Here is a 57,671-nt window from a genome sequence, read left to right as displayed (position 1 = left end):
GCTCGGCGGCGATGCGCAGCGCGAGCGGCAACCGACCGCACCGCTCGGCCAGGTCCGCCGCGGCTTCGGGTTCCCGACGCACCCGCTCACCGATCAGGGCGCGCAGCAGGGCCAGCGAGTCCGGCGTCGACAGCTGGTCGACGTCGAGCCGGTGCGCGCCGTGCAGCGCGACGAGGCCCGCCAGGCTGCTGCGGCTGGTCACCAGGACCAGGCAGCTCGACGTGCCGGGCAGCAGCGACCGCACCTGGTCGACCGTCGACGCGTTGTCGAGCACGATCAGCACCCGCCGGTCCGCGAGTTCGGCGCGGTACCGGGCGGCCCGCTGGTCGGGGTCGACCGGCACGTCCGCGCCGGTGACGCCGAGACCGTCGAGCAGGTGGCCCAGGGCGTCCTCCGCCGCCATCGGCGACCGCGGGTCGTAGCCGCGCAGGTCCACGTGCAGCTGCCCGTCGGGGAACTGGGAACGGACCCGGTGGGCCCAGTGCAGCGCGAGCGCCGTCTTGCCCACGCCGGCGGCGCCGCACACGACGATGATGGGCACCCCGCTCCGCTCGGCGGTCAGCACCCGGCCGAGTTCGGCGAGTTCCGCCTGCCGGCCGGTGAAGCCGTGCACGTCACCGGGCAGCTGGTTCACGCCGGAGGACGCGAGGGCGGGTTCCGCCGGTGCGGTGGCGTCGTCGCCGGGGGTCTCCTCGAGCGCGTTGAGGTACGCGGCGGTCAGCTCGGGTCCGGGGCCGACGCCGAGTTCCTCCATGAGACGCCGCCGCATCCCGTGGTAGGTGTCGAACGCCAGGTCCCGTTGACCGGCCGCGGTGTACGCGCGGATGAGCAACGCGTGCATCATCTCGTCGAGCCCGTGCGTCGCGACGTGCTCCACCAGCGCGGGCAGCACGTCGCGCGCCGCGCCGACAGCGGTCATCAGCTCGGCGTGCCGGGCCAGGGCCGCCCGGTGTTCCCCCGCCAACGCGACGACGCCGGGGTGCCCGTCGAGCAGCGGCACGTCGGCCAGTGGACGTCCGTGCCACAACCCCAGCGCCTCGGTCAGGAGGTCCGCGGCCCGTGGGGGTTCGTCGTGGGCCAGGGCGGAGGCGCGCGCGACCAGCGAGCGGAACCGGGACGCGTCCACCGCGTCCGCGGGCAGGTCCAGCGCGTACCCGTCGCCCACGGTGGGGATGGTGGTGCTCGGCGAGCGCGGGCCACGCTCGGGCTCGAGCAACTGCCGCAGGTGCTTGACGTGGGTGTGGATGATGTTCGCCGCGCTGGCCGGCGGGCGTTCGCCCCACAGCGCGTCGACGAGTTCGGCCCGGGGCACCGGTTTGCCGTGCGCGAGGGCCAGCACCGCGAACACGGCCTTGCGGCCGGCGGGGCCGAGGGCGAGCGCGGTGCCGTCGCGCCAGGCCCTGATGGGGCCGAGCACCTGGACGGCCAGCACCCACCGCTCCCAACCTGCCCACGGACACGAACCGTGACCTATCGTGGCACAGCGTGCAGAGCGGCTCCAACGGCCATCCAGACGATTCGCGGCCGATCGAACGACGGGGGGAGTGGCGGCACGCCGGATCCCCGCACCGCAGCGTTCCTGTTGCGCGCACGGGTGTTCCGGTGGTGCCGCCTGTAGTCTGCGACGGTTGCGAACCGGCCCGCCGACTGCCACCGCGTGACCGGTTCAGCACCTGGTGCACGGCATTGGACAACGCGGCGCATGGGGGAACATTGCGTGTGGTGACGTTACGGCGGAGCGACGCGGGCTTACCGCGGGCCGGGCGGAGGTCCGGGACATGACGACCACGACGACCGCGCAAGGCTGGTCGCTGCTCGGCGAGTTACCCGAGCGGGTGGTGTCCGGTTGCCTGTACGACTCGGCCGGTTGGCTGCGCATGTGGGAGACGACCGGCATCGAGGGCCGGTCGCGGCACGGCTACGTGCACGCCGAAGGACAGGTCCTCCCGCTCTACGCGCTGCGCAGTTCGCCGTTCTGGCACGGGTACGTCGCCCAGGCGAAGCAGGCGCAGCTGGGCAGCCGCCACGTCTTCGCGGGCTCCACGTACTCGATGTACACCAAGCGCGACGCCTTCCCGGAAGCCCTGGCACGCGGCGCGCACGCCACGGCGATGGCGTGGATCGACGCGGGCGAGGCGGACCTGCTGATCGCGCCGAACCTCACCGAGGCCGCCGCCGCCACGTGGGAGGACGCGGTCGGACCACCGGCCGGTCGGGTCAAGCTCGACCGCACGTACAGCTCCGAGCTGTCCGGCGGGTTCGACGAGCACCTCGGCCGGTTGCCCAGGAAGCTCCGCATGGACGTGCAGCGGCGGTTGCGGCGCGCGGACGAGCGCGGGCTGCGGATCGAGGTGGTGGAAGGGCCGGAGGCGCACGAACTCGTGCCGTCGGCCCTGCCGCTGGTCGTCGGCACCACCGACGAGCACGGCTGGCCCGCGTTGTACGACGAGGACACCCTCCACGCCCTGCTGCGGACGCCGGGCGCCCTGCTGGTCGTCGCACGGGTCGAGGACCGGGTCGCCGGGGTGTTCTTCGGCTTCCGGCACGACGCCGAGGTCACGTTCCTGTGCGGCGGCGTGGACTACTCCGGCCTCACCGAGCTGAGCACGTACGTGGTGATGATGTACCGCTGCACCGAATGGGCCTACGCCAACGGGTTCCGGCGGATCGAGTGGGGCCGGGACAACTACCGGTTCAAGGAGCGGCACGGGCTCGTCGGGACCGACCTGTGGACGCTGGTGTACTCGCCGGACCGGACGCCGGCGCTGGGTGCGGCCCTGGCCGAGATGCACCGCGTGATGGTGGCCTACATCGAGGGCGGGGTATGAGCCCCGGTCGCAGCCGCGCCGCACTGCTGTTCGGCGCGCTGCTGAGCGTCAACGCCTCCTACACGCTGCTCATCCCGTTCGTGCCGGACCTGGAGGAACGTGCGGGTGCGAACCCGACCGTCGTCGCGTTGACCTTCGCGGTGTTCGCGGGCGCGAAAGCGGCGGCGCAGCCGTTCGGCGGGATGTGGGTGGACCGGTGGCGACCGGGAGACGTCGGGTGCGTGGCGCTGCTCATCGCGGCGGCGGGCATCGTGGTCACGGCGATCGCGCGGGACCCCGCGATGCTGCTGGCCGGGCGCGCGTTGTGGGGTGTCGGCGAAGGTCTGGTGACACCCGCCTTGTACGCGGGCATGGCCGCGCTGTGCCGCCGTTACGACCTGCCGACCAGCCGGATGATGGGCAACTTCGGCACCTTCGCGGTGGCGGGCTTCCTGCTCGGGCCGCTGGCGGCCGGTGTCGCGGCGCCGTTCGGCCTGGACGCGTTGTTCCTGTTCGGCGCGGCCGTGACGGTGGTGACCGCGTTCGGGCTGCGGTGGGCCGTGCCGCGGGACGTGCCGCCGGTGGTCGAGTCGGAGCCGGAGGACGACACCGCGACCGGTGTGGCGACCGGCCGGTGGTGGACCTGGGTGTTGGTGCTCGGCGCGCTCGACCTGTTCACCAACCTCACCTACTCGGCGCTGGAACCCGTGCTGCCGCTCTACTTGAGCGCCGACGGCGAGGAGTCGGCGCGGGGCGCCATCTCGCTGGTCTTCGCCATCGGGCTGGCCGCGTTCGGCGTCGTGAGCTGGTTGCTGGGCCGGTACGCGGGCAGGCTCGGGCTGGTGGCGATGGCCAGGATCGGCCTGGCGCTCGCGGCCGTCGGCACGGCCGGGTTGTACGCGAGCGCCGAGGCGTGGCCGGTGGCGGTGTGCTTCGTCGTGCTGATGGTCGGCCAGGCCGCGCTGTACCTGACCGCGCGCCGGGGCGTCGTCGAACTGCGGTCGGCGATGTCCCGGCAGGGCAAGGCGTTCGGGTTGTTCGGCCTGGTGTCCGACATCGGCAACATCCTCGGCCCGCTGGTGGGCGTGGCGCTGTACCAGCTGACCGGCCGGGTGTCGTTCCTGGTCATCGGCGCGCTCAGCGGTCTGCTGCTCGCCGCCCTGCTCGTGCGCAGGTACCGCCCGGCGCCGAGCCCGCGCGTCGAGGACGGCCACGTGCGGACGGTGGTGCTCTTCGACCGCGCCACTCCGCTGGAGCTGGAGTCCGGCCGCACGCTCGCACCCGTCACGGTGGCGTACGAGACCTACGGCGAGCTGAACGACGACCGGTCGAACGCGATCTTCGTCTGCCACGCCCTGACCGGCGACTCGCACCCGGCCGCCCACCACCCGGACGACCGGCCCGGGTGGTGGCGCGACATGGTGGGGCCCGGCTGCCCGGTCGACACCGACCGGCACTTCGTGGTGTGCGCCAACGTGCTCGCCGGCTGCTCCGGCACCACCGGCCCGACCTCGCCGGGACCGCACGGCGCGCCGTGGGGCCCGGACTTCCCGCCGATCGGTATCACCGACATGGTCACGGTGCACCGCGCGCTCGTGGCCGAGCTCGGCGTCGGACGGCTGCGGGCCGTGATCGGCGGTTCGTTGGGAGGCATGCAGGTCCTCGAATGGCTGTTGCGCGCGCCCGACGACGCCGACGACTTCCTGATCGTCGCCGGCACCGCCCGGCACACCGCGGAGAACCTCGCCTGGAACGCCGTGGCCCGGGCCGCGATCCGCTCCGACCCAGAGTTCCGCGAGGGCCGGTACCCGCCGGGCGGCGGACCGGCGGCCGGTCTCGGCACGGCGCGGATGATCGGCCACCTGACCTACGTGTCCGAGGACATGCTGGCGCGGAAGTTCGGCCGTGACCGGCGGGCCACGAACGGCACGAGCCCTTCGGTGGCCACCGGGCCGTTCGCGGTCGAGGGCTACCTGGAGCACCAGGCCGCCGGCCTGGTCGAGCGGTTCGACGCGAACAGCTACCTGTGCCTGATGCACGCGATGGACAGCTTCGACGCGTTCGCCGACGACCGCCCGTGCGCGCCGTTCCGGCGCAGGCCGGGGGTGCACCTGTTCAGCTTCGACTCCGACCGCCTGTACGGGCCGGACCACGCCCGCTACATCCAGGCGAACCTCGCCGCCCGCGGCCTGCCCGCCGAGCACCACCAGGACCACACGACCGACCGCGGCCACGACGCGTTCCTGCTCGACGTGCCGCCGTACCTGCGCCGCGTCGCGGAGGTCCTGGCCCGGGAGTCGGTCGTGCGCGGCGCGGACGACGGGGGCTGACGCGCCGTGGCGGCCTGGTGGACGACGGCGTTCGACGGCGAGCGCGGCCTCCGCCGACTGCACGAGCAGGCGGCGGGGGCCACGGACGGCCAGGTGGCGCTGATCGAGCGGGAGCTGGGCCTGGCGGACGGCTCCCGCGTCCTCGACGTCCCGTGCGGCACCGGGCGGCACGCCGTGGCCCTCGCGGCGCGCGGGCATCGCGTCACGTGCGTCGACCTGAGCGAGGACTACCTGGACGCGGCCCGGCGGCGCGCGGCGGAGCAAGGCGTGACCGTGGACGCGGTGCGGGCCGACATGCGCGACCTCACCGCCCTGCCGGGCGGGTCGTTCGACGCCGCCGTCAACATGTACACCAGCTTCGGCTACTTCGACCGCGACGAGGACAACGTCCGCTCGGTGGCCGCGATCGCGCGCGTGCTGCGGCCCGGCGGGCGGCTGCTCGTCGACGTCGTCAACCGGGACTGGTTCGTCCGGAACTTCTTCCCCTCCGAGTTCGCGGCGGGCGACGGGTTCGTCGTCCGGGACCACGAGGAGGTCGACGGCGAGGTCGTCCTGCACCAGAACGCGTTCGACCCGCGCACGAGCCGCCTGCGCTGGACGTGCCGGCCCGTGGGCGCGGAGCGCGAGCACGTGGTGGTGGACTACCGGATGTACAGCTTGCACGAACTGCTCGCCGTGCTGCGGGCCGGCGGGTTGACCCCGGTGCGCACGCTGGGTGGGTACGACGGTAGGCCGTACGAGCTGTTCTCACCGCGACTGCTGTGCGTGGCCGAGGCCGGAGGCGGTCTACTGGCCGCATGACGTCACCGACCCCGGAGAACGCCGATCCGACCACCCGCGCCGGGACCGGCGCGCTGATGGCCGTCACGGCGATGATCTGCGTCCAGCTCGGGCTCGCGCTGTCGGTCGGCCTGTTCGACCGGATCGGCCCGCTCGGCACGGCCGCGGTGCGGTTGGGCTGCGCCGGTGTCGTGCTCCTGCTGCTGACGCGCCCCCGGCCCGGTCACTTCAGCCGGTCCGGTCTGCGGGCCTGCCTCCTGCTCGGCGTCGTCACCGGCGGGCTGATGGTGCTGTTCATGCTGGCCGTCTCCAGGATCCCGCTGGGCACCGCGAGCGCGCTGGAGTTCCTGGGGCCGTTGGTCATCGCGCTGGTGGGGGAGAAGGGCAGGCGGAAGTGGTGGGCGGTCAGCGCCGCCGCCGGCGTGCTGCTGCTCACCCAGCCGTGGCACGGCGGGGTCGACGCGCTCGGCGTGGTGTACGCGCTCGGCGCGGGCGCCTGCTGGGCCGGCTACATCCTGCTGACCCAGCGGGTGGGCGACGAGGTGACGGGGCTGCGCGGGCTCGCGGTGTCGATGGCGGTGGCCGCGCTGGTCGCGATGCTCGTCGCGGCGCCGGCGGACCTCGGCCGGGTCACCTGGCCGGTGCTCCTGATCGGTCTCGGGCTCGCCCTGCTGCACCCCGTGCTGCCGTTCGTGCTGGAGTTCCTCGCCCTGCGCCGGCTGACCACGTCGGCGTTCGGCATCCTGATGAGCCTCGAACCGGGCATCGCGCTCGTCATCGGCTTCCTGGCGCTGAACCAGGTGCCGGGTTACGGTCCGGCCGTGGGGGTTGCGCTGGTCGTCGCCGCCGGCATCGGCGTGACGCGCACCGGCGGGCGCGACCGCCTACCAGGGCAACCCCCGACGCGGAACGCGGTCAGCTAGCGGGCGTCCGGAACCTGGTGCGGTCGCACTCCGGGCTGCCGGGCTCGTGGTCCTCCCTCGGCGCGAGGTGGACGATCCGGCTGTCCGCGCAGCACCGGTACGCCCGCGACCGGTCCAGGCTGTGCGCGACGTTCACCCGCTTGACCCAGCGGTCGGTCCCGTCGTACTTCGCCTCGAACTCGCTGCGGCCGTGCACGACCCGCCGGTTGTTCAGCACCAGCGTGTCGCCGGAGAACATCCGCACCTCGACGACCGAACCCTCCAGCGCGGTGAACAGCGAGGCGAGCGCGGCGCGCTCCCGTTCGCCCTCCGGCGGCTCGTAGTAGACCGAGTCGGCGCGCAGGTGGGGAACGTCGGCGTCGCCGGACAGCAGCGGCACCGGCCGGTTGTCGAACGTGTCGTAGTCGGTGTAGGACGTGTCCGGCTTGAACACGTACTTGCTCTCCTTCAACGCGGCGACGGTCTCCGCCCCCAGCGCGCCCTCGTGCAGCCAGGCCAACGTCGACGTGGCGTCTTCCTTGGCGCGCACGGAGTACAGCAGGACGAAGTCGGCCCGGCACGGGTGGAACGCGTCCTCGGTGTGCCACAGCAGGGCCGTCTCGCTGCCGGAGCCCAACTGTTCGCCCCGGTCCGCGAACGTGGGCATCAGGTCGTGCACCAGCGAGCCCTCCTGCTGGCCGTGCCAGGAGAAGACCTCGCCGAGCATCGCGCCGTACAGCGCCACCAGGAAGTCCTGCACCTGCCCGGCCTTCGCGGCGCGGGCCTCGCGCCAGTCCGCGGGCGTGCGGATGCCGTCGAGCCCGTCGTGCCAGCCGCCGCGGATGACGGCGGCCACGGCGTGGTCGTCGTGCCGCAGGTCGTCCATGAACCCGGTCAGCCGACCGGGCATGCGCCGCGTGTAGGTCGGGATCGAGTCGAGGAAGTCGGGTGAGTTGCAGTCGCCGTGCCGCTCGGCGGCCTCGGTGGCGATCGCGACCGCCTCGGCGCACTCCGCCTCGGTCAGCTCGAACTCGCGGATGCCGTACAGGGTTCTCGTGCTCGTCATGATCATGTCTCCGGCTCGACTTTGGGCCACCAGAACGAAACGAACGTGAGGGGTTCGCGGCCCGTGTTCTCGATGACGTGCTCGACCTGCCGGGGCAGGGCGAAGGCGTCGCCGGCGCGCACCTCGGTGGTCTCACCACCGACGACGAGCTTTCCTTCCCCGGTGACGACGACGAAGAGCTCTTCCTGGTTGTGGAAGTCCGGGTCCGTCGCCTCACCCGGCTCGACGCGGCAGATCATCCCGCCGAACGGCGCGCCCGCCAGACCGGGGAGCTCGGGCAACTCGTGGAGGTAGGACTCCAGGAACCGGTCATTCCGCAGTCGCACCCTGGTTGGTGCTCGGACATCTACGACATCCATTGTCTCCTCCTTGTTCCGGGCATGCGAAAATAGGCGTGCACTTTCGGACGTAAGTGCGGACAGGTCTGCCCGCGGATGAGGTGGGGTGCTCGCGGAATTCACGCGCCGCCGGGGATCGCAGCCGTCGGCGCCCTCGTCCGCCGCGTGCGGCGAGGTGGTGTGAGAGCGCCGGTCACGGCGCGGTGATCAGGGCGCGGGAGGGGAGCGGGGCGCCCGCCAGCCGATCTTCGCCTCGAAGTCGTTCCTGGGCAGGCGGTCCGCCGGTGCGGTCCGGACCTGCGTCGACGCCGCCGGCCCGGACGCCACGCGCCGGTCACCGATGAGTGCGGTGCGCCGGTGGGCGCTCACGACTGCGAATCGACGGGATAGTAGGACCGGCGGGCACGGCAGTTCATTGTCAACCCCCCAGGCGTTCGACGCCTGATCACGACCTCTTGCCGACCATAGGCGATTCGCAAGATCGCCACAACGGTGGCCCATTGTATTTCCCGGGATCATGGAATTGCATTTCCCGGCCAGGCTGCCGGCCGGCCGCGGCACGACGTGGCACGATGGCGGGGATGAGCGGCAAGCAGGTCGGGCGGCATCGGTCGGCGGTCATTCCGGATCACCTGTTCGGCGACGCGGGAGCGGAAGCGGTGTGGCGCGCGCGCTTCCGGTCGGCGCAGGTGTCCGCGCCCGTTTGGGCTCACGATGCGCCGGACGCGAACCTTTATACGTCCAACGAGAGCGGCGTGTGGGAAATCCACGCCTGGGATCGGGCGACGGGATTGCGCCGGCGCGTCACCGATCGGCCCAACGGCACGGTGAACGGCGTTCCGTCACCGGACGGCGCGTGGATCTGGTGGTTCGACGACACCGACGGCGACGAGTTCGGGTCGTGGGTGCGCGAGCCGTTCGCCGGTGGGCCGGTCGAACCGGCGTTGCCCGACGTGCCGAAGGGCTACCCGGCCGGCCTGCGGATCGGGCGGGCGCTGACCGCGGTCGGGGTGTCCGGCGACCGGGGCAGCGAGCTGTTCGCCCACGCCGGCGGCCGGACCACCTGCTTCTACCGCAGCGGGGACGACGCCTCGGTGGCCGGGCTGTCCAGGGACGAGCGCCTGATCGCCATCACGCACTCCGAGCACGGCGACTCCCGGCACCCGGCGGTGCGGGTGCTCGCCACCGGTGACTCCGCCCACCGCTTCACCACCGTCGCGGAGAAGTGGGACGGGCCCGGCAAAGCCCTCACCCCGCTCGACTTCGCCCCCGCGCACGGCGACACCCGCCTGCTCCTGCTGCACGAGCGCCGGGGGCGGGCCGAGCCGCTCATCTGGGACGTCGCCGCGGACACCGAGACGGAGGTCGTGCTCGACCTGCCCGGCGAGGTGACCGCCGGCTGGTACCCCGACGGCGACTCGCTCCTCGTCCTGCACGCCCACGAGGGCCGCGGCTCGCTGCACCGGTACGACCTCACCGCGAAGCGACTGTCCGATTTGGACACCCCGCGCGGTTGGATCGAGACGGCCGCGGTGCGGCCGGACGGCGCTGTCGAGTACTCCTGGTCCAGCGCGGCGGAGCCGCCGGTCGTCCGGACGCGCCGACCCGGCGGTTCCGACGAGGTCCTGCTGACGCCGCCCGGCGAGCCCGCACCGCCGTCCGTCCCCGTGACGGACCTGTTCGTGCCGGGACCCGGTGGCCGGATCCACGCGCTGGTGGCCAGGCCACCCGACGCGCCGGAGGGCCCACTGCCGACGGTGTTCACGCTGCACGGCGGTCCGCACTACGCCGACTTCGACCGGTTCTCCGCCCACCGCGCGGTGTGGGTGGACGCCGGGTTCGCCGTGGTGGAGGTGAACTACCGGGGCTCGACGGGCTACGGCGCGGCCTGGCGGGACGCGATCGAGGGCAAGCCGGGGTTCACCGAGCTGGAGGACGTGGCCGCGGTCCACGACCGGGTCGTGCGCACCGGCCTGGCCGATCCCACGCGGTGCGTGGTGTCGGGACCGTCGTGGGCCGGTTACCTGACGCTGCTCGCCCTGGGCACCCAGCCGGACCGGTGGGCCGCCGGGGTGGCCGCCATCCCGGTCGCCGACTACGTCGCCGCGTACGAGGACGAGATGGAGCAGCTCCGCGCGTTCGACCGGGCGCTGCTCGGCGGCTCACCGGACACCGCGCCCGAGGAGTACCGGCGGTCGTCCCCGATCACCTACGTCGACGCGGTGGCCGCGCCGGTCCTCGTGCTGGCCGGGACCAACGACCCCCGCTGCCCCATCCGGCAGGTCGAGAACTACCTCGACCGGCTGGCGGGCCGCGACGTCCACCACGAGTTCTACCGCTACGACGCGGGGCACGGTTCGCTGGTGGTCGACGAGACGATCACGCAGACCATGGTCCAGGTGCACTTCGCCTTGCGCGCCTTGGCCTTGCGGCCGGGTGCGAGCCGGTGGTGGACTGGGCGGATGGAACTGCTCGACGCACATGAGCGCGCACTGGCGGGCGTAACCCGATTAGTCGAACGCATCGAGCCGGGCGAGTGGGCCAACGACACCCCGTGTACCGAGTGGACGGTCCGCGACCTGCTCAACCACCTGGTGGCCGAACAGCTCTGGGTGCCGCCGTTGCTGGCGGGGTCGACCATCGAGGAGGTCGGCGACCGGTTCGACGGCGACGTGCTCGGCGACGACCCGGTCGGCAGCTGGCGCGCGGCGGCGGGGGCGGCCCGGGACGCCCTGGTCCGCGACGGCGCGCTGGAGCAGGACGTGCACCTGAGCCGCGGCCCGACACCGGCGACCTACTACGCCTGGGAGCTGACGCTCGACCTCGCCGTGCACGGCTGGGACCTCGCCCGCGGCGTCGACGCCGGGTCGCCGCTCGACGCGGAGCTGGCCGAGGCCCTGCTCGGCGTCTTCGACGACGAGGACCAGGGCTGGCGGGAGTGGGGCGACTTCGGCACACCCGCGGCGGTCGAGCCGGACGCCGACCCACCCGCGCGGCTGGTCGCGCTCCTCGGCCGAAGGCCTTGACCGCGTTCTTCGTCCAGTTCCCGCACCCGGCGGCCGAGCACGTGCCGGCGACCGACGACATGCCGTGGAACGTCGGCGCCGCGCGGCGCAAGTTCCTCGTCGCACCCGGCCGCTACCTCGACCCCGCGGGCCGCACCGGCGACGGCGACGTGGTGTTCTGGGGCGAGTGGGAGGCGCCGTCCGCGGTCGAACGCCGATGGCCGCGTGCCGGCCGCCTGCCGCGGTCGCTGCACCGGCCGTACTGGACCCGGTCCGCGCCCGCGGGAACGCCGCACGACACCGACCCCTGGGTGTTCGGCGATCGGATGCTCTACGGCTACGGCAAACAGGTGCGCGGCCCGCACCGCCGCCGCACGGCGTTGCAGGACCTGACCACCGGCTCGGTGATCTGCTTCGGGTCCACGATGGGCGGCGAGTTCCACCTCGACACCGTCGTGGTGGTGGCGGACGCGGCGCCGTGGACACCGGCCGAGGGCGCCCACGACGTGTCCGAGGCGTTCCTGACGTGCACGGCGGGGGTGATCGTCGCCGGCGGCGTCGACGCACGCACACCCCTCACCCTCTACCGCGGCGCGACCGCCGACCGGCCCGTGCACGGCATGTACAGCTTCGTGCCGGCCCGACCGGCGCCACAGCGGTTCCCACGACCGCCGGTGCGCCTCGACCTGCTCAGGCCGAGCAGCACCCAGAGCGCCTGGGGCACCCGACGGCCACTGCCGATCGCCGCCGTGCGGGAGGCGTGGACCGCCGTCCGCGACCAGGTGCTCGACGCCGGTCTGGTGCTCGCCACCCACCTGCGGACGCCGGAGCGGCGTGCGTCCGGATGACGGTTCCCGGGAACGATCAGACGACCGCGCGCCGTGCCGCACGGGCCGCCGCGGCGGCCCCGAACCCGGTGAACAGCGCCACCGACACGAGGTCCGTCGCCGCGTACCACTCCGGATGCCACTGCACGGCGAGGCAGAACGCCGCGCCCTCGGCCGAGGCCGCCTCGACCACGCCGTCCGGCGCCACCGCCTCGACCCGGAGGCCGGGCGCGAGCCGGTCGATCGCCTGCCTGTGCAGGGAGTTCACCTCGACGCCCGGCTCGCCGAGCAGCCGGTGCAGCACGCCGCCCTCGGTCAGGCGCACCGGGTGCGCGGGCAGGTACTGCTCGTCCCGGGACAGCGAGAGGTCCTCGGTGTGCCCCGGCACGTCGCGCAGGGTCCCGCCCAGCGCCACGTTGAGCTCCTGCAAGCCCCGGCAGATGCCCAGCACCGGGACGTCCGCGCGCAGCGCGGCGGGGATGACGCTCAGCGCCAACTCGTCCCGATCGGGGTCGGACGGCCCCAAGCCCGGCTCGCCGCCGTACCACCGCGGCAGCACGTTGCTCTGGTGGCCGCCGAACACCACGCCGTCGAACCGGTCCACCACGTGCGCCAGGCCCGGAGCAGGCCCGCCGACCACGACGACGTCACAGCCTGCCACCTGCTCCAACGCCCGCACGTACACCTCGCGCACCGCCACGTGCGGCACGCCGTCCACCTGCTCCGCCGCGGCCGCGAGGGCGACGAGCGGCTTGCCCGTCACCCGGCCACCGCCAGCGCGCCCGCCAGGTCGGCGATGAGGTCGTCCACGTGCTCCAGGCCGATCGCCAGCCGGATCGACCCGGGCGACACACCCGCGGCGAGCCGGTCCGCCTCGGGGAGCTGGGCGTGCGTCGTGGACGCGGGGTGGGTGGCCATCGAGCGCACGTCGCCGATGTTCGTCACGTGCGAGATCATCCGCAGCGCCTCGATGAACCGCGTGCCCGCGCTCAGCCCGCCCGCCAGCTCGAACTGCACCAGCGGACCGCCGTTGCCGCCGGTGTAGCGCCGCAGCCGCTCGACCTCCTCGGCGTCGCCGAGGCCGGGGTGCCGGACCGCGACCACCGACGGCTGCTCGGCCAGGTACCGCGCCACCGCCTCCGCGTTCTCGCCGTGCGCCCGCATCCGCAGCGGGAGCGTTTCGATGCCCTGGAGCAGCAGGAACGCGTTGAACGGGCTGAGGCACGGCCCGAGGTCGCGCATCAGCGTCTCGCGGGCCTTGAGCAGGAACGGGCTGCGGCCCAGCGAGCTGTCCAGGTTCGCGCCCGCCTCGGTCCAGATCACGTTGCCGTGCGCCGGGTCCGGCTCGGTGAGCAGCGGGTGCCGTTCGGCGTGCCGCGCCCAGTCGAACCGGTTGGAGTCCACGATCAGGCCGCCCAACGCGCTGCCGTGGCCGCCGATGTACTTCGTCGCCGAGTAGACCAGGATGTGCGCGCCGAACTCCAGCGGGCGGCACACCAGCGGCAGCATGGTGTTGTCCAGCACCAGCGGCACGCCGAGCTCCTCGCCGATCGCGGCGACCTCCTCGATCGGGAACAGCCGCAGCTTCGGGTTGGGCAGCGTCTCGCCGAAGTAGCACCGGGTCCGCGAGTCGGTGGCGTCGGCGAAGTTCCGCGGCTTCTCCGGGCTGACGAACCGGGTCTCGATGCCGAACCGGGCGAACGTGTTGGCCAGCAGGTTCCACGTGCCGCCGTACAGCTCGTTGGAGCTGACCACGTTGTCGCCCGCCTGGCACAGGTTGAGCAGCGCCAGGGTGATCGCCGCCTGGCCGGAGGAGACGGCCAGTGCCGCCGGTGCGTCGTCCACCGCGGCGATCCTGGCCTCCAGCACGTCGCACGTGGGGTTGTTCAACCGCGTGTAGGCGTGACCGTCGACGCGCAGGTCGAAGATGTCGGCGGCGGTGGCCGCGTCGGGCAGTTCGTACGCCGCGGTCTGGAAGATCGGCGTCACCACCGGGTCGGTGATGCCCAGGCGCAGCTCGGCCCCGCCGTGCACGACGCCCGACTCCACCCGCCGGTAGACCTTCCCGGTCGACCTCGGCCGCTCAGGCGGCGACATGAGGCTGCTCCGGCTTGTAGGTCATCGACTCCACGATGGCGCTGATGGCGCTCTGCTGCCCCTCGGGCCCCTTGGTGAAGAGGCCGCCCAACTGGCGGTCCACCGCCGCGTAGTTCGGGTCGGCCAGCCGCACCAGCCGCGCCTTGCCGAGGTTCCAGAACGGCGTGCGCGGGTCCAGGTGGTGCTCCAGGTGGTAGTTGTCGTTGTGGATGCCGGTGAGGAACTTCTCCCACGTGCGGCTCTTGCGGTTGCGCGTCATGTAGAGGTCCACGTTGGAGTCCCGTACCAGGGGCGTGTGCTCGGACAGCTCGATGTACCAGCCCAGGATCTGGAAGCTGGTCAGGTAGGGCACCACCCAGAACAGCAGCAGCTCCAGCGTCCAGCCCTGCGACGCGCACACCGCGACGACGGTCGTCCAGAACGCCCAGAAGCCGACCCGGTCGAGCACCCGCTTGCGCTTGCTGATCGGGGTCTGCGGGGTGTCCGCGGACCGCACGCGGCCTTGCTTGAGCAGTCGGTAGCGGTTGCGCACCAAGTACTTCAGGTAGGCCCACGTCTGCGTGCCGAACAACGGCATGACGACCGTGCGGAGCACGTACGCGCGAGGGGAGGACATCTCGTAGGCCCGCTGCTCGATGAAGAACCTCAGGTCCGGGTCGCCCTCGGGGTTGCCCAGCTTCGGGTGGTGCGTGAAGACGTGGGAGATCTTGTACGCGTAGTGCTGCTGGAAGATCGGGTACGCGGTGAGCACGGTGCCGACGAACATCTGCACCTTGCGGTTCGACGCGCCGATGCCGTGCGCGCAGTCGTGCAGGATGGTCGACAGCCCTCGCTGACGGGCGCCGATCACGAGCACCGCCAACGGGTAGAACCAGTAGGAGACGCCCAGGCACAGCCAGGCGCAGAAGGCCATCCAGACGACGTCCTCCAGCCAGGCCAGCGCGGCGTGCCAGTTGTCGCTGCGGTTGAGCTCCTTGATGCCGGTCTCGACTTCCTTCGGGAAGCGGTACATCCGGTAGCGCTTCCCGTCGAACGCCCAGGTGTACTCGTCGGACATCAGCGGCTCCTCTCCCACGAAGGTTCCGTTGTGGCGCACCGATTTCAGTCGTCGGTGGCGCCGAAGCAGTGGCTGGGCAACGGCGGGAAGCCGTTGAACCCGACGGACGCGTACGGCGTCGTGTAGGCGCCGGTCGCGAGGATGTCGACGTGGTCGCCCGGTCGCAGGTCGACCGGCAGCGACACCGGTGTGCGCTCGTACAGGACGTCGGTGCTGTCGCACGTCGGTCCCGCGAGCACGACCGGGGCCGACTCGTCGGCGAACCGGCCGTCGGCGCGGACGGCGACGACAGGGAAGGAGATGGCCTCGTCCTCGGTCTCGACCAGGCCGTTGTACCGGCCGACGTCGAGGTAGACCCAGCGCAGGCCGTGCTCCCGCTCGGTCACCAGCACGACCTCGGACCGGATCATCCCGGCGTCACCGGGCAGGTACCTGCCCGGCTCGACGATCAGCGTCGGCCGGGTCGGGAAGGACTCCGCGACGGCCTGGTCGATCGCCGCGAAGTAGCTCCGCAGCGCGGGCACGGTCTCCTCGTAGCGGACCGGCAGGCCGCCGCCGAGGTTGAGCAGGTCGAGCTCGACGCCCTCGGCGGCCAGCTTGGCCGCGACGCGCGCGGCGGTGGCGACGCCGGTCGCCCAGCTGGCCGGCTCGCGTTGCTGGGATCCGACGTGGAACGTCGTGCCGCGCGGCGTGAGCCCGAGCGACACCGCGTCGCGCAGCAGCGCGACCGCGTCCTCCTCGGTGCAGCCGAACTTCCGGCTGATCGGCCACTGCGCGCCGGTCGTGTGGACGATGAAGCGGCAGCAGACCTCCGCGCCGGGTGCGGCCCGGGCGACCTTCTCCAGCTCCGCCGCCGAGTCGATCGAGTAGAGCCGGATGCCGCGCTCGTGCGCGTAGCGGATCGCCGACTCCTTCTTCACCGTGTTGCCGAACGAGATCGACACCGGGTCCGCGCCCGCGGCCAGGCAGGCGTCGATCTCCCCGACGCTGGCGACGTCGAAGCCGCAGCCGAGTTCCACCAAGTGCCGCAACAGGTCCGGGTCGGCGTTGGCCTTCACGGCGTAGTAGACGGCGGCGTCGGGCAGGCCCGCGCGCAGTTCCCGGTGCCGTGCGGTGACGACGTCGAGGTCGATGAGCAGGCACGGCGTCTCGGGCCGCGTGGCGTCGAAGAACTCGCGATGCGCCGCGTAGAGCGCATGGTCCACCGGTCGGTCGTCGGTCAACGTTGAAGCCTTCCACCCCAGGCGGCGGCGACGTGTGGTCCGGCCTCGGAACTGGGCTGCAAGACACCGCCGTCGTGACTGGCGGTCATCATGCCGACGGCCCGGACGCGGTGTCAACGAATGCCCGCGCCATGACTTCGGAATACCTTCCGGCTTGGAATTCCCCCGTCTGCCAACGATGTCCGGCCGCACGACCGCGGAGGAAGCGCTCGCCGGGCGTGCCGGACCTCGGGAGCGTCGAGGCCGCGTCGACCTGAGGTCAGTCCGCGGGCAGCACGCCGCGCACGAACGCGGCCTGACCGACGTGCTGGAGGTCGTCCTCGATCACGCTGAGCAGCCGCACGGCCAGCGTCACGGGCGGGTCCCACGACTCGTCGACGACCCGCGTCAGGTCGTGACCGCTCACGCCGCCCAGGTAGGCCGCGGTGCGCTCGTGCACCGCCCGGTGGTAGTCGCGCAGCAGGTCGGCGGGCGCGTCGACGGCGGCGACCTGGTCGCCCCGGTGGCCGTAGCCGGTGTCGTCGGCGGGCAGCGGCAGGTCGAAGCGCTCGGCCCAGCCGTCGGCGAGCCAGACCTGGTCGGCGCCCGCGACCTCCGCCACGTGATCGTCCTGCACCCGGGTCAGGTGCCAGACCAGCCACGCGATCGAGTTGGCCGAACCACCCACCCGGTACGTCAGCCGCGGTCCGGTGAGGCCGTCCAGCACGCGTTCCACGGACTCGCGGACGCGCCCGAACCCGTCCAGCAGCACCTCCACCGCGGTGACCTCGGCCATGAGCCGCCCTCCGTCCGTCGATGCCCGGCACGCTACCGCCGGTCCGCGAGCTCCGCGGGCCGAGCGGCAGCGCTGCGGGAGGATGGTGACGGGTCGGTGGTCGCGGAGCCGCTACCGGATTGCGGGCCAGTGCTCCGCTCTTCAGAGCGGGGTGAAGGCCCGCGCTGGGAGCCGCCAGGCCCGAGCAGTGCCTTGGACCGGCCGGTTCTGCTGCTCGGTGTACTGGCTGAGCACGCTCGGCGGTGCGCCGCTGACGGAGCCGATACGTCGTGGTCGTGCAACTCCGGTACAACTTCCGTGTCGAGCCGACGCTGGGCCGGCGCATCGCGTTGGCCCGGGCGTTCGGCTGCGCGCGGGTGGTGTTCAACGACGGGCTGCGCGCACGCCGAACGGCGCGGGACGGGGGCCTGCCCTACATCCCGGACGGGGAGCTGTCCAAGCAGGTGATCACCCTGGCCAAGACCACCCCGGAACGAGCGTGGCTGGGTGAGGTCTCGGCGGTGGTGCGGGTCCGCTGGTCCAGGAAGCTGCCCGCCCCGCCGTCGTCGGTGACGATCGTCGAGGACGCCGCCGGTCGGTACTTCGCTTCCTTCGTCGTGACCGCCCCCGACGTCCCGCTGCCCCCTGTCGACCGGGAGGTCGGGATCGACCTGGGCTGACGTACTTCGCGGTGCTCTCCGACGGTCGCAAGGTCGCCGCTCCCCGCTTCCTCCGCAACGCCGCACGCCGGTTGCGGAAGTTGCACAAGGCCCTCTCCCGCAAGCAGAAGGGGTCGGACAACCGCCGCAAGGCCGTCGTCCGGGTAGCTCGCGCGCACGCGCGGGTCACCGACGCGCGCCGGGATCTCCACCACAAGCTGGCGACCACGCTGATCCGCGACAACCAAGCGGTGCACGTGGAAGACCTCGCGGTGGTCGGTCTCGCGAGCACCCGGCTGGCCGGGTCCGTGCAGGACGCCGGCTGGTCGGCGTTCGTGTCGATGCTGGAGTACAAGGCAGCTCGGCACGGCCGCGGCTCCCGGCGGGTCGACCGGTGGTTCCCCTCCACCCGCGCCTGCTCGACCTGCGGCCTGGTTGGCGCGAAGCTGCCGCTGGACGTCCGGTCGTGGACGTGCCGGTGCGGCGCCGTCCACGACCGGGACGTCAATGCGGCGATCAACATCCCGGCGGCCGGACGAGCCGACAGACCAACGCCTGTGAGCCGATGTCAGACTCGGGCCCGCCCGAGCAACCGGCCGCGAAACAGGAACCCACCGGAAGCGCGGCGTAGCCGCCCAGACCGGAATCCTCCACGCTCACGTGGGGGAGGGCGTCAATCGAAGAACTTCAGGCTCCAGCCGGTGTCGGTGGTCGCGCCCGGCACGTTGGCGCGGCGGTAGGTCGTGTCGCCCCACCAGGCGAACGTGCCGGTGTACCAATAGCGGTTGTCCCAGTGGTAGGGCGTGCCCTTGGGCACCGCGTGGTACATCATCGGGAACTTCGGGCCGGGCGGCGGGCTGGTGGCGATGTCGCCGTCGAGCAGGACGAACGTGTGGTGACCGGGCCCGTTGACGTGCAGCGTGGGGTCCCAGCCGGTCATCATGGTCGCCCGGTTGGAGCCGAACAGGCAGCCGTTGGACTTGTACCAGTCCCACACGTGGGTGGGGTCGCCGCCGAGGCGCAGCCGCAGGTCCGCCAGGCAGTACTGCTCGCTCCAACTGCCGTTGGCCGAGTACACCACGTGCAACTGGCCGTTGGGGTCCTTGATGACCTCGGGCGCCTCGTTGATGAACGGGTTGCCGACCACCCGTTCCCACGGCTCGCGCGGCTGGGAGATGACGTAGCGGTTGCCGACGGCCGTGAGCGGGTCGGACATGCGGGCGATGTAGAGGTTCTGCTCGACGTTGGTGGTGCACTCCCACCCGGACCAGATGAAGTAGCGCTGACCGTTGAACGTCACCGGCACCCCGTCGATGGCCCACCGGTCACCCGGCAGGGCTAGGGAGACCTCGCCGGTGTAGCCGGAGTCCGGGGAGGCCGAGCTGATCGCGTACATGCGGTGCGCCGCGTCGTTGCCGGCCGTGAAGTAGATGTAGTACCGACCGCTGTCACGGACGATCTCGGGCGCCCACACCGAGCCGAGGTTGCGCGCGTCGCGCCACACGAGGCGCGCGGGCGCGGCGGCCAGCCCGTCCGGGGACGACGCCTGGCGGACCTGGATGCCGCCACCGCCCACCTGCGCCGAGACGTAGGTGCCGCCGACGCGGATCACGCTCGGGTCGGCGGCGCGCAAGGGCGTTCGGCCCAGCGCGGAGACCTCGCAGGCGTCCGGCGTCGTTGGTTCGACGGCGGAGGCAGGCTGGGCGAGGGCGAGGGTGGCGACGACAGCGGTCGCGGCGGTCGTGAGCCGCCTGATCCGTGCGGGGAACGTCCGCGGGGTGCTCGAGGAGAGGCGCATGGGACTCCTTGGCGGTACAGCGACAGCGGTACATCGCGATGTGAGAGCGCTCTCACTCGGAGGCTAGTACGGCGATCTTCCACCGGGAAGGGGCGCGGTGGAAACCGGCCCGATCCCGGCACGCGACGAGGGGGCGGCACCGCAGCGCCGCCCCCTCGTCATCGCCACCCGCTACGCCAGCCGGGACTCCAGCGCCTGGATGATCCTCGGCCGGAGCTCGACGGCCGGGACCACGGCGTCGACCGAACCGACTTCGACCGCGCGGCCGATGCTGTGGATCCGGTCGAACTCGCGCGCGATCTCGCTCTGCTTCTCGGCGCGGACCGCGGAGCGCACCTCGTCGAGCTCGGCCGCCAGCGCGGCCCGGTCGGCGCCCGTCGCCGCCGCGCTCCTGGCCTCCAGGTCGCGGACCCGGGAGTCGGCCGCGGTGCGGGCCGCGACCTCGCGCGTGAACACCACCGCGGCCGCGGGCGCGCCACCGAGCACGGAGGCGAACGAGCCCTCCACCGCGAGCACGGTCATGTTCGGGTTCAGCGCCTTGGAGAACACCACGAACGCGCCACCGTGGTACCGGGAGATCACGCAGAACACGATCGGGCCCCGGAAGTTCACCACGGCCCGGCCGATCTCCGCCCCGTACTCCAGCTGGAGCTCGCGCATCGACTCAGGCGAACCGTCGAACCCGGACAGGTTCGCCAGCACCACGACCGGCCGGTTGCCGCTGGCCGCGTTGATCGCCCGCGCCACCTTCTTCGACGACCTCGGGAACAGCGTGCCCGCGGTGTAGGTGTCCGGCCCGTCGGTGGGCGGGAAGCCGCGCCGCTCCACCGGGCGGGACTCGATCCCCAGCAGGGAGACCGGGATGCCGCCCAGGTGCACGTCCTGCACGACCGCCGTCTCGGCGTCGGCCATGCCCGCCCAGCGCTCCAGCACCGGGCGGTCCTGGTCGGCCAGCGCGCGCATCACGACCCGGATGTCGAACGGCTTCTTGCGGTCCGGGTTGTCCTGCGCGGAGAAGATCTGCCCGACCGTGGTGAAGTCGCTGCCGGCCGCCTGGTGCGGGTAGCCGGTGACGTCGCGGTCGTGCGGATCGGTCGTCGCCACCCGGCGCGGGCCGTCCTCACCGGGTGCGACGTAGGTGTGGTCGTAGTAGGCCAGCAGCAGGTCCCGGGCCGAGGGCAGGTCCGGCGCCCAGTACTGCGCCTGCCCGTTGGGGCCCATGACCCGGTCGTAGCCGCCGATGCCGAAGTTGTCCTCGGCGGACACGCCGCCGGAGTAGTCCAGCGACTGCTTGCCGGTGAGCACCATGGCCGAGTCCGGCGTCATGACCAGGACGCCCTTGGTGTGCATGAGCATCGTGGCCTCGGCGTTCCAGTACGGCTGGGCGCCGACGTTGATGCCCGCGACCACCACGTTGATCTCGCCGCCGCCCTGGGTGAACTCCACGATCCGCTTGAGCGCGGCGGCCACCCAGTCCATGTTCTCGGTGCCGGACTCCATGGAGATCCGGGCGCCGGCGGACAACGCGTACCACTCCACCGGCACCTGGAGCTCTTCGGCCAGGTCCAGCGCGGCGATCACCCGGCGGCACTCCGGTTCGGACAGCGCGCCGAGGGAGTCGGTCGGGTCCCCGAGCAGCACGACGCGCTTGACGCCCTCCGGGTGCCGCGCGGTCGGCGTGCTGACCACGCCCGCGACCATGGCGGCGGTGTTGCGCCCCTTGGGACGGTCCACCGGCGCGAGCGCGTGGGTCTCGTCCAGGTCGTACTCGGTGAACTCGCCGATCATGCCGGTGATCTCGTACGGGTACACCGTGTTGCGGCTGCTCGCCCGCAGCACCTTCTGCCGGTAGCCGTCCAGCGGCGGGATCGGCGCGTCGGACGGCTCGCCGATGGACAGCGCCGGGGTGCCGGTGGCGTCGAAGGAGATCCGCAGCGCGACCCGCACCAGCTCACCGGACGGGAGCCGCTGCCGCAGGATGAACTCGATCTCCTCCAGGCCCGCGCCCGCCGTGGTGGGCAGGATCCGCTTCGCCAGCATCTCCAGCTCCTCGCGGGTGATGTCGCTGGCCGGCCAGACGTAGACCACGATGCGGTTGGTGTTGAACCGCGCCGACGACGACCGCAGCGACTGGGCGCGCCGGATCGAGTCCAGGCAGGTGGCCAGCGTGTTCTCCGCGGTCGGCAGCGCCGCGAGGCGGCCGTCGTGGTCGCGCAGGGCCACCAGGTCCCGGATCTGGCTGAACGCCACGATCCGCTCGTCGGCGCGGTTGTCCCGGGCGACGCAGTGGAACAGGTACACGTCCTCGTCGGAGGACGGCTGCCGCGTGAGGTCGAACTCGCGCAGCCGTTCCAGCTGCATCCGCTGGGCGATGTACGGGTGCAGCCCCCGGATCAGCCGGTCCTCGGCCATCCCGGGCTCGGCCATCCCGAACACGGCCGGTCGGAACGTCACGTGCTGGTGCCCGACCGCGCCGCCGCGGCCCGCGACGGTGAGCGTGAGCCTGCGGACCTGCTCCGGCAAGGGGTGCGAGCCGACCACGGCGGCCAGTGCGGCGGCCAGTTCGGCGGCGTCCTCCGGCTGGTCGCGCCACGCCAGGTAGACGTCGGCCTCCAGCGTGCCCGTGCCGGCCGCCAGGGTGCCGAGGCTGCGCAGCGCCTCGCCGAGGTCGTCGTGGCTGGTCGCGGTGGACACGACGGTGAAGTCGGTGCGCTCGGCGGTCACGAAGGTGCGCTCGCCGACCGTGCTGGTGCGGATGTCGACCAGGCGGTTGTTGCCGTAGTACCGCCGGGTCAGCACCTCCAGCATCAGCGCGTTGTCGAGCGGGCTGCGCTCCAGGTACTGGCTGAACAGCCGCACGAGCGGTTCGGTGGTCCGCACCATCCGGGCGACCCGCTCGTCGCGGTCCGGCGCGTCCGGGTGCTCGGTCAGGTACCGCACGTGCTTGCGGACCTCGGCGTACGTGCGGGCCCGGTTGCGGCGCAGCAGCGGCTGGCCGAGCCAGGCGAACACGACGCCGCGCGCGAGGTCGGAGACCGCGGGGAACCGCACCTGGGTGGCCGAGACCAGGTGCTCCAGGGCGAGCCCGACCGTGTCGCGCAGCGCGTCGTCCGGCGGCGCCTCGTTCAGCCAGGACCGCAGGATCGCCGCGACGACCCCCGCGTCGGCGGTGGCGCGCTGGAGGGCGAGGAAGATCCGGAAGACGGCGGCTTCCAGCTCCGGGGTGCGGTCCAGGCTGGTGACGCCGTAGTGGGCGAGCGCCTTGGCCAGCTTGCGCTGGAAGCGCTCCGGCAGGCCCGAGCGCTCCACGTCCAGGCTCTGCAGGTAGGTGTGGAAGAACTCGCGGGCGCTGTGCACGTGGCCGCCGCCGCCGGTGTCCTCGCCCGCGGGGCGGTTGCGGCTCAGCTCGGCCAGGTCGGCGAACGCCGTGAGCAGGGCGACCTCCCCGGACAGGGGCCGGCGGCCCGCCGCGGTGGCCTCCTGCCGCGCGTCGAGGTAGTCCCGAAGCACCCTCGCGTCGTCGTGCGGGTCCACGTCGAAGCCGAGCAGTTGCCCGCGCAGCTCCTGCAAGCCGCGCTCGACGCGGTCGGCGAGGGACGCCTCCGGGAGCGGGGCGAGGTCGAGCTCGACCGGCTGGTCGGCCGCGGTGTCGGCGACGTCGTTCTCGGCGAGGGGCTCCAGCCGCAGCAGCGGCGCGCCGCTCGCCACCTGGCTGTTGACGGCGACCGCGCATTCCTTGACGCGGGCGGCGAACGGAGCGCGCAGCACCGTCTCCATCTTCATGCTCTCCAGCACGAGCACCGGCGCACCGGCCTCCACCTCGTCGCCGACCCCGACCGGGGTGGCCACGACGAGCGCGGGCGCGGGGGAGCGCAGCACGCCGCCCTCGTCCCGGCTGACCCGGTGCGCGACGCCGTCCACCTCGATCAGCACCACCGGCCCCGTGGTGCCGATGAGCAGGCGGTGACGGGTCCCGTTGACCCGGATCTGCCCGGAGTGCAGGTCGAACCGGTCCAGCTCGACGTCGGCGGCGCCGACCTTGGCGCCTGCCTCGATGCCGACCCGGAACCGCTGCGCGCCGACCCGGGTCACCCGGACCCGGTACGTGACGCCACGCAGCTTGAAGTCGAGGCTGCGGCCGTGCTCGTGCCGCACCTGCGGCCGGCCGCCGAACGCGGTCGACAGCAGTCGCTGCTGCTCGGCGCCCTCTTCTTCCTCGTAGGCCTGGATCGCGGCGGTGGCGACGGCCACGGCGGCGTGGCGGTGCGCGACCAACCTGCCCTCGCCGCGGACCCGGTCGATCCAGCCGGTGTCCGCGCTGCCGTCCAGGACCTCGGGCTGGTCGAGCAGGTCCAGGACGAAGCTCTTGTTGGTCGCGCCGCCGTCGATGACCACCGTCGTGTTGCCCATCGCCCGGCGCAGCCTGCCGAGCGCCTCGCTCCGGTCGCGCCCGTGGGCGATGATCTTGGCGATCATGGAGTCGAAGTCCGCCGGGATGGTGTCGCCCTCCCGGACCCCGGTGTCCACCCGGATGCCGGGGCCCGAGGGCAGGGATAGCCGGGCGATGCGCCCCGGCGACGGCGCGAAGTCCCGGTCGGGGTCCTCGGCGTTGAGCCGGGCCTCGACGGCGTGTCCGCGCTCGACCGGCGCCACGCCCTCCAGCCGGTTGCCGGCTGCCACCCACAGCTGGGCCTTGACCAGGTCGAACCCGGTGGTGGACTCGGTGATGGGGTGCTCGACCTGCAGGCGGGTGTTGACCTCCAGGAAGGCGAACGTCCGCTCGCCGGGGTGGTACAGGAACTCCACGGTGGCCGCGCCCCGGTAGCCGACCGCGTTGGCCAGCCGCTCGGCGGAGGCCTTGAGGTCGGCGGCCTGGTCGGCGGCGAGCACCGGGGACGCCGACTCCTCGATGATCTTCTGGTTGCGCCGCTGGACGGAGCAGTCGCGCACGCCCAGCGCCCACGCCGTGCCCTGACCGTCCGCGATGACCTGCACCTCGACGTGCCGGGCGCCGGTGACCAGGCGTTCGAGGAACACGACGCCGCTGCCGAACGCCCGCGCGGCCTCCTGGCTCGTGCGCTCGTAGGCGTCGGTCAGGTCCGCCTCGTTGGTGACCACGCGGATGCCGCGCCCGCCGCCGCCCGCGGTGGCCTTCAACATCAGCGGGTAGCCGATCCGGGCCGCGGCGGCCAGGGCCGCGTCCAGCGACTCCACCGGACCCCGGCTCCACGGGGCGACCGGCACGCCGACTTCCTCGGCGAGCAGCTTGGCGCCGATCTTGTCACCGAGCCTGCGCATGGCCTCGGCGCTCGGGCCGACGAACGTGACCCCGACCTCGTCGCAGAGGGAGGCGAACGCGGGGTCCTCGGCCACGAAGCCCCAGCCCGGCCAGGCCGCGTCGGCGCCGGTCTCCACCAGCGCCTTCTTGAGCACCTTCAGGTCGAGGTAGGGGCGGGTGGACGCGGGCCCGAGGTCGTAGGCGACGTCCGCCTCGTGGACGAACGCGGCGCCGCGGTCGACGTCGGTGTGCAGGGCGATCGTCTCGATCGCGGCACCTGTCTCCTCGGCCAACTCCCGGGCCGCGTGGATGAGCCGCATCGCGGCTTCTCCTCGGTTGACGATCGCGATACGGCGGAACATCCGACCGGTCATTCCCTTCTGTACGTGCCCTCGGGCCTGTGGTGCCGATCCGGGCCGCGTCCGTGCTCTTCCCGGGCCGACCCGCGCTGTGCCGTGGCCGGCCTGGGAAGACTACGGCCACCAGGCGCGTCATACCGCCACGGGAAGGGCATCGTCGCCGCCACGAGCGCCCTCACCTGCACGTTTGCCCCAGCGGCGGTCCCGCTCGCGCGCCGCACGCCACCGCGAGAACCACACCCGATGAAGATTCGCGTTTCGTGATCGCCGTCCGGTGAGCGGAGTTCACCAAATCGAGGTGTCCGGCACGGAGTCGGCGTTGTCCGCGCGCGACGGACGATTCAGGCGATATCCGGCGGGCCCGGGTTCGTCGAGGGGAATTCGGCGGGGCGAAGATCAGCGCTCGAAGTCCACCCGCATGACGACCCGGCGCAGGGTCGGGTGGCTGACCTGCGTGAACCCGGCCTCCTCGAACACCTGGCGCGCGCCGACGCGCATCTCGCCCCAGATCACGTCCCGGCCAGGCTCGGTGATCATCGCGTAGCCCTCCAGCGCGCGGGCGCCGCGGGCACGGGCGAAGTCGACCGCCGCGCGGGCCAGCAGGTAGGTCAGGCCGCGGCCCCGGAAGCCCTTGCGGACCACGAAGCAGGTCACTGCCCACGTCGTGCCGTCGTCCTTGTCCTCGTCACGTCCCTTCCACGGAATGCGGGACGTGCGCAGCTTCGGGTACGCCGTGCGCGGCTCCACCGCGACCCAGCCCGCCGCGACACCGTCGACGTAGGCCACCAGACCGCTGGTGACCTGCGCGTCCGGCGTGTCGCACCCGGTCTGCTCGCGCAGCATCGCGGTTCGCTCCTCCTGGGTGGTGTCGCGCCAGAACCAGCCGACGACCTTCAACCGCTGGCACCGGCACTGACCCGGCTCGGAGGTGCCGAACACCTCCCGCAGGTCGTCCCACGACGCCTCGTTGGCGGGGACGACGCGGACCTGCCCCTCGGTGATCGGGCCCGTCGTCCCGGCTCCCGCTACGCGCAGCGAGGTGTCGTCGGTCATGCGATGCACGCTAGCCAGGTTTCCGGACGTTCGGCGTCCGCAACCGGCAAACCTGGGACCGGTAGGGCCGGTGGTCCGCCGCACGATGCGATCACCACACCAGCGGCTCGGGAGGCAGGGACCGTGTTCAAGAAGCTCCGGGACAAGATCGACAACGCCACGCGGCAGGCGACGGCGCGGGCCGAGCAGGACTTCCAGCGGCACGCGGCGCAGTTCCAGCAGGAGGCCGCGGCGCAGGGCCACGACATCCGCCCGCAGCTGCCGACGCTCGGCATGCTGTCGCACGCGTTCGGCACGATGACCGACGACCCGGCGATGGCCGCGTTCCTCGCGCTGCCCGGCGAGGAGCAGTTGCGCCAGCAGCGCGAGGTCAACGCGTACGGCCTGAACCTGCGCAGGCTCCACGAGACCGGCGAACCGGCCACCGCCGTCGTCCGCACGCTCGAACCGACCGGGGCGGCGGTCGCCGGCCAGCTCCAGTACACGTCGGCGCTCGACGTGACCCGCGCGGACGGCACGACCTATCGGACGACGATCACGCACCTGGTGCCGACGGTGGCGTTCTCGCAGTACACCCCGGGCACCAAGCACGAAGCGCGGATCGACCCCGCCGACCCCGCGAACGTCGCGGTGTTCGGGCTCGTCGACTGATCCACCGGCCGGGGACGCGGACGAGGAGGGCTCATGTTCCCCTACGGGAAGCTGTGGTGGGCCGGCCTGGGCCTGCCTGACGACCCGGAGCGGGACCGCGCGGCACGTCGCAAGGTGTGGCTGCTCAGCGTGCCGACCGCGTTGAGCTGGGCGGTCGTCGGCTGGTCGGGCGCGCTCGGCATCCTCGACGGGTTCCGGCTGATGTCCCTCGACCGGGTGGACGCCTGGGATCGGGGCCCCTCGACGGTCTCGCTGATCGTGGTCTTCGGCGTCTTCATCACGATCGCGTCCATGCTCGGGTTCGCCCTGAGCTGGGCCGACTGGAGCGGCTCCTGGTGGCCCGGCACGGGGTCCGGCGTCGGCGGGTTCGCCACGGTCCTCGGCCTGGCGGTCGGCACGGCCCTCGCCGCGTCGTCCTGGACGGCTCCGGAGGCGGTCGGCGGGCGGTTGCCGTCGGCCGACGGGCGGCCCGGGGTGCCGTGGACGTTCGTGGACTGGGTCGTCTACTACGCGCCGTACCTCCTGCCCGGCGTGTTCGGCGAGCTCACGGTGGTGGCCGGCGCACTGCTGGCGCACGCGGCGCGGAAGACCCGGAGGCGGCAGGACGCCTCGCCCGACCTGGAGCACACGGGGTGGCGGGTCACGGGGCGGATCGACCACGTCGAGTTCACCCACGACTGGGGGATGGGGAACCCGCGATTCGCGGTACGCGTGTCCTACCAGGGCACCTCCGGCCCGCGCACCGCGGTGGCCACCATGACCACCTCGGTGTTCGCCGCGCCGGTGGTCGGCGGCGCGGTCGACGTGTTCTACGACCCGGAGGACGACGAGTCGATCGTGATCCGGGCACGGCACGACCAGTCCGCGTGGTTCCCGCACTGACCGTTGCCGTGGATCACGAGACGGGTCCGTGACGGCTCGGTAGGGTCCCCGGGGTGCCTCCGGTGAACCTGCGCCACTCGGTTCGCGCGGTCCTCCTGGACGAGGACGACCGCGTTCTCCTCTGCCGCCACGCAATCCCCGGCCCGGCCGGCACGACGGTGGTGTGGGCCGCTCCCGGCGGTGGCGTCGAACCCGGCGAGACACGGCTCGCGGCCCTGCACCGCGAGCTGCGCGAGGAGGTCGGCCTCACCGCCTTCGACGCCGAACCGCTGCCGGCGTGGCGTCAGGAAGCCGTGGGGCCGGAGTACGCGCCGGGCCACGACGGCGTGGTGAACGACTACTACCTCGTGCGCACCCGGTCGTTCACGCCGCGCGGCGCGATGTCCGCCGACGAACTGGCGGCCGAGCACATCAGCGGCCACCGCTGGTGGTCGTTGGCCGAGGTGGTCGGCTACCGCGGCACCGACCTGTTCTCGCCCCGCGACCTCGCCACACCGCTGGCGGCGCTGATCGCGGACGGCGCGCCGGCCGGGCCGATCGCGCTCTGAGCTCCAGCCCTTGACGTGCGCGAACGAGGCAGTGCGCCAAGATGTCCGGATGACCGCGCTCACCTTCGGCCACGCCGACACGTTGATCATCGTCGAGGGGCAGGTGCTGGAGGTGTTCCAGCGTGGCGGCGAGGGTTCCCTCCGGGTTCCCCTCGCGTGGCTCGGGGTCTGGCTCGAGACCGACAAACCCGGCCGGACGCGGATCGTGGTCGGCGCCCGGACCACTCCGGGAGGTCCCGTCTACTCGGCGCAGCCGCTGGAGCTCTACCCGTTCCGGAGGTTGCCGGTGGACGCGGAGGACGTGGCGCGATACCGCGCGTTCTTCGTCGAGGTCGCCGCTCTCGCGGGCCGTCCCTCCGGGTGACGCGCCCGCCGACGGACTGATCGGATCGGTTCGCTGCGGTCGGGCGGGGACGGGGCGCCCGCGGGCAGGGTTGACGTCGAAGGGAGGCCATCGTGATCTCGGCACTCAACCGGCTCGTCGACCTGGTCGAGGAGCACCTCGGCGAGGAGCTCGACGTCGACGCCGTGGCCAGGGCGCTCGGCACGACCGGGTACCACCTGCGCCGGATGTTCTCGTCATTGGCGGGCATGCCGCTGTCGGAGTACGTGCGGCGGCGCCGCATGACCGTCGCCGCCGCCGACGTCGTCCGCGGCGAGGACGACCTGCTGGACATCGCCGTCCGGCACGGGTACGGGTCCAGCGAGGCGTTCGGGCGCGCGTTCCGGGCGGTCCACGGCGCCAACCCCGGTGACGTCCGCCGCGTCGGAGGCCCCCTTCGCGCACAACCGCAGCTCAGGTTCCGCCTGACCGTCGAAGGGAGCACCCCCATGGACACCCGCATCGTCGACCGGCCCGCGTTCCGGCTCGTCGGGCACGCGACCCGCGTCCCGCTCATCCACCACGGCGTCAACCCGCACATCCAGGAGCACATCACCGCGCTGCCGCCGGAGGAGCACGTCCGGCTCAAGGCCCTCGGCGACACCGAACCCCAGGGCCTGCTGCAGGTCTGCGACGACCTCGACCCCGACAGCACTGAGGGCAGCGAACTGACCTACTTGCACGGGGTCGCCGTCACCCGGGACACCCCGGCCCCCGACGACCTCGACGGCATCGACGTGCCGGCGGGCAGGTGGGCGGTCTTCCGCACCGCCGGGGCCTACCCGCAGGCCTTGCAGACGACGTGGGCCGCGACCGCGACGGAGTGGTTCCCCTCCAACCCGTGGCGCCTGCGGCCGGGACCCTCGATCGTCACGGTCCTCGACCGCGCGGACGACTTCAGCACCGCCACCTGCGAGCTGTGGCTGCCGGTGGAACCGGGCTGACCGACGGAACCGTCCACAATGGAGGGCCGGTCGGCGAACAGGCGTTCGTCGGTCGGCCCTTTCCGTCGCGGACATCCCGTGGTTCGTCGTACGCCTGCCGGGTGCTCTGTGAACGTGCACAGTAGCTGGCTCGGTCACGTATGTAAACACGCCAACTCCGTTGGTAGCGCTGGACAACAGCGTCAGGGAACACTGTGCACGTTCCCAGTCCGACATCCGTTCGGTCGCGTGTCACTGGTGCCAACGGCGGAAGCTGCGACAGTGTCCGGGTGATATCCGGAACGCGGGCGAAACTTTTTCGCTGAGGCTGTTGACACCGGGGAGGCGGCGTTCGTACCGTCGCCGTCGGGCCGGTATGCGACCACGGCCTGGATAGCGCTTTCCGCACAAGGCGTCCGGGCGGTCGTGCTATCTCCACATATCGGCTCGTCGAGTGCGAACCTGATTGCCCACTAGTGCGGGTGGCGGCCGTCTCGGAATAGGTGATACGCCGCTGCGTCGAATATTCGACAGGCGGGTCCCATACGAGATGCGGCCATTGACGACGACGCGAAAACGACGCGACTATCGGACTGGAAATGTCCTCTCATCCCGGCGGCTCCGCCGCTGTGCCAACTCCAGGTGAAAGGCACGTACATGACATTGTCGTCATGCGGTGCGGTCGTGCGGTCCGTGCTGGTGGGCGCGGTCGCGGCGCTCGCGCTGGCACCGGTCGCGCCGTCGGCCCAGGCCGCCACCGTCGACACCGCGGCCACCTACGTGGTCGTCGCCCGCCACAGCGGCAAGGCGATGCAGGTCCAGTCCACGGCGGACGGGGGTGCCGTGGTGCAGGCGACCAGGACCGACTCGTCCGCGCAGCAGTTCCAGTTCGTCGACTCCGGCGGCGGGTACTACCGGCTCAAGTCGCGCCACAGCGGCAAGGTGCTGGACGTCGCCTCCTCGTCGACGGCCAACGGCGCCGAGGTGGTCCAGTGGACCGACCGCGACGCCGCCAACCAGCAGTTCAGCCTCGTCGACACCGACGGCGGCCACGTCCGGTTCGTCAACCGCAACAGCGGCAAGGCGCTGGACGTCTGGGAGCGCTCGACCGCCGACGGCGCGCGCGTCTCGCAGTACGACATCAACTCGGGTGCCAACCAGCAGTGGCAGCTCGTCCGCCTGGGCGGCGGCACGCCGGGTGGCACGGGCGCGCCGACCGACCCGAACGTCAAGTACTTCGGCCGGTGGAACACCGCCGACCCCACCGCGTACGTCTCGGAGTGGGCGGGCGCCTACGTGACCGTCGGGTTCACCGGGCGGACCGTGCAGCTCAAGCAGCGCAACACGATCGACTTCTTCGTCAGCATCGACGGCGGACCGGACGTCTCCTACGTCAACCGCAGCGGCACGGTGAACCTCACCCCCACGCCGCTGGCGGCGGGCAACCACACGCTGCGCGTGTCCTACCGGCCGATCGCCGGCTCCTACCGGGGTGACGCGGTCTTCCGGGGCATCCAGCTGGACGCGGGCGCGACGACGTTCGCCCCGCCCGTCCCCGCGAAGCTGATCGAGTTCGTCGGCGACTCCATCACCGTGGGCCAGCAGTCGTCCAAGCAGGCGTTGACGGCCTACGGCTGGCTGGTCGGCGAGCGGCTCGGCGCGGGCCACACCCAGATCGCGGTGGGCGGGGCGTGCCTGGTGTCGGCGGCGGACGGGTGCATCGGCATGAGCGACCGGTTCCTGCGCACCGGTCTGCAGGCCAACGCGTCGAACTGGGACTTCTCCCGGTACCGCGCCGACGCCGTGGTGATCAACCTGGGCACCAACGACGTCGGCCACAACGTGACCAAGGAGCAGTTCCAGAGCGCCTACGTCACCCTGATCCAGCGGGCGCGGCAGAAGTACCCGAACGCCACGGTCCTGGCGCTGCAGACCTTCCGGAAGCGCTTCATCCCCGAGACGCAGGCCGCCGTGCGCATCGTCAACGACCCCAAGGTGCGGTTCGTGGACACCACGGGCTGGATCGTGGAGGCCACCGACACCACGGACAACGTGCACCCGAACGACCAGGGCCACCGCAAGATCGCGGACCGGTTGGCGCCGATCCTGTCCTCGGCCCTCGCGACCGGCTGAGCCGGCGCTCCGGTCACCCCCTGCCCGCTCCGCGTCCGGGGCCGCCTCCTGCCCCGGACGCGGAGCGGCCTCCGGCGCGCCCGCGCCCCCTCCCGCACACCCGCGGTCGAACCGCAGCAAGGAGCACACCCATGCCCACCCTGTCCGCCGTCCTCCGCTCGGCGCTCGCCGTGACCCTCGCGTCGGGCGCGCTCACCGCCCTCGGCGCCGCTCAGGCGGGCGCCGCGCCGGCCAACTGCTCCGGCACCGGCCCGATCACCTGCCGCTACGACGTCGCCCCCGGGCACTACGACGTGACCGTGCGGCTGGGCAGTTCTTCCCGTGCGGCCAACACCGGCATCACCGCCGAGGCCCGCCGCCGGGTGCTCGCCGCCGTGGATACCGGCGCCGGTCAGCTCGTCGACCGGGTCCTCACCGTCAACGTGCGCAACCCCGAAGGGCAGCCGACCGGTCAGGGCGGCACCGGCACGCCGGGGTTGACCCTCGTGTTCGACGGTCGCGCACCCGCGGTCGACGCCATCACGGTCAAGCAGGTCAGGCCGCCGGCGTTGTTCCTGGTCGGCGACTCGACCGTGTGCGACCAGCCCGTCGCCCCCTATGCCGGCTGGGGCCAGGCGCTGCCCGCGCGCCTGCGCGAGGGCCTGTCGGTGGCGAACTACGCCGACTCCGGCGAGAGCTCCGGTTCGGTGCTGTCCAACTCGGCGCTGTTCCCCGCGGTGCGGTCGCAGACCCGGGCGGGCGACACGGTCATGATCCAGGTCGGCCACAACGACAAGCAGACCTCGGCCACCGCGTTCCGCGACAACCTCACCCGCATGGTGCGCGACGTCCGCGCGGCGGGCGGCGCACCCGTGCTCATCACGCCGCCCGTTCGCAGGTTGTTCGACTCGTCCGGTCGCCTCACCGGCACCGCTTGGCACATCAACGGGGTCGGCGTGAACCTGCCCGCCGAGATGAAGACCGTCGCGCGGTCTCAGGGCACGCCCCTGATCGACCTGACCGCGATGTCCGCCGCCCTCGTCCAGCAACTCGGCGTCACCGGGTCCCAGAACCTCTTCCTGACTCGGGAAAAGGGCGATAACACCCATTTCTCGGAATACGGCGCGGCCAGCATGGCGAACCTGGTGCTGAACGATGCCATCCGGCTGGGCGTCATCCGCTCGACGCAGGTCCGCTGACATCGCGAATCCGTCGTAACGACATGGAGGATCAATGAGGATCTCGATGAGGAACAAGTGCCTCGCGGTCACGGCGGCGGTGGGCGCGGCGATGGCGGTCGTGGTGGCGCCGGCGCAGGCCGCGCCCGCTCCCGCGCCCTGCGCAGCACCGCAGGCCGCCGGTCCGGGGACCGCCGCCGCGCCGTTCAAGGTGTGGTTGGCCGGTGACTCCACCATGGCCAACGGCAGCAGCACGTGCCCGGTGGGCTGGGGTCGGGAGTTCGACCGGCTGTTCAACGACGACGTCACCGTCGTCAACAACGCCGTCGGCGGCCGGAGCATCCAGACCTGGCTGTACGAGTCGAACGTCAAGACCACCAAGGACGCCGCCGGCGAATGCGTGGTCAGCCCTCGCACCTACGCCTCGCGCTGGGCGAACATGCTCTCCACCAACGGCATGCGGGCCGGCGACTGGCTGATCATCCAGTTCGGCATCAACGACGGCGACCGCAACTGCCCGCGCCACGTGGGCACCACCCGTTACCGCGAGCTGATGGCGACCATGGGCCGCGAAGCCAAGGCGCGCGGGGTGAAGCCGATCTACGTCACGCCCGTCTCGGCGATCCGCTGCTCCGGTTCCACCGCGGTGGCCACCCGCGGGTTCGTGAACGAGACCATCGCCCAGGGCCAGGCCGACCAGGTGCCGGTCATCGACCTGCACAAGCGCAGCATCGCGCTGTACAACACGTTGCGCCTGTGCCCCAACAACGGCGACTACAGCCAAGGTGCGGTCGGAGCCTTCTTCTGCAACGACCACACCCACTTCGAAGCCGCCGGGGCCGCGCGCATCGCGGAGACCGTCGCCAAGGCGCTGCGGGAACAGGGCATCGGCCTGGCGTCCTCCCTGCGCTAGCGAGGACTGCCTCCACCTCGCGCCAGACGCGACACCTGCCTGTCTCGTGAAAACGTTTACTTCGCGTGATCACGAGGCAGGCAGGTCAGTCGTGCCGCAACATCGTTCGCTGACAGGATTTCGGGCTTCGAGCGCTGTTGACAGCGGCGGGCGAGCCTCTAGGCTGAGGCCACCGGTGTAAGCGTTTTCACCCTCGACCGGCGATGACTGTGCACGTTCACAGTCACCCGGCGGATGGCCTGCCCGACATCGATTCCCCATCCTGTGAGAGGCACCTAAATGACCAGACCACCGCGCACACCCGTGAAACGGCGCGTGCTGACCGCGGCCGTACTGCTGTTCGCGTCGGTGCTGGCACCGCAGGCGGCGTCGGACGCGGCGCAGCCCGTCGCCGAGTCCGCTCCGGCCGCCGCGGTTCCCCCGGCCGCCCAGGACGCTCCGGGCATCGAGGACGCGGCGGACGATCCGCACGGTCTCAAGTCGACGGTGGCCGAGTACCGGTCACGTGTCCCGGCCCGGTACACCACCGACTCGTGGAAGTCCTTCGCCCAGGCGCTGACGGCGGCCGACGACGTCGCGAAGAACCCCTCGGCGGGCGCAACAGAGGTCGCCGGGGCGAAGACGGCCCTGGTCACGGCCGCCGGCGGCCTGGAGGCCGCGGACGAGGGCACGTTCCAGACGATCACCAACAACACGTTCTGGAACGACACCAGCGGCAACCCGATCTACTCGCAGGGCGGCGGTGTCTTCAAGTTCGGCGACACCTACTACTGGTACGGCGTGCACTACCGCGGCGCCGAGAGCTACCGGGCCAACCCGACGCGCAAGTACGACGGCGAGGTCTCGTTCGTGTCGATCCCGGTGTACTCGTCGCGGGACCTGGTGAACTGGAAGTTCGAGAACCGGGTCGCGACGCGCTCGACCGCGATCCACAACGGCAACACCATGGCTTCGACAGGGTGGGTCGGGCGGCTCGGGGTCGTGTACAACGAGAACACCGGCAAGTACGTGCTCGCCACTCAGGCCTACGTCGGCGGCGCGCACGGGGTGCTGCTCCTGCAGGGCAACACGCCGACCGGCAACTTCACCTACGGCTACTTCCAGGGCCAGGTCGTCAACTCGCCGACGACCGGCACCGGCGACCAGACCGTGTTCACCGACGAGGACGGCAAGGACTACCTGATCTTCTCCAACCGCGAAGGACGTTCCCGCGGCTTCGTCAGCAAGTTCCGCGAGTCCGACTCGCTGCGGATCGAGCCGGGCGTGGAGATCCGCCGCGGCGACGGCCGCGAGGGCAACGCCATGTTCAAGCTCGACGGCAGGTACTACCACGCCGCCTCGGCCCTGCACGGCTGGAACACCTCGGTCAACTACGTCAACGAGTCGACCAGCGGCAACATCCAGGGTTCCTACTCGAGCGAGTTCGTCCTGGCCGGCACCGAGATGGACTACAGCCACGTGACCCAGACCGGGTTCTTCGTCACCGTGAAGGGGACCAAGCAGAACACGGTGATCTACGCGGGCGACCGCTGGGCCGACTTCGCCTGGAACGGCATCGGCTACAACCAGTGGGTGCCGATCACCAAGACCGGCGCACGGCCCCGGTTCCACTCGGTCAGCCAGTGGCAGTTCAACGTCACGACCGGCGAGTGGCGGGTCGGGCCGGCGAACAACTACATCCTCAACCCCGATGTCCAGGCCGACCGCGTCATCGTCTCCAGTGTGCGGGGATGGCGGAACCTCGGCGGTTCGGTGACCAACGTCGACGGTGGTGTGAACGGGTCCCGCTTCGCCCTCCAGGTGACCAACAGCGGCGGCGTCGAGCAGCGGATCGACTCGGTGCCCGCAGGCACCTACACCCTGTCCACGCACGCGCGGGGCAGTGCCGGACAGGTCGTGATCACCGGCGCCGACGGCGGCCAACGCACCCTCGGCATCCCGTCGTCGAGCGGCTGGGCCAAGCGCGAGCTCACCGGCATCGCGCTACCCGGCGGAGCCGCCACCGTCACCGTGCGGGCGTCGGGTTCGGGCGGCGTCGTCGTCGACCAACTCTCGCTCGTCAAGACCGACGGCGGTGTGCCGCCGACGGATCGGCGCTACGAGGCCGAGACGGCGCCGGCCGTGTGCCAGGGCACGATCGACACCAACCAGGCAGGCTTCTCCGGCACCGGGTTCTGCAACGGCACCGCCGCCGTGGGCGCCTACGCCCAGTTCACGGTCGACGCCGCGCAGGCAGGCCCGGCGGCGCTGGCGGTCCGGTTCGCCAACGGCCACAGCACCGGCGCGGCGCGCCCGGCGAACCTGGTGGTGAACGGGTCCACGATCGGCACGGTGTCGTTCGAGTCCACCGGTTCCTGGACGACCTGGTCCACCAAGTCCCTCACCGCCGCGCTGAACGCGGGCAGCAACACCATCCGGCTGGAGCCGACCACCGCGGACGGCCTGGCCAACATCGACCGCCTCGACGTAGGAGTCCCGACCGCATGAGCAAGGATCTGAGAACCAAGCGCCCGGCCCGCGTCCTCGCCGGTCTGACGACCCTGTCCACCCTGGTGGCCGCGGGGCTGGTCGCGGGTGCCGCGCCGGCCGGTGCGATCTTCGGAACCGCGGACATCAAGCCTATCGAGAGCAACATCGCCGCCAAGCCGTGGTCCTCGGCGACGGCGGCCAGCGGCTCGTCGACCGCCGGACTGGCCGTCGACGGCGACCCGACGACGGCCTGGCGTCCCGATCGCCCGGGCGCGCGGCAGTGGCTCACCGTCGACCTCGGTGGCGCTTATGACAACCTGCGCAAGGTCAAGGTGGTGTTCCCCGAGCGCGGCGCGGCCCACCGGTACGTCGTCGAGGCCTCGTCGGACGGTCGCCGGTGGCAGACGATCGCCGACCGGTCCCACAACCGGGCCGTGTCGCGGGGGGAGGTGCACCTGTTCACCCGTCCGGGGACGCGTTACGTCCGGCTGACGTTCACGGGTGTGCCCGGCCGGGCCAAGGTCGGTGTCAGCGAGCTCCAGGTCCTCAACTACCTGCGGGACGACCTCGTCCTCGGCGCCGACTTGTCCTGGGTGGACGACCACCAGTCCCGGGAGTACTGGGTCGACCCGTTGGCCGCCGACCGGGGCGCCGGGCCGCACCAGTTGGACGTGGTCAAGGACCGCGGCATGCGGCACGCCCGGCTGCGGGTGTGGAACGAGCCGCGCAGCGAGAGCACCGGTCAGCCCACCGCGGTGCCGCGCCAGGGTCCGCAGCGCACGCTGACCTCGGCGCAGTGGATCAAGCAGCGCGGCCTGGGCCTCGGCATCGACTACCACTACGCGGACTCGTGGGCGGACCCGGCCAAGCAGCCGAAACCGCGCGCCTGGGCCGAGCTGGGGTTCGAGGACCTGAACCGGGCGGTGTACGACTTCACCGCCGATCACCTGCGCCAGTTGATCCGGCAGGGCACGACGCCGGACAAGGTCGCCGTCGGCAACGAGATCATCAACGGGTTCATGTACGGCAGCGAGGCGGCGCTCATCGGCACGACGGATCCGAAGTACTTCGTCGACCAGGCCGACGTCTACCAGTCCCAGCCCGGCGGTGGGCTGCTGTGGCGGTACTGGGGCTCGACCGACCCGGCCGAGCAGAAGCTCTACGACGAGGCGTGGGACCGGTTCACGACCCTGGCGGCCTCCGGGATCAAGGCGGTCCGCGACGCGTCGCCGAAGTCCGAGGTCGAGATCCACGTGATCGTCGGCAAGGACCGCCTCGCCAAGACCATGGAGTTCTGGCACCAGTTCCTCACCAGGGTGAAGGCCAAGGGCCAGGACCCCGACGTGCTGGCCATCTCGTACTACTCGGAGTGGCACGGCACGCCCGAGGCGCTGGACGTCAACCTGCACACCATGGCCACGACCTACCCCGGTTACAAGATCGACATCGCCGAAACCGCGTACCCCGCCTCGGGCGGCGACGGCTCGCCGATGCCCAACTCGCCGTTCCCCCGCACGATCCAGGGGCAGGCGGACGCCATCCAGCGGGTGTTCCAGGCCGCCAACGACGTGGTCGACAACAAGGGCGCCGGCGTGCTGGTGTGGGAGCCGGCCGGCTTCCAGGCGATGTTCCGGGCCGTGCCGGGGCTGGCGAACACGTGGGAGCCGCACGCGTCCATCAACGTCTTCAACGCCAGTCGCGCCGAGCACGTCCTCCAGGACACCGTCCACACGGCCACTCCGGTGGGCGTCGCACCGAAACTGCCCGCCACCGTGCAGGTGCTCGCCACCGCCGACAACAAGATCACCACCACCTCCGTCCGGTGGCAACCGCTGCCGCCCGGCGCCACCGACAAGCCGGGTGAGGTGACGGTCACCGGCATGACCGCCCGAGGACCGGTCACGGCGGTCGTCGACGTCCTGCCGCGACGCGGCGACCACGACGTGTCGGACTCATAGCCCCCGCCTGCCGAGGAGTGCCCTCCAGGGACCGCCTGGAGGGCACTCCGTGATCAGGTTGCACCGGTGAAGCTCCCGGCCCCCAGCACGTTCAGCAGGGCCAGGGCCTCGGCGTCACGGGATCCCCGCGGCGCGCTGTAGAGCACGAGGTGCTGGTCGCGGTCGGCGAGGGTGAGCGAGTCGCAGTCGACGGTGATCTCACCGACGACCGGGTGGCGGAAGGTCTTCGTGAGCACCGGCGCCGCCTGCACGTCGTGCCGCTCCCAGAGCCGGGCGAACTCCGGTGCGGCGTCGTGCAGTTCGTCGACGAGACCGGTCACGGCCGGGTCGGACGGGTACCGCGCGAGGGTGGCCCGCAGTTCCATGACGACGTGCTGCCGGAACTCCACGACGTCGGAGATCCCGTACAGCGTCGGCTCGGCGTGCGCCGGGGCCTGGAACGCCCGGCGCGCCAGATTGCGGTCCCTCGGCGCGAGGCCGGAGAAGTCCTCCATGAGCGCCGCCGCGAGGTCGTTCCACGCGAGCACTTCGAACGTTGCGGACACCACGAAAGCAGCGGTCTGCGGCAGGCGTTCCAGCAGCGCGAGGATGCTCGGGCGGACGTCGCGCCGGTGCGGCCCGGTCCGGCTCGGCGCGGTGCCCGCCAGGACGTGGAGGTGGTCGGACTCGGCGCCGGTGAGCCGCAGCGCGCCCGCGATCCCGGCCAGTACCTCGGCCGACGGGCGAGGCGCACGGCCCTGCTCGAGCCGGACGTAGTACTCGGTGGAGATGTGCGCGAGGACGGCGACCTCCTCGCGGCGCAGACCCGGTGTCCGGCGTCGCGGGCCCGAGGGGAGGCCGACGTCCTCCGGCCGGAGCCGCTCGCGGCGGCTGCGGAGGAACGCCCCGAGCTCCTGCTTGTCCATACCCCGAGTCTGCCCGCGGCGCGGCTGCGGATCCTGGTACAGCCTGTGCCTGCCTCCGGTCGGGTGGCCGGCCCGACGCTGTCGTCATGACCAACGACAGCTCACCCATCGGCCTGCTCACCGGCAAGGTCGTCTTCATCACCGGCGCCAGCCGCGGCATCGGGGAGGCCGCGGCCCGCCTCTTCGCCCACGAGGGCGCCGCCGTCGTGCTCGCCGCGCGCGGCGTCGACGCGCTGCGGCGAATCGTCGCCGAGGTCCGCGCGGACGGCGGCGTCGCGGACGCCGTGGCGATGGACCTCGCCGATCGCGCGAGCATCCGCGCGGCCGTCGACCGCGTCGAGGAGCTGCACGGACGGCTCGACGGCGCGTTCAACAACGGCGCCACGATCCAGCGGCCCGGCCCGCTCGACACGACGAGCGACGAGGACGTCGACGTGCAGTTCGCGGTGAACTTCCGGGCGCACTGGACCGCGATGACGGCCGAGGCCGCGCTGATGCGCCGCGGCGGCGGAGCGATCGTCAACACCTCCAGCATCGGCAGTCGACGTGCGAACCCGGAGCTCCCGGCGTACGGCGCCATGAAGCGCGCGCTCAACAGCATCACCGAGACCGCGGCCGTGACGTGGGGTCGTCAGGGCATCCGGGTCAACGGCATCACGCCGGGCGGCACCGCGACGGAGATGATCGCCGAGTGGGAGGCGGCGACCCCCGGCCTCGTCGAGCGCATCACCCCGACGATCCCGCTCGGTCGGATGGCGGAGCCCCGCGAGGTCGCGGAGGTGGCCGCGTGGCTGCTCAGCGACCGGGCGTCGATGGTGACCGGCGCGATCGTGCCGGTCGACGGCGGCTCGGGCGCCTGACGGGCCGTCACGCCCGGTCGTAGACGGTGACGGGGATGTCGTGGCTGGTGAGCTCGCTGACGACGAGTGGTTCGACGCGGTCCCACCGGCCCCCGGCCAGGCCGGTGCCGATGCGGGGCATGTGGACGCCCGCGGAGAGGCGGGCGGCGTGCGCGGCGAGGGCGTGCAGGCACTGGCGCACCGCGTCGTAGCGGATGGGAGGCCCGGAGCTGCGGCTGGTCTTGAGGCCGTGCTGGCCGACCATGTTGGCGACCCAGAGGTCGGGCGCGACCTGGACGAGCTGGGTCGCGCCGAGCGCGAAGTCGTTGTGCGCCCGCTCGCGGTGCCAGCGGCGGTAGGCGGCTTCCGGCTCCGGCCAGCGCTTGGAGATCGCCAGGACGAAGCCCTTGCCCCACCCGCCCCGGTTGTTGCAGACGTGGGCGATGATCTTGGGGCCCTTGGCCTGAGGGCTGGTCGCGTCACCGGTCAGGTAGCGGATCCCCGTCATGGTCGGGACGATATCCGGGCACACCGACAACACCGCAGCCCGTTTTCCGCGGGGACGCCGGGCATCCCGGACCAGGCGGCGCGCCGACCGCTCCCAGGCGTGTCCGCCGGTGGCTCGTGGTGATCGTGGGATGCTGGAAGCGGCAACGCATCCGGGGGTGGGCATGGCGTCGAAGCGCAGGGGTGGTGTCGCTCCGTACGTGGCGCTGCTGGTGGCAGTGATCATCTTCGTGCCGGTGGTCCGGGACTTCGTCGCCGACCTGGTGGGACCGCTGGTCGAGCTGCTGAAGGACGCCAACCCGTTCGGCGGGTGACCCGGGTTGGGAATGATCCTTTCCCAGTTGACCGAAATAGTTGCGGACCAATGGAGACGGACTATTTCACGCGTGATGTGACGCCCGTTACTTGACCTGCCGGATGTCGAGCGGTTTAACTGCGGTCGCGATTCGCCTACCGGCCGGTAGGCGATCTTCGCGCTACCGACACGAGGGCGGGTGCGCCCCATTCCCCGTTGTGCCCGACATTGTTGTCGTGATCGACATCGGGGTGCCGCCTGCCGCAATCCGGGGAGTCCGGCATGTCCCTGCCCCATCGTCATGAACGCGTCCGACGCCGGCTTGCGCGCCGCGGCCGGGCCCGCATACTGCTACCGATCGTGGCCGGTGTCATGACGGCGACGCTGATCGCGCCGTCCAGTCCGACCAGCGCCGCGGAGCAGCAGGTCGCGGGCGGAGGTGGTGCGGTGCAGTCCTTCTGGCTGCACATGAACTCCACACCCGTCTCCGACGAGGTGCTGGCCACCGAGGCGCGCCGACGCGCCTACATCGTGCTCAACGCCTGGGAAGGCGCGCTGATCCCCAAGCTGAAGGCGGCGAACCCGGCCGTCCAGGTGTTCGTCTACAAGGACCTGTCGTCCACGCGCTCGTACGCGTGCCGTGACGGGGTGGACGACGCGCAGTTGCCGACCGGCGTCGGGTATTGCCAGGCGGAAAAGGACCACCCCGAGTGGTTCCTGCTCGACCCGAACGGCCGCCGGTTCGAGTACAGCGGCTATTCCGGCCACTGGCAGATGGACGTCGGCAACACCGCCTACCAGGACGCGTGGGCGGCCAACGTGATCGAGAGCAGCACCGCGTCCGGATTCGACGGCGTGTTCATGGACAACGCGCTGTTCCCCTGCGACGCCTATCACGACGGCGTGTGCCCGGCGAAGTACCCGACCGACGCGGCGATGCAGGACGCGTACAAGTCGATGTTGGCGAACACCCGCGACGACTTCGTCGCCGCCGGGTTGAAGACGGTCGCGAACCTGTCCAACGCCCGGCTGCACGCGGGCGCCTGGGACGCCTACACCGAGCACCTCGACGGCGGTTTCGACGAGTGGTGGCTGACGTTCGGCGACACCAACCTGCTCTCGGAGTACCCCGAGGGGTGGAGCAGGCAGGTCGCCGAGATCGCCTCGAACGAGGCCCGGGGCAAGATCACCTGGGTGCAGCCGCACCACACCGAGGGCGCGGACCAGCCGTACCGGTTCGCCCTGGCCAGCTACCTCATGGCCGCCGGCGACCGGGCCGCGATCGCGAGCATCGACCAGACCGACGGCTACGGCGACGCCTCGCCGTGGCGCGCCGAGTACGACTGGGACCTCGGCGCGCCGTCCGGGCCGTACAAGTCCGTGGGCACGAACGTCTTCGTCCGCGACTTCACGTGCGGCACGGTCGTGGTCAACGCCAACCGCACCGACAGCCGGTCCGTCACCGTGCCGCTGGACGGCGGGCACGTCAACGAACGCGGCACGTCGGTCACCGAGGTCTCGCTGGCCGGCACCTCCGGCGCCATCCTGCGCAAGACCTGCTGACGCAGGAGGTCAAGGGTCTTCGTCGCGACCTCTCCGGTCACCGGGCGAGCAGATCAGGGCGGACCCGTGCGCGCGGGCGTGGCGATCGGCGCCGTACTTCGGCGCAACCGACGATCGCCACGCCCGCCAGCAGCGGGAGGACCATGGCCCCCTCGACCCCCAGCGCGCACCGGCGCGCCGGGGGGGGGGGGGGGGGGGGGCGGGGGGCCGCCCGGCGCCCCCCCCCCCCCCCCCCCCCCCCGCCAGCAGCGGGAGGACCATGGCCCCCTCGACCGCCAGCGCGCACGTGAGCGCGATCCACAGCAGCAGTCTCATGAGGGAGAGGTTAGGGAGACGCCGGTCACACTCGCACCTGATTTGGGCAAGACTTGAGGTAATGCCGCCCGTTCGTGCAGCCCGCTCCTGGTCACGACGAGGCGACGAACAGACCGAACTGATCGTTTTGTCGGACCCCCTCGCTAACCTCCGCGCCACACCGTTGTGAACGACTCGCAGGAGGAACCGTGGGCTGGCTCGATGCCCAATCCGAAGAGGGGCACGCGTCCGGGTACCAGGTGCGGCTCGGGGAGAACGGGCGCGTCCAGTGCCGCAACGCCAAGGGCAAGCTGCTGTCCTCGGTGCCCGCGTCGCTCAAGGACGACCCGAGGGTCGTCCAGTTGCGCCAGCTCGCCGAGTGGCTGTCCCGGCACCGCGCCGAGTGCCTGTCCACGGTGGACGGCTGGATGGTGCGCTCGCTGCCGGTGCCCGCGGCGCTGATCGCCGAGGTATGGGCCGACGCCGCGTGGGCCGAAGCGTTGCGGGACCTCGTGGTCACGGCCGACGACGGCAACGGCGCGGAGACAGGGTTCCTGCGCGACGCCGACCCCGAGCGAGGCCTCGGCGTGGTCACCCTCGACGGCGACACCCGACGGCTGAAGCCCGAGGTGGTGGGCATACCGCACCCGGTGCTGCTGGAGGACCTGGAGGAGCTGCGCGAGTTCGGCGCGGAACTCGGCGTCGAGCAGCAGGTGCAGCAGCTGTTCCGGCAGACGCACGCCCGTCCGGCCGGGTTGGCGGGCAAGACGTCGGTCGACGACTTCTCCGGCGGCCGGTTCGAGCAGCTCAACCACGCGCTGAGCCGGTGCCGCACGCTCGGTTACCCGGTGCGCGGCGGCGACGCGGTCTACTCCGCGTTCGAGGACGGCCGGGTCGTGGAGGCCCGCTACTGGCTCGGCTCGGACTACCCCGAGGGCGAGACGTGGACCGGCGAGCTGCACTGGGCGCTGGAGGACGGAACCACGCTGCCGCTCGCCGACGTCGGACCGGTCGCGTGGTCCGAGGGGATGCGCATGGCGGCGGCGATCCACGCCGGTCGCGTCGTCGAGGAAGCGGTGGTGGCCCCGTGAGCGCGCTGAGCCCGAAGGCCCTGATCTCGGCCGGCGCGGTGCTGCCGGGTGCGGCCGACGTCGGCGAGGACCGCGACACCATCACCGCCCGCCACTACGCCCACGAGGGCCTGGACGGCCGCGTCGTGGTGCGGCTGGTGCCCGCCGTCCTCGGCCAGGCGGAAGACCTGACCTGCGAGTACCTCGGTTTCGACGCCCCGGCCCGGGTCGCCGACGTCGGCACCGGCAAGCGCGTGGCGCTCGGCTTCCCCGCCTGGGCCCTGGTGCACGACCCGGCCAACGGCCACCACGCGCTCAACCTGGTCAAGGACGTCGAACGGCTGGCGCGCACGGCCAAGTCGCGCGCCGGCGCGGCGAAGGACGGGTTCACCGCGCTGGGCGCGATGCTCGGCCGGTCCGCGCCGCACTTCCTGCCCACGTTCTACGAGCAGGCCGGGCGGATCTTCCTCCAGCACGGCAACACCAGCTACGCGGCGAGCATGTTCGGCAAGGCCCGCGAGGCGGAGGAGGTGCACGACCTGGCGGTCGACCCCGAGCGCACGCGCGAGGTGTTCCTGGAGTTCGCGTTCGCCGGCGCGTTGACCGCCAAGGCGCTGTCCGCGCACGCCAAGGGCCTGGCCCGCAAGCACGACGCGGACGCGGCCTACGAGCTGTTCTTCACGCTGTGCGTGGAGCGCACGCGGGGTGGCCTGCCGCCGTACACGGGGATGCCGGAGGACTTGCGGCGGTTGGCGAAGGCCGCCAAGCGCGACCTCGTCGCCGAGGACCACCGGCTGCTGCGGGCGATCCTGGACAGCTCCGCGATCAGCCGCGCGGGCGGCGCGTTCTGGAAGTCCTATCGAGCCTCGCTGGTGGCGTTGGCGACGGACGACGCGGAGGTGCGCGGCCGGCTGCTGTCGTTCGTGCCCGACTCCGAGACCGTGCTCGACCTGTGGCTGGACATCCTGACCGCCTGCGGCGCGACCCGCGCGCTGATCGGGCCGGACGAGGTGGAGGCGAACCCGGCCGAGTGGCTGTCGTCGGTGCTCGCGGTCCGCTCGTCGGGGTGGCGCGGCACCGGGCGTTCGGTGAAGCTGCTGGAGCTGCTCGACGCGATGGCGGGCCGGCTCGTGGCCGACGCCGTGCCGGTCCGCGCGCTGCGCTACTACCGCCAGGGCGACCTCGACGTGCTGGACCTGCTGGTGGCGCGCGACGTCCCGATCGCGCCCGGCAACCAGGACGACCACCAGCTCGACGTCACCGGGTGGCTGGCCGACGACGAGCCCGGCCGCCGCGACCTCGCCGCCCTGGCCGCGTCCGAGCGGTTCGGCGGGGCGCTCGGCTCCGGGCTCATCGCCCACGCCCGCTCCCACGTCCGCTCGAACGTCGTCGCGGTGGACGTGCTGTCGTCCGCGATGGCCGTGCCGGGTCTGCGCAGCGCGCTGGGCGCGTGGATCAGGGGGCGCGTCGAGCGCGTCGCCGTCACCGGCCTGCCCGACCTCCGGGCCCACCTCGACACGCTGGCCGTCGTGCGGCTGCCAGAGGCGTACGTGGACGTGCCCGAGGCGGCCGAGTCGCTCGCCCGCACCGACGTGGCCGCGGCCCTGCACCGGACGTTGCGCGGGGGCGTGCTGGACGAGCTGGGGTGGCCCGCCCTGGAGGAGGCCGTCGCGCGCCTGGCCACGGCCGGGACGCCCAAGGACAGCAGCGTGGTGGTGTGCGGCGAGGGGTGGCCCGCGCTCGTGCTGCGCCGCGGCGAGACGTTCGTCGTGGTCGGCCCGGACGGCGTGCTCGCCGAGCACGTCTCCCGCATCCCGGCCGACGCCCGGCACCGCTGGGGGGCCGCGCCGGCCGCGTCGTGGTTCGACGGCGTGCTGCTCGTGCGCTGGCAGGGCCCGGACGGCGAGCTGGCGTACTGGAGCGACGCGCCGGACCGCGTCTTCGCCATGGGCGAGGGCCGGACCTACCACCGCAACGACACGGTCAGGGCGTCCATCGCGCTGCCCGGCGGCGGCCGGTTCGCCGGTGGGCGGGCCGCGCACCCCGGCGACACGGTCGTGTCGACGCTGTCGGAGGCGCACGGCGACGGCGCCACCGTGTGGACCGGCTTCTACCACGACCGCGGGTGGCGCTGGTTCGAGGTCGACCCGGCCACCGGCCAGCGCGGTCGGGCGAGCCTGCCCCGGTTCATCGAGGACTTCGCCGCCGACGGCACGTCGCTCGAACTCGGCGTGTGCGACCTGCGGCCCGCCGTCCCCGCGACGCAGGACAGCCCACTCGGCGCGGCCGACGGCCTGCACGGGTGGCGCGTGCGCCGCGAAGCGGACGGCTCGTACGTCGGCGAGGGCGTGGACGGCCGTCGGGTCCGGCTGGCCGGCGGCGCCCGCCCGAAGGGCGTGCTGCGGCTGCCCGGCGGCGCGGACCTGACGCTGGCGACGGGCAACCAGACCACGGCGGTGCTCGACGCCGAGGGCGTCGGGCTGGCGACGGTGTCGGAAACCGCGCAGCACCCGACGTACGCGACCGGCACGCCGTTCGTGCCGCCGTTGGACTGGTGGCACCTCCTGCGGCCCCGCGACGAGGCCGGTTCGGCCGCGCTGCGCGGGGTGACCCGGGAAGCCGTGGACCGGATGATCGCCGCCGCACGCGAGGAAGAGCCGGACAAGCGCACGGTCCGCGAGCGGCTGACCGCGCTGTTCAAGGGCGCCCGCGGCGGCCTCGCCGGTGTCGTCGCCGCCGAGCTGCCCGGCCTCACGCACCCCGCGCTGATCTCCGGCGTGGTCGACCTGGTGCGCGGCGCCGCCGAGGTGGAGCGCTCCTACCGGCGCTACGGCGAGATCGCCGAGGCGGCCCGCGCGGTCGACCCGGTCCTCGCGCCCACCGGGCCCGCCGTCACCGAGGACCAGGTCAACGCCGCGCTCAACTGGTTCGGCGGCTACCGGTCCTACAACTCGCGCGGCCAGGTGCGGACCGGGCTGCCCGCCTTGATCACCGCGCTCGGAGAGGCGGTCGCGCGGCCCGAGGCACGCGCCCTGCCGCTGTCGAACGCACCCCGCTGGTTCGACGCGCTGCCGCACCTGGCCGCGCTGGCGCACCGCGCCGCGTCACCGCTCACCCCGGACGACCAGCGGGCCGCCTTGGCGCTCGTGCTGCGGTCCGTCGCGGACGGCGGCCTGGCCGACGGCGCCGGGTACTGGCGGACCCTCGGCGTGGTCGTGGACCAGGGGCAGACCAGCGTGAAGGACCGGGTCGTGCCGGTGGGCGACGGGTTCATCGCCCTGTTCGAGACCCAGTGGCGCAACGGCCCGGGCAGCCGGTTCGACGGCCTGCAGTTCAGCCGCACGCCCGGTGTGTTCGCCCTGCCGAAGGACTGGCACGTCGAGTCGGCCGAGGAGGTGCGCACGTCGTTCGGGCCCGAGCGGGTGGCCCGGTTCCTCGACGTGCTCGCCGAGCGCGGCCCCGCGCCGTGGTTCCCCGAGGCGGTGCCCGCGCTGATGGAGCTCACCGGCCTGGGCACGGCCGAGGCGACGTACCTGCTGGCCGGGCTGCCCGGCGTCGGCCGGTGGGACGCGAACTTCCTCTCCACCGCCGACCGGCGCCTGCTCGGCCTGTCCGCGGGCGGCGCCAAGGTGGCCAGGGACCGGTTCGACCGGCTGCGCGACGGGCTCCGGCTCCAGCTGGTCGCCGCCGCCGTGCCCGCCGACCCGGCCGACCTCTGGACGAGCGGTCCCGACGTGGCCGCGGTCGCCGAGGTGTGGACCGCCGAGCACGGGCGGCGGACGCCGGTGCCCGACGACGTGCTCGTGGACGCGGCGAAGCTGCTGAACCTGCGGGACATCGGCGAGTACGTGGCCGGCGTGGTCAACCCGGACCTCACGCCGTGGCTCACCGTGGACGCCGAGCTGACGTTCACCGGTGACGGGCTGGAGGCCCGCCGGCCGGAGGGGTTCGACCGCGTGGCGCTGTGGTCGGTGCCGCAGGTGCTGGTGTGGCTGGCGCACCGGCTCCCGGCCGGCTCGCCGCTGCGCGCCCGGCTGCCGGAGGCGTTGGCGCTGGCCAGGCAGCGGGTCGCGCACCCGGGCTTCGCCGTCGACCTCGGCCGGTGGGTCCCGCTGGACCGGCTGTGCGCGTTGCTCGGCGTCGACGTGCCCACGGAGGCGGGCGCGTACCAGTACCAGGGCTGGCTTGAGCTGGCCCCCGCGGGCGAGGAGTACTGCCGGTTGGCGGCCAGGCCCGGCCTCGTCGGACCGGCCGACCGGGACCTGTTCGTCGCGGTCGCGGAGCTGGCCGGCGGGCAGGACGCGCTGCGGATGCTGGACCGGCTGGCCGACGACCGCCTCACCGCCCTGTGCGCGGTCCCGACGCCCGACGGCGTCGACCCGGCCGCCTACCACCAGGACCCGACGGTGTCCGTGCCCGCGTTGGTGGCGGAGGTCGCCACGCGGTTCGGGCTGACCGAGGACGCGGCGGCGCTGTACCTGCAACTGCTCGCCCTGCCCGATCCCACGGACGCGAACGTGGCCCGGTGGACCGGCTGGAAACCCGCCCGGCTGCGCCAGGCCCGTGCCGCGCTCGCCGAGACCGACCTGGTGCTCACCGCGAAGCGGGCCAGGGCCGGGCGTTCGCTGTTCCTGCCCGGCGGGTGGCTGGCGCTGGCCGCGCCGCACGTGCCGCTGGAGAGGTGGAAGACGCCGATGTTCGAGTACGCCACGGGTCAGCCCGGCGTCATCGTGCCGCTGGAACCCGTCGCCGACCTGTTCGCCCGCGCCTGGCAACGGGTGCTCGACGGCGACGCGCCCGCCTACGAAGAGCTCAAGACCGGAGGACGCAGGTGACCGCACCCAGGCAGGTCGAACCCGCCGAGGACGCCTTCCGCGAGGAGTTGGCGTTCCTCGCGGCCTACGACAACGGGCCCCGGCCGCCGGGGTGGCGGCTCACCCCGCGTGCCGTCGTGACGTTCGTGATGGGCAGCGGCGGAGACCCGCTGGCCCTGCCCAAGGGCGTGTCGGTGGACGGCGTGCCGAACCGGCTGGTCATCGGCGCCAAGTTCGTCGGCGAACGGGCCTTGGTCGAGCGGGCCGTGGTGACGCTGGCGGGCGAACGCGGCCTGCTGCTGGTCGGCGAACCCGGCACGGCCAAGTCGATGCTGTCCGAACTGCTGGCCGCCGCCGTGTCCGGCAGCAGCCAGCTGGTCGTGCAGGGCACCGCGGGCACCACCGAGGACCAGTTGCGCTACGGCTGGAACTACGCGCTGCTGCTCGCCGAAGGACCGAGCCCCCGCGCGCTGGTGCCGTCACCGGTGCTCACCGCGATGCGAGGCGGCGGCGTGGTGCGCGTCGAAGAGGTCACCCGGTGCCTGCCGGAGGTGCAGGACGCGTTGGTGTCGATCCTGTCGGACCGGCGCATCGCGGTGCCGGAGCTGTCCGGGACGGACGGCGCGACCGTGCACGCCGCGCCCGGCTTCACCGTGATCGCCACGGCGAACCTCCGCGACCGCGGCGTGTCGGAGATGTCGGCGGCGTTGAAGCGGCGGTTCAACTTCGAGAACGTCGGGCCCATCGGCGACCTGGCGGCCGAGACGGCGTTGGTGCGACGGCAGGCCACGGCCGCGCTGGAACGGGTGAGCGCGCCGTTCGCCGTGGACGACGTGGTGCTGGAGGTGCTGGTCACCGCGTTCCGCGACCTGCGCAACGGCGTGTCGGAGGAGGGGTGGGCGGTCGAGCGGCCGTCCACGGTGATGAGCACGGCGGAGGCGGTGTCGGTCGCCACGTCGCTGGGGCTGGCCGACGCGTACTTCCCCGGCGACCGCGACCCGCTGTCGTTGCTGCCCGGCCACCTGCTCGGCGTGGTCCGCAAGGACGACCCGGGCGACGCGGCCCGGCTGCTCGGCTACTGGGACGGCGCGGTGCGGCGGCGGGCCGAGTCCGGTGCGCGCACGTGGCGACGGCTGTGGGAGCTCCGTGACGTCCTCGATGCGTGAGCTGGCCGAGCACCGGCGCCCCTACCTGATCGGGGTGCGGCACCACTCGCCCGCGTTGGCGGCGGTGGTGCCCGCCCTGCTGGACGGGTTCGCGCCCGAGGTGCTGCTGGTCGAGCTGCCGGAGGAGCTGGGGGAGTGGCTGCCGCACCTGGCCGATCCCGAGCTCGTCGCGCCGGTCGCGTTGTCCGGCGCCTCACCTGATGGCGACCTGGCGTTCTACCCGTTCGCGGACTTCTCGCCGGAGCTGGCCGCGATCCGCTGGGCGCACCGCAACGGCGTCGAGGTCCGGCCGTGCGACCTGCCGCTGGCGCTGCGCGGTGACGGGCACCGGCCGCAGGAGCGCGGCGCGTCGCCGTTGACGGACGCGTTGCGCGGTGCGACGACCGGCCGAGACGGCGACGACCTGTGGGACCGGCTGGTGGAAGCCACCGCGCCCGGTCAGACGCCGGAGGCGGTGCGGCGGGCGGCGTTGCTGGTCGGCTGGGCGTTGCGCGAGGACGCGGCGGGCGTCGGCGTGGACCCGTACGACCTGCGCCGGGAGGCGTGGATGCGGCGGATCGTGCGGGCCGTGGACGGACGACGGTGCGCGGCGGTGGTCGGGTCGTTCCACGCGGCGGCGTTGCTGGACGGGCCGGTGGACACCTCGGACCCGGTCGCCGGTGACGTGGTCACGTCGTTGGTGCCGTACGGGTTCGCGTTGCTGGACGAGCGTTCCGGCTACCCGGCGGGGATCCGCGATCCAGAGTGGCAGCAGGCGGTGCTGGAGGCGGCGGGCGATCCGGAGGCGGTGGAGGCCGCCGCCGCGTCGCTGATCGTGCGGATCTGCGCGCGGGTGCGGGAGCTCGGCCACCCGGCCGGTCCCGGTGAGGCGCGGGAGGCGTTGCGGCTGGCGGTCGACCTGGCCCGGCTGCGAGGCCTGCCCGCGCCCGGTCGCGGTGAGCTGGTGGAGGCGGTGCAGACCGTGCTGACCCACGCCGAGCCGTTGGGACGTGGACGGGTCGTGGCGCGGGCCGCCGGTGACGTGCTGGTGGGGCGCCGCACCGGGGTGCTCGCGCCGGGCACGCCCCGCTCCGGTCTGGCGCCGGCGGTGGAGGCGCTGGTCGCGTCGCTGCGGCTGCCCGGTCCGGACTCGCGCGAGGCGGTGTCGTTGCGGCTGGACCCGTTGCGGTCGGACCTGGACGCGCGGCGCGAGGTGGCGTTGCGGCGGTTGGCCGTGCTCGGCGTGACCTACGGCGAGGAGACCGCGACCACGGGCGTCGGTGGCGGTGAGGCGCTGAGCACCCGGTGGACGGTGGCTTGGACCCCGGCGACCGCGGCGACGTTGCCGGTGGCGGGGTTGTGGGGCGCGACGTTGGAGTTGGCCGCGTTCGGGCGGCTGCGGGCACGTCGCGCCGAACGCGAGCAGCGCGGCGGGCACACACCCGCCGCCGTGCTGGGCGATCTCCTGGACGCGGCGGCGTGCGGGTTGCCCGGGATGGTGGACGCGCTGTTGGCCGACGCGGCGACCGTGCTGCCGTCGTCCGCGACGCTGCGGGAGCTGTTGGCGGGGCTGGACCTGCTCGACCGGTTGCGCGCCGGCCACGTGCCCGGGACGCCCGGCGACGTCTTGGACGCGCACCCGTTGCTGGCGCTGGAACTGGAGACGGCGGCGGTGGCGCAGCTCGACGGGCTCGCCGGGTCGGAGGACGTCGCCGACGCGCGGGCGTTGGTGGAGCTGGGGCAGCGGCCGGGGGTGCACGGGCTGCGGCTCGAAGCGTGCCTGCGGGCGTTGGCCGACTCGGGGACGCCGCTGATCGCCGGTGCGGCCGGTGCGGCGCGGGTGTTGCTCGGCCTGGCGCCCGCGTCGGTGTTGGGCGAGCGGGTGGCGTCGTGGGTGGACGCTGCGAGCACGCCGGAGCGCAGGGGTGTGCTGCGGCTGGGGCTCACCGGGGTGCTCGCGGCGGCCGGGCCGTTGCTGGAGACGCCGGAAGCGCTGTCGCCGTTGCTGGACCGGGTGGAGGGGTTGGGGGACCGGGACTTCCTCGACCGGCTGCCCGCGTTGCGGGGGGCGTTCAGGTCGGTGGGGCCCGCGGCGCGGGCCCGGGTGCTGGCGGTGGTCGAGGAACGCACGGGTGAACGGGTCGACGCGGTCGGCGCGTCGGATCCGGAGCTGCTGGCGGTGTGGTTGGACGCCGAGCACGCGGCGGTGGATGCCCTGCGGGCGCACGGTTTGCTGCCCGAGCGGGAGCGGCCGGCCGATGCTTCGGCGGACGGAGTGGCCGAGTCGGCAGCCGGGGCCGGAACATCGGCGGTCGGTGGAATGCCGGCTGGAGTGGCTGAGGGTGGGTTGATGATGGGCGCGGCCAGCCTGGCTGAGTCGGCTGCCGAGGTGGCCGGCGATGCGGTGGCGACCGAGGTGGCCGGCGGCGAGGCGTTGGCGACCGGGGTGACAAGCGGGGGTGGGGCGGCGGCCGGGGTGTCCTACGCCGGTGAACTGCCCGCCGGGGTCCGGTGGCGGTTGGTGCTCGGGTCGAACGGCGAACGCCCGGCGGGCGCGGCCAGGTACGCCGCCGCGTTGGACGAGCTGTACGGGCGTGATCGGGGCGAGGGCGCGGCGCGCGGCGAGCTGGGCGCGGACCGCTCCAGCCCGTTCCCCGACGTGCGCGAGTGGTCGGAGGAGTTGCGCGACCTGTTCGGCGAGCACGTCCGCGAGGAAGTCCTGGCGGCAGCGGCGGAAGGCGGGCGGTTGGAGGCGGCGCTGGAGATCGACCCCGGCTCCGTGCGGCCGTCGGTCGACCTGCTGCGCAACGTGCTGTCGTTGGCGGGCGGGTTGTCGGAGTCGGCGTTGGCGCGGCTGCGGCCGTTGGTGGCGCGGCTGGTGCGCGAGCTGACCGACCAGCTGGCCAACCGGGTGCGGCCCGCGTTGACCGGGATCCAGCTGCCGACGCCGACGCGTCGGCCCGGCGGCCGGCTGGACCTGCCGCGCACCCTGCGGGCCAACCTCGCCACGGCACGCCGCGGTGCCGACGGCCGCGTGGTGGTCGTGCCGGAGCACCCGGTGTTCCGCACCCGCGGGCGCAAGGCGAACGACTGGCGGCTGGTGCTGGTGGTGGACGTGTCCGGCTCGATGGAGGCGTCCACGGTGTGGTCGGCGCTGACCGCCTCGGTCTTCGCCGGGGTGTCCGCGCTGTCGACGCACTTCCTGGCCTTCTCCACCGAGGTCGTCGACCTGACCGACCGGGTGGCCGACCCGTTGTCGTTGCTGCTGGAGGTGCGGGTGGGCGGCGGCACGCACATCGCGGGCGCGTTGCGCCACGCCCGTTCCCTCGTGACCGTGCCGGAGAGGACGATGGTGGTACTGGTCAGCGATTTCGAGGAGGGCGGTCCGGTCGGGCCGCTCGTCGCGCAGGTCCGGGAACTGGTCACCTCGGGGGTGACGGTGCTCGGCTGCGCGAGCCTCGACGACCGCGGCGTCGCCCGCTACTCCACGTCGGTGGCGGGCGCGCTGGTCGCGGCGGGCATGCCGGTCGCCGCGCTCAGCCCGCGTGAACTGGCCCGCTGGGTGGGGGAGAAGGTGCGCGGATGAGCGTGCCCCCGGTGTTCCCGGCGGTGGTGGCCGACGTGCTCGACGCCCTGCCGCCCCGCCTGCGCAAGCGGGTCGACGCGTCGCTCGGGCGCGTGGCCGAGTGGACCGTGACCGCGGACGCCGACGCGGCCCGCGCCGAGCTCGACGCCGAGACCGCGCTCACCTGGACGTTGCGCCAAGGCGTGCTCACGACGGCCGACGACCTGGTGTGCAGCTGCCTGCTCGCGCCGAAGTGCCTGCACCGGGGCATCGCGGTGGCCGCGGCCGAGATCGCGGACGGCGTCCAGGAGACGGCCGCTGCCACCGGTGAGCCCGTTGCCGACACCGTCGAGACGACGTCCGACGAAGGTGCGACGACGTCCGACGACGAACGTGCGGCGGCGAGCGCGCTCTGGGCGGCGTGCGGCACGGTGCTCCGCGCCGGCGCCGCGGGCAGCGGCGCCGTGGTCCGGGCCGAACTGCTGCGCGCCGTCCACGTCGCCCGCGTCGCGGGCCTGCATCGCGCCGCCGCGAACGGCCTGCGCATCGCCGCCACGCTGGCCGCCGCCCGCGCCGGCGACTCGTCGTTCGACCGCGAGGCGCTGACCGCCGAACTGGTCGAGCTGATGCTGCTCTGCCACGACCTGCGCACGGGCACCGGTCCCGCGGCCGAGCTGCGCGGCACCGCCCGGCGCGAGTACCGCCCGATCGGCTCCCTGCGCCTGTACGGCCTGTGCACGGAGGTGGTCGTCGCCGCCTCCGGCTACGCCGGGGTGGTCACGCACCTGGTGGACGACGGCGGCGTGCTGTGGACCGTGCCGGCGATCATGCCGGGCGGCGCGGAACGGGTCGCCGCCGCCGCGAGCGGACCGGTGGCGATCGGCGAATCCGGGCTCAGCCAGCGCGAACTGGGCCGTGCGGGTCTGCTGCTCTCCGGCGGCACGGCGTCGGCCGACCACCGGCTCGGCGCGGGCAAGGCCGTCCGCGCGGTGGCCGCGTCCGCCGCGTCGTGGGACGAGCCGCCGTTGGCCGTCCTGTGGGCGCAGCCCCTGCCGGACCAGGTGACCCGCGCGTTCCACGCCCACACCAGACCCGAGTCCCACCGCCCGTCCGGCGCGGACCTGCTGTTCGTGACGGGCACCGTGCTCGGCGCGGCGGGCGACGCGCTGCGGCTGGCCACCGGCGAGACCCACGTCGACCTCGTCGGCGACGGCGACCGGGCGCGGGAGAACCTGCGGGTCCTGGCGAACGCTCCGGGCCTCCGGCTCCGCGCCGTGGCCCGCCTGCTGCCCGACCGACCCGGGACCGCCGTCGCGCTGGCCGTCACCGGCGACCTCGACCTGCCCACGGACTTGCGCCACCACGTCGACCTCGGCCTGGACCGGCTCCAGCGCTCCCACGTCGCCGGGAACGGCACCCGCGAGCTCCCGGCACGACCGGAGCCCGCCGAACGCGTGCCGCGTCCCGCGCGCCCGCTGGAGAACGTGCTGCACCGCATCGCGCTCGGCGGACGTGCCGTGGCGGCCGTCGCCTCGGCCGGGCGGGAGGTGGCCGCCTTGACCCGCAACGGCCTCACCACCACCGCCGACCTGCTGGCGGGCCTGGCCGACGCCTCGCGCGACCGCGGCCGGGACGCGTTCGGCCGGGTGGTCCACGACGAAGGCGAAGACTTCCCGATGGCGTGGCTGCGCGCCGGCGTCCACGTCCGCGAGTTCACCCGTGCCGCGGCCCGGCGCGCCTGGCTGACCGAGGTGGGGTCGAAATGAGGTGACCTGACCGGACGATCATCCTTATCCTGCGGCGGTGTCGACACCGCCCACCGGTCCGCTGTGCACGCGGGATTCGATCGCCACCCAGCTCGGCGCGGCCGGCCTGCGCCGGGGAGACACCGTCCTCGTGCACTCGTCGTTGAGCTCGCTCGGCTGGGTCTGCGGCGGGGCCGCCACCGTCGTGTCGGCGCTGCTCGACGTGCTCGGCGAGGCCGGGACGCTGGTGACGCCCGCTCAGTCGGCCGACAACTCCGACCCGGCCAGCTGGCGGAACCCGCCCGTGCCCGAATCGTGGTGGGCCGAGATCCGCGCGTCGATGCCGCCCTACGACCCGCGCACAACACCCTCGACGGGCGTCGGCGTGATCCCCGAGGCCGTGCGGAACCGGCCGGGAGCGGTCCGCAGCGCCCATCCGCAGACCTCGTTCGCCGCCATCGGCGCCCGTGCGGCCGAGGTCGTGGCCGAGCACGCCCTCGACAGCCAACTCGGTGAACGCAGCCCGCTCGCGCGGCTGGCGGCGATGGACGCGCGGGTCCTGCTCCTGGGCGTCGGCTTCGACTCCTGCACGGCGTTCCACCTGGCCGAGTACCGGCTGCCGGCACCGCCGGAGGCCGACAACTCGTTCGCGATCACCACCCCGCGCGGCCGGTCCTGGACGACCGTTCGCGACGTCGTGCTCGACGACGGCGATTTCGCGGAGCTGGGCGCGGCCTTCGCCGTCGCCCGTCCGGTCGAGCTCGGCCGGGTGGGTGGCGCCGTCACCAGGCTGTTCTCGCTGGCGGACGCCGTCGCTTTCGCCGAGGTCTGGCTGGCCGCGCGCCGGGGGCGAAATGACGTTGATGGCCGGGTCGCGCCCTGACTAGGGTTCTCGGGGTGACCAGCCCCGAGTCGGACAGAGCGGAGCCGCCGATCGCCGGCGGCGAGCCGTCCGACCGGTGACCGACCGGTCCTGATCGCGATCGCCCGTCGGCGGTCGGCACGCGCACGCACCTGACCGCGCACGCCGACCTCGGAGTCGATCCCCCTTGCCTGTCTTCGTCTACGTCCTCGGCCTTGCCGTGTTCGCGCAAGGCACCTCGGAATTCATGCTGTCCGGCCTCGTCCCGGGCATCGCCACCGACCTGTCCGTCCCGGTGGGCGCGGCGGCGAGCCTCACCTCCGCCTACGCGATCGGGATGATCATCGGCGCGCCGGTGATGGCCGCGTTGAGCGCGCGGTGGCCACGTCGTCGCGCGCTGGCGGGTTTCCTGACCGCGTTCGTCGTCGTGCACGTGCTCGGCGCGGTCACGACGGACTTCGTCGTCCTCTTCGGAACCCGGATCGTCGCCGCGATCGTCAACGCCGGTTTCCTCGCGATCGCGATGTCCGTCGCGACCGCGCTCGTGCGCCCCACCGCACACGGCCGGGCGACCGCGGTCCTGTTGTCGGGCATCACGTTGTCCTGCGTGGCGGGCGTGCCGGCGGGCGCCCTGCTGGGCGACTGGGCCGGGTGGCGCTCGGCGTTCTGGGCGGTCGCCGCGCTGTGCGTGCCCGCGTTGGGGTTCGTGTTCCGGTCCGCCCCCGCGGATGCGGCCGATCGTCGCGACGTGTCGGTGAGGGAGGAAGCCAAGGCGTTGAGGTCACGCCGGTTGCAGCGGGCACTGGTGCTCGCGACCCTCGTCAACGGGGCCACGTTCGCGACCTTCGCGTACCTCGCCGTCATCGCCGCGGACGTCGCCGGCCTGCCCGCCGGTGCGGTGCCCGTGCTGCTGGCGGCGTTCGGCGTCGGCGCGTTCATCGGGGTGACGGCGGCCGGCCGGCTCGGTGACGTGAAGCTGTGGCCGGCGGTGTGCGCGCTGCCGGTCGGGTGGGCGGCGCTGGCCGTGACCGGCGCCCACCCGGCGCCGCTGTTCGCCTTGGCGGCGGTGCAGGGCGCGTTGTCGTTCGGCGTCGGATCGGCGCTGGTCGGCCGCGTGCTGCGGGTCGCGTCCGACGCGCCCTCGCTGAGCGGCGCGTTCGCCACGGTCGCGCTGAACGTCGGCGCGTTCCTCGGTCCGCTGTCGGCCGCCGTCGCGACCCGGGCCGCGGCCGACTACCGGGCCGCGCCGTGGGTCAGCGCGGTCCTGGCCTGCGGCGCGATCGTCGTCATCGGTGTCCGTAGGCGAGGTTCGTCCCGGTCACCGCGCGTTCCGCGGTGATCACGGTGTCGCCGACGAGCAACGCGCGGTCGTCCACCAACGGCGTGCCGTCCTCGCCCCGGCTGAGCCTGCTGCTCGACAGGGCCGGTGAACCGGGCTCGCGCCGGAGCACCCGGGCCTGCTCGGCGGTCAACGCCACCGCCTGGATCGTCTCGCTGGCCTGCCGCACCGGCCGCCCCGCCTCCTCGAGGAGCCGGTACAGCGACTGGTGGCGCAAGGTCTCCACGTCGATCAACCCGGCTGGCAGGTAGGACGTCTGGAGCAGCAGCGGGACGGACACGCCGGGGGAGGGGGGGGGGGGGGGGGGGGGGGGGGGGGCGCCCCCCCCCCCCCCCCCCCCCCCCCCCCCCCCCCCCCCCCCCCCCCCGCCCGCCCCCCC

General features: G+C 72.9%; 43 protein-coding genes and 1 pseudogene (1 of these 44 only partly in view). 29 read left to right on the top strand and 15 right to left on the bottom strand.

Annotated features, from left to right (window positions below):
- On the bottom strand, nucleotides 1–1,432 hold the 5' end (the start) of the coding sequence (locus tag LNK82_RS34535; protein ID WP_230571121.1) for an AfsR/SARP family transcriptional regulator. It extends 1,472 nt beyond the left edge of the window; 1,432 of the gene's 2,904 nt are visible here — the first part of the coding sequence; the start codon lies at nucleotides 1,430–1,432; the stop codon falls past the left edge of the window.
- A 346-nt stretch (nucleotides 1,433–1,778) separates the two neighbouring features.
- Here LNK82_RS34535 and LNK82_RS34530 point away from each other — a divergent pair, with 346 nt between their 5' ends.
- Genes LNK82_RS34530 through LNK82_RS34515 form a run of 4 tightly spaced genes read left to right on the top strand, consistent with a single transcriptional unit; the run spans nucleotide 1,779 to nucleotide 6,840 of the window.
- On the top strand, nucleotides 1,779–2,828 hold the full coding sequence (locus LNK82_RS34530; protein WP_230571120.1) for a GNAT family N-acetyltransferase: 1,050 nt from the start codon (nucleotides 1,779–1,781) through the stop codon (nucleotides 2,826–2,828).
- Entirely contained in the window at nucleotides 2,825–5,137 is a 2,313-nt protein-coding gene (gene metX / locus LNK82_RS34525) for a homoserine O-acetyltransferase MetX (protein WP_230571119.1), read from the top strand. Before LNK82_RS34530 ends, metX begins: the two co-directional genes overlap by 4 nt.
- 6 nt (nucleotides 5,138–5,143) lie before the next feature.
- Complete coding sequence (locus LNK82_RS34520) at nucleotides 5,144–5,938, top strand: class I SAM-dependent methyltransferase (RefSeq protein WP_230571118.1); 795 nt, start codon at nucleotides 5,144–5,146, stop codon at nucleotides 5,936–5,938.
- On the top strand, nucleotides 5,935–6,840 hold the full coding sequence (locus LNK82_RS34515; RefSeq protein WP_230571117.1) for an EamA family transporter: 906 nt from the start codon (nucleotides 5,935–5,937) through the stop codon (nucleotides 6,838–6,840). The genes LNK82_RS34520 and LNK82_RS34515 overlap by 4 nt, the downstream gene beginning before the upstream one ends.
- Here the strand turns inward: LNK82_RS34515 and LNK82_RS34510 are convergent.
- From LNK82_RS34510 to LNK82_RS34500, 3 genes are all read right to left on the bottom strand, one after another.
- Nucleotides 6,833–7,885, bottom strand: a complete 1,053-nt coding sequence (locus LNK82_RS34510) for a TauD/TfdA family dioxygenase (protein ID WP_230571116.1) — start codon at nucleotides 7,883–7,885, stop codon at nucleotides 6,833–6,835. The two genes, LNK82_RS34515 and LNK82_RS34510, sit on opposite strands and share 8 nt — an antisense overlap.
- Nucleotides 7,886–7,887: 2 nt before the next feature.
- The gene (locus tag LNK82_RS34505; RefSeq protein ID WP_230571115.1) at nucleotides 7,888–8,211 is read right to left on the bottom strand and encodes a cupin domain-containing protein; all 324 of its coding nucleotides are present in this window, start codon (nucleotides 8,209–8,211) and stop codon (nucleotides 7,888–7,890) included.
- 219 nt (nucleotides 8,212–8,430) lie between these two features.
- The gene (locus LNK82_RS34500; RefSeq protein ID WP_230571114.1) at nucleotides 8,431–8,592 is read right to left on the bottom strand and encodes a hypothetical protein; all 162 of its coding nucleotides are present in this window, start codon (nucleotides 8,590–8,592) and stop codon (nucleotides 8,431–8,433) included.
- A 212-nt stretch (nucleotides 8,593–8,804) separates the two neighbouring features.
- Between LNK82_RS34500 and LNK82_RS34495 the strand changes: the two are divergent.
- The 3 genes and pseudogenes from LNK82_RS34495 to LNK82_RS34485 all read left to right on the top strand — a co-directional run.
- A pseudogene (locus tag LNK82_RS34495) lies at nucleotides 8,805–10,655 on the top strand (S9 family peptidase); the annotation flags it as partial.
- 30 nt (nucleotides 10,656–10,685) lie between these two features.
- Nucleotides 10,686–11,249, top strand: a complete 564-nt coding sequence (locus LNK82_RS34490) for a TIGR03086 family metal-binding protein (RefSeq protein WP_230571138.1) — start codon at nucleotides 10,686–10,688, stop codon at nucleotides 11,247–11,249.
- A complete protein-coding gene (locus LNK82_RS34485) occupies nucleotides 11,246–12,076 on the top strand; it encodes a hypothetical protein (RefSeq protein WP_230571113.1) in 831 nt (276 codons plus the stop codon). The genes LNK82_RS34490 and LNK82_RS34485 overlap by 4 nt, the downstream gene beginning before the upstream one ends.
- A 16-nt stretch (nucleotides 12,077–12,092) precedes the next feature.
- Here LNK82_RS34485 and LNK82_RS34480 read toward each other — a convergent pair whose 3' ends face one another.
- From LNK82_RS34480 to LNK82_RS34460, 5 genes are all read right to left on the bottom strand, one after another.
- Nucleotides 12,093–12,818, bottom strand: a complete 726-nt coding sequence (locus tag LNK82_RS34480) for a gamma-glutamyl-gamma-aminobutyrate hydrolase family protein (protein WP_230571112.1) — start codon at nucleotides 12,816–12,818, stop codon at nucleotides 12,093–12,095.
- The gene (locus LNK82_RS34475; protein WP_230571111.1) at nucleotides 12,815–14,152 is read right to left on the bottom strand and encodes an O-acetylhomoserine aminocarboxypropyltransferase/cysteine synthase family protein; all 1,338 of its coding nucleotides are present in this window, start codon (nucleotides 14,150–14,152) and stop codon (nucleotides 12,815–12,817) included. The genes LNK82_RS34480 and LNK82_RS34475 overlap by 4 nt, the downstream gene beginning before the upstream one ends.
- Nucleotides 14,139–15,209 (bottom strand): fatty acid desaturase family protein, encoded by a 1,071-nt coding sequence (locus LNK82_RS34470; protein ID WP_230571110.1) that lies wholly within the window; start codon nucleotides 15,207–15,209, stop codon nucleotides 14,139–14,141. The genes LNK82_RS34475 and LNK82_RS34470 overlap by 14 nt, the downstream gene beginning before the upstream one ends.
- A 44-nt stretch (nucleotides 15,210–15,253) precedes the next feature.
- Complete coding sequence (locus tag LNK82_RS34465) at nucleotides 15,254–16,432, bottom strand: type III PLP-dependent enzyme (protein WP_230571109.1); 1,179 nt, start codon at nucleotides 16,430–16,432, stop codon at nucleotides 15,254–15,256.
- 259 nt (nucleotides 16,433–16,691) lie between these two features.
- A complete protein-coding gene (locus LNK82_RS34460) occupies nucleotides 16,692–17,207 on the bottom strand; it encodes a mycothiol transferase (RefSeq protein WP_230571108.1) in 516 nt (171 codons plus the stop codon).
- 269 nt (nucleotides 17,208–17,476) lie between these two features.
- Here LNK82_RS34460 and LNK82_RS34455 point away from each other — a divergent pair, with 269 nt between their 5' ends.
- Both LNK82_RS34455 and LNK82_RS34450 read left to right on the top strand, forming a co-directional pair.
- Entirely contained in the window at nucleotides 17,477–17,866 is a 390-nt protein-coding gene (locus LNK82_RS34455) for a helix-turn-helix domain-containing protein (RefSeq protein ID WP_230571107.1), read from the top strand.
- Nucleotides 17,867–17,877: 11 nt separating this feature from the next.
- Nucleotides 17,878–18,585 (top strand): RNA-guided endonuclease InsQ/TnpB family protein, encoded by a 708-nt coding sequence (locus LNK82_RS34450; protein ID WP_230571106.1) that lies wholly within the window; start codon nucleotides 17,878–17,880, stop codon nucleotides 18,583–18,585.
- On the opposite strand, the gene LNK82_RS34445 is transcribed toward LNK82_RS34450, so the two are convergent.
- The 3 genes from LNK82_RS34445 to LNK82_RS34435 form a co-directional block, all read right to left on the bottom strand.
- Nucleotides 18,519–19,643, bottom strand: coding sequence for a glycoside hydrolase family 43 protein (locus tag LNK82_RS34445; protein ID WP_230571105.1), 1,125 nt, complete (start codon nucleotides 19,641–19,643; stop codon nucleotides 18,519–18,521). The two genes, LNK82_RS34450 and LNK82_RS34445, sit on opposite strands and share 67 nt — an antisense overlap.
- Nucleotides 19,644–19,814: 171 nt before the next feature.
- The gene (locus tag LNK82_RS34440; protein ID WP_230571104.1) at nucleotides 19,815–25,283 is read right to left on the bottom strand and encodes an ATP-binding protein; all 5,469 of its coding nucleotides are present in this window, start codon (nucleotides 25,281–25,283) and stop codon (nucleotides 19,815–19,817) included.
- 393 nt (nucleotides 25,284–25,676) lie between these two features.
- Nucleotides 25,677–26,333 carry a GNAT family N-acetyltransferase gene (locus LNK82_RS34435; RefSeq protein WP_230571103.1) on the bottom strand — a complete coding sequence of 219 codons (657 nt, stop codon included), beginning with the start codon at nucleotides 26,331–26,333 and terminating at the stop codon, nucleotides 25,677–25,679.
- A 123-nt stretch (nucleotides 26,334–26,456) separates the two neighbouring features.
- Here LNK82_RS34435 and LNK82_RS34430 point away from each other — a divergent pair, with 123 nt between their 5' ends.
- The 10 genes from LNK82_RS34430 (at nucleotide 26,457) to LNK82_RS34385 (ending at nucleotide 38,349) form a co-directional block, all read left to right on the top strand.
- Nucleotides 26,457–26,984, top strand: a complete 528-nt coding sequence (locus LNK82_RS34430) for a hypothetical protein (RefSeq protein WP_230571102.1) — start codon at nucleotides 26,457–26,459, stop codon at nucleotides 26,982–26,984.
- A 33-nt stretch (nucleotides 26,985–27,017) separates the two neighbouring features.
- The gene (locus LNK82_RS34425) at nucleotides 27,018–27,866 is read left to right on the top strand and encodes a DUF3592 domain-containing protein (RefSeq protein ID WP_230571101.1); all 849 of its coding nucleotides are present in this window, start codon (nucleotides 27,018–27,020) and stop codon (nucleotides 27,864–27,866) included.
- Between the two features lie 53 nt (nucleotides 27,867–27,919).
- Nucleotides 27,920–28,414, top strand: coding sequence for an NUDIX hydrolase (locus LNK82_RS34420; protein WP_230571100.1), 495 nt, complete (start codon nucleotides 27,920–27,922; stop codon nucleotides 28,412–28,414).
- A gap of 49 nt (nucleotides 28,415–28,463) precedes the next feature.
- Nucleotides 28,464–28,778 (top strand): hypothetical protein, encoded by a 315-nt coding sequence (locus LNK82_RS34415; protein WP_230571099.1) that lies wholly within the window; start codon nucleotides 28,464–28,466, stop codon nucleotides 28,776–28,778.
- 92 nt (nucleotides 28,779–28,870) lie between these two features.
- Complete coding sequence (locus tag LNK82_RS34410) at nucleotides 28,871–29,740, top strand: AraC family transcriptional regulator (RefSeq protein ID WP_230571098.1); 870 nt, start codon at nucleotides 28,871–28,873, stop codon at nucleotides 29,738–29,740.
- 663 nt (nucleotides 29,741–30,403) lie between these two features.
- Entirely contained in the window at nucleotides 30,404–31,852 is a 1,449-nt protein-coding gene (locus LNK82_RS34405) for an RICIN domain-containing protein (RefSeq protein ID WP_230571097.1), read from the top strand.
- A gap of 131 nt (nucleotides 31,853–31,983) precedes the next feature.
- Nucleotides 31,984–33,030, top strand: coding sequence for a rhamnogalacturonan acetylesterase (locus LNK82_RS34400; RefSeq protein ID WP_230571096.1), 1,047 nt, complete (start codon nucleotides 31,984–31,986; stop codon nucleotides 33,028–33,030).
- Nucleotides 33,031–33,064: 34 nt separating this feature from the next.
- Nucleotides 33,065–33,922 (top strand): SGNH/GDSL hydrolase family protein, encoded by an 858-nt coding sequence (locus LNK82_RS34395; RefSeq protein ID WP_230571095.1) that lies wholly within the window; start codon nucleotides 33,065–33,067, stop codon nucleotides 33,920–33,922.
- A 279-nt stretch (nucleotides 33,923–34,201) separates the two neighbouring features.
- Complete coding sequence (locus LNK82_RS34390; protein WP_230571094.1) at nucleotides 34,202–36,409, top strand: family 43 glycosylhydrolase; 2,208 nt, start codon at nucleotides 34,202–34,204, stop codon at nucleotides 36,407–36,409.
- Nucleotides 36,406–38,349: a glycosyl hydrolase 53 family protein gene (locus LNK82_RS34385; protein WP_230571093.1), complete on the top strand. Its 1,944-nt coding sequence runs from the start codon at nucleotides 36,406–36,408 to the stop codon at nucleotides 38,347–38,349. The genes LNK82_RS34390 and LNK82_RS34385 overlap by 4 nt, the downstream gene beginning before the upstream one ends.
- Before the next feature lie 53 nt (nucleotides 38,350–38,402).
- Here LNK82_RS34385 and LNK82_RS34380 read toward each other — a convergent pair whose 3' ends face one another.
- Nucleotides 38,403–39,254 (bottom strand): helix-turn-helix transcriptional regulator, encoded by an 852-nt coding sequence (locus LNK82_RS34380; RefSeq protein WP_230571092.1) that lies wholly within the window; start codon nucleotides 39,252–39,254, stop codon nucleotides 38,403–38,405.
- Nucleotides 39,255–39,340: 86 nt separating this feature from the next.
- Here LNK82_RS34380 and LNK82_RS34375 point away from each other — a divergent pair, with 86 nt between their 5' ends.
- A complete protein-coding gene (locus LNK82_RS34375) occupies nucleotides 39,341–40,114 on the top strand; it encodes an SDR family NAD(P)-dependent oxidoreductase (protein ID WP_230571091.1) in 774 nt (257 codons plus the stop codon).
- 7 nt (nucleotides 40,115–40,121) lie between these two features.
- On the opposite strand, the gene LNK82_RS34370 is transcribed toward LNK82_RS34375, so the two are convergent.
- Nucleotides 40,122–40,601, bottom strand: coding sequence for a macro domain-containing protein (locus LNK82_RS34370; protein ID WP_230571090.1), 480 nt, complete (start codon nucleotides 40,599–40,601; stop codon nucleotides 40,122–40,124).
- Between the two features lie 130 nt (nucleotides 40,602–40,731).
- On the opposite strand from LNK82_RS34370, the gene LNK82_RS34365 reads away from it, so the two are divergent.
- The 9 genes from LNK82_RS34365 to LNK82_RS34325 all read left to right on the top strand — a co-directional run bounded on the left by LNK82_RS34365 (nucleotide 40,732) and on the right by LNK82_RS34325 (nucleotide 57,292).
- A complete protein-coding gene (locus tag LNK82_RS34365; protein WP_230571089.1) occupies nucleotides 40,732–40,914 on the top strand; it encodes a hypothetical protein in 183 nt (60 codons plus the stop codon).
- 353 nt (nucleotides 40,915–41,267) lie between these two features.
- Complete coding sequence (locus tag LNK82_RS34360; RefSeq protein ID WP_230571088.1) at nucleotides 41,268–42,458, top strand: putative glycoside hydrolase family 15 protein; 1,191 nt, start codon at nucleotides 41,268–41,270, stop codon at nucleotides 42,456–42,458.
- A gap of 503 nt (nucleotides 42,459–42,961) precedes the next feature.
- The gene (locus LNK82_RS34355; protein ID WP_230571087.1) at nucleotides 42,962–43,843 is read left to right on the top strand and encodes a DUF4132 domain-containing protein; all 882 of its coding nucleotides are present in this window, start codon (nucleotides 42,962–42,964) and stop codon (nucleotides 43,841–43,843) included.
- On the top strand, nucleotides 43,840–48,657 hold the full coding sequence (locus LNK82_RS34350; protein WP_230571086.1) for a hypothetical protein: 4,818 nt from the start codon (nucleotides 43,840–43,842) through the stop codon (nucleotides 48,655–48,657). Before LNK82_RS34355 ends, LNK82_RS34350 begins: the two co-directional genes overlap by 4 nt.
- A complete protein-coding gene (locus LNK82_RS34345) occupies nucleotides 48,654–49,802 on the top strand; it encodes an ATP-binding protein (RefSeq protein ID WP_230571085.1) in 1,149 nt (382 codons plus the stop codon). The genes LNK82_RS34350 and LNK82_RS34345 overlap by 4 nt, the downstream gene beginning before the upstream one ends.
- Nucleotides 49,783–53,367: a DUF5682 family protein gene (locus tag LNK82_RS34340; RefSeq protein WP_230571084.1), complete on the top strand. Its 3,585-nt coding sequence runs from the start codon at nucleotides 49,783–49,785 to the stop codon at nucleotides 53,365–53,367. Before LNK82_RS34345 ends, LNK82_RS34340 begins: the two co-directional genes overlap by 20 nt.
- The gene (locus LNK82_RS34335; RefSeq protein ID WP_230571083.1) at nucleotides 53,364–55,112 is read left to right on the top strand and encodes a hypothetical protein; all 1,749 of its coding nucleotides are present in this window, start codon (nucleotides 53,364–53,366) and stop codon (nucleotides 55,110–55,112) included. Before LNK82_RS34340 ends, LNK82_RS34335 begins: the two co-directional genes overlap by 4 nt.
- 37 nt (nucleotides 55,113–55,149) lie before the next feature.
- On the top strand, nucleotides 55,150–55,974 hold the full coding sequence (locus LNK82_RS34330; RefSeq protein ID WP_230571082.1) for an AAC(3) family N-acetyltransferase: 825 nt from the start codon (nucleotides 55,150–55,152) through the stop codon (nucleotides 55,972–55,974).
- A gap of 166 nt (nucleotides 55,975–56,140) precedes the next feature.
- A complete protein-coding gene (locus LNK82_RS34325) occupies nucleotides 56,141–57,292 on the top strand; it encodes a Cmx/CmrA family chloramphenicol efflux MFS transporter (RefSeq protein WP_230571081.1) in 1,152 nt (383 codons plus the stop codon).
- Here the strand turns inward: LNK82_RS34325 and LNK82_RS34320 are convergent.
- Nucleotides 57,240–57,572: a UTRA domain-containing protein gene (locus tag LNK82_RS34320; RefSeq protein WP_230571080.1), complete on the bottom strand. Its 333-nt coding sequence runs from the start codon at nucleotides 57,570–57,572 to the stop codon at nucleotides 57,240–57,242. The two genes, LNK82_RS34325 and LNK82_RS34320, sit on opposite strands and share 53 nt — an antisense overlap.
- Between the last annotated feature and the right edge of the window lie 99 nt (nucleotides 57,573–57,671).

This window comes from Saccharothrix luteola (assembly GCF_020859565.1).
Taxonomy (GTDB): domain Bacteria; phylum Actinomycetota; class Actinomycetes; order Mycobacteriales; family Pseudonocardiaceae; genus Actinosynnema; species Actinosynnema luteola.
This window is presented reverse-complemented; position numbering and strand designations above follow the sequence as displayed.

What these genes read in the sequence shown, in the direction of transcription:
- LNK82_RS34530 (WP_230571120.1), top strand. Translation starts at nt 1,779, where the DNA reads ATGACGACCACGACGACCGCGCAAGGCTGGTCGCTGCTCGGCGAGTTA.
- metX (WP_230571119.1), top strand. Translation starts at nt 2,825, where the DNA reads ATGAGCCCCGGTCGCAGCCGCGCCGCACTGCTGTTCGGCGCGCTGCTG.
- LNK82_RS34515 (WP_230571117.1), top strand. Translation starts at nt 5,935, where the DNA reads ATGACGTCACCGACCCCGGAGAACGCCGATCCGACCACCCGCGCCGGG.
- LNK82_RS34510 (WP_230571116.1), bottom strand. Translation starts at nt 7,885, where the DNA reads ATGACGAGCACGAGAACCCTGTACGGCATCCGCGAGTTCGAGCTGACC.
- LNK82_RS34490 (WP_230571138.1), top strand. Translation starts at nt 10,686, where the DNA reads ATGGAACTGCTCGACGCACATGAGCGCGCACTGGCGGGCGTAACCCGA.
- LNK82_RS34475 (WP_230571111.1), bottom strand. Translation starts at nt 14,152, where the DNA reads ATGTCGCCGCCTGAGCGGCCGAGGTCGACCGGGAAGGTCTACCGGCGG.
- LNK82_RS34470 (WP_230571110.1), bottom strand. Translation starts at nt 15,209, where the DNA reads ATGTCCGACGAGTACACCTGGGCGTTCGACGGGAAGCGCTACCGGATG.
- LNK82_RS34460 (WP_230571108.1), bottom strand. Translation starts at nt 17,207, where the DNA reads ATGGCCGAGGTCACCGCGGTGGAGGTGCTGCTGGACGGGTTCGGGCGC.
- LNK82_RS34445 (WP_230571105.1), bottom strand. Translation starts at nt 19,643, where the DNA reads ATGCGCCTCTCCTCGAGCACCCCGCGGACGTTCCCCGCACGGATCAGG.
- LNK82_RS34440 (WP_230571104.1), bottom strand. Translation starts at nt 25,283, where the DNA reads ATGTTCCGCCGTATCGCGATCGTCAACCGAGGAGAAGCCGCGATGCGG.
- LNK82_RS34435 (WP_230571103.1), bottom strand. Translation starts at nt 26,333, where the DNA reads ATGACCGACGACACCTCGCTGCGCGTAGCGGGAGCCGGGACGACGGGC.
- LNK82_RS34425 (WP_230571101.1), top strand. Translation starts at nt 27,018, where the DNA reads ATGTTCCCCTACGGGAAGCTGTGGTGGGCCGGCCTGGGCCTGCCTGAC.
- LNK82_RS34415 (WP_230571099.1), top strand. Translation starts at nt 28,464, where the DNA reads ATGACCGCGCTCACCTTCGGCCACGCCGACACGTTGATCATCGTCGAG.
- LNK82_RS34400 (WP_230571096.1), top strand. Translation starts at nt 31,984, where the DNA reads ATGCCCACCCTGTCCGCCGTCCTCCGCTCGGCGCTCGCCGTGACCCTC.
- LNK82_RS34395 (WP_230571095.1), top strand. Translation starts at nt 33,065, where the DNA reads ATGAGGATCTCGATGAGGAACAAGTGCCTCGCGGTCACGGCGGCGGTG.
- LNK82_RS34390 (WP_230571094.1), top strand. Translation starts at nt 34,202, where the DNA reads ATGACCAGACCACCGCGCACACCCGTGAAACGGCGCGTGCTGACCGCG.
- LNK82_RS34385 (WP_230571093.1), top strand. Translation starts at nt 36,406, where the DNA reads ATGAGCAAGGATCTGAGAACCAAGCGCCCGGCCCGCGTCCTCGCCGGT.
- LNK82_RS34380 (WP_230571092.1), bottom strand. Translation starts at nt 39,254, where the DNA reads ATGGACAAGCAGGAGCTCGGGGCGTTCCTCCGCAGCCGCCGCGAGCGG.
- LNK82_RS34375 (WP_230571091.1), top strand. Translation starts at nt 39,341, where the DNA reads ATGACCAACGACAGCTCACCCATCGGCCTGCTCACCGGCAAGGTCGTC.
- LNK82_RS34370 (WP_230571090.1), bottom strand. Translation starts at nt 40,601, where the DNA reads ATGACGGGGATCCGCTACCTGACCGGTGACGCGACCAGCCCTCAGGCC.
- LNK82_RS34365 (WP_230571089.1), top strand. Translation starts at nt 40,732, where the DNA reads ATGCTGGAAGCGGCAACGCATCCGGGGGTGGGCATGGCGTCGAAGCGC.
- LNK82_RS34360 (WP_230571088.1), top strand. Translation starts at nt 41,268, where the DNA reads ATGACGGCGACGCTGATCGCGCCGTCCAGTCCGACCAGCGCCGCGGAG.
- LNK82_RS34335 (WP_230571083.1), top strand. Translation starts at nt 53,364, where the DNA reads ATGAGCGTGCCCCCGGTGTTCCCGGCGGTGGTGGCCGACGTGCTCGAC.